Origin of the sequence: Pantoea sp. B_9 (genome assembly GCF_008632015.1) — a bacterium.
GTDB classification, from domain to species: Bacteria; Pseudomonadota; Gammaproteobacteria; order Enterobacterales; family Enterobacteriaceae; genus Pantoea; species Pantoea dispersa.
Map to the genome: position 1 here is coordinate 1 of NZ_VWVL01000011.1, position 42961 is coordinate 42961.

The following is a 42961-nucleotide window of genomic DNA, read 5'->3' on the forward strand; positions in this document are numbered from 1 at the left end:
CGTCTTCGCCTGCGCGCGCATGAATTTCACGATGGCGCGATGAGAATTCGTCCAGCACCTCCCCGGTAAAGCCCTTTATTTCCCACAGGTCGTGCCGGCCGCCGGTGGGCAACGTTTCATACCCAATATCCTCCGCCTTACCTTTCAGCAGGTTGCGGTAAATTTTGCCGTACGTTATCTGGTTGCGGTACACCGTCTCGATGAAGCCGGCGCCGTGGATCGCATCGGTAGCCAGCGCTTTCCACTTCCCGTCCAGCTCCGTCACGTTGGCCACCACTGCGTGAGTATGGATCTGCGGGTCGAGGTTACGCGAAGTGTCGTGCGTGAACAGCGCAGCGACCATTTTTCCGGTTGGCGTGATGCGCGTGACGCCGTCCTTCGTGTCGCGCGCGCTCACCATCTGTTCCATGATGGCCAGCGTTTCTTTCACCGCATCGTGGTGCGCCTCCAGCAGGCGTTTATCGCCGCCGGCGAGGATCAGCATTGAGACGCTCTTGGGTGCCGAGAAGGTAAAGTCATGACCGGGGCGGTGCACGTGTGCACCCTGAACGTCCTTACCCAGTACCACACCGTTGGGGAGGCTGCCGTGCAGAATTCCGGTGAAAGTATCGAGATCAACCGGGCCTTCCAGCCCCAGCTCGCGCGCGCCCTCCCCCAGCCACTGGGTGGGCATGTCGTCCAGAAAGTAATAGTTATCCTTGCTGCTGTAGTAGCCGGCAGCGTCGGCGGCAGAGGCCACCGGAGCAACGGTCATCATCGTTCATATCCTCCCGGGTCCAGGCTGTCACTCATCTCCTGGTACGCCGCGTAGTCGTCGCGGTGTCGCAGGATGTTTTTCTCGTCGTCGGCCATACGCTCGTTGGCGTCGCCGTGCTGTGCGGCGCGCTCCTCCTCACGTTGCTGTTCGGTTTTACGCGGGCTGATGTGCCGCACGGTCAGCCGGCCCCCGTCGTCTTTTTCCATCTGCATGTGCAGTTCGGGGGCTTCACCCGCGGGGGCTTCGCTGTCGGTTTCTGCATTACCTGATGTGCTGTTCTGGAGCCTTCTCATCCTCTCCAGTGGAGAAAGCGGCGAACCTGCCTCTTTCCTGGCCGGTGCCGGCGTGGAAACAACCCTGATGGTTTCCGACGGTGCTGTGGCGGTACCGCCCTCCGGGACAATGGCAGGTGTGGATGATTCAGCCGGAACCGTAGTGACGCGCGGAACTATTTCGCGGCGCGGGAACGGTCGCACGTTAGAAGACCCTGACGATGCGCTTATGTCGGGGGCAGGCGTAGCGGGAACAGCAGGCTGGCCCGGTGCGACAGACGGCTTCCCCTCTCTCACGGTAGCCGGCTCCGGCGTCGTCACGGAGACGTCAGCTTTTGCCGGCGCGGCGGACGGCGAGGCAGCCTTAGTTTTAACCGGAGCGGGCGCGGAAGCGCGGTCCTCCCCTTCCAGCCACTCCTCTCCGGTCGGGAACGAAATGTCCGCCGCCCGGGCGCTGCGCTCGTTATTTTCGATGATGCGCTCGAGTTCGGGACTCAGCCGGTCACGGAAGTCGCGCTCCATCAGCGCCGGATGATATTTCTTCTGTTTGCGGTACTTCAGGCTCAGCTTCACCACCGGGTATTCGCCCGGCAGGCGTACGTAAAAGCGCAGGTTGGGCATCTTCATAATCTGGTCGTAGTCCACGATGGGCTCGTTGACCTTGTCCCTGCTGATGGAGATACCGTCCCGAATCTGGTCGAGGCCGTAGCTGTTCTGTTCGCGCGCCTCGCGCCGGCGCTGATGGCCCAGCTCCTCTTCCACCATTTTGGCCACCTCGGCGCTCGGCGAGCGGCCGTAGGCGCGTGTGTTGAGCAGGTCAAAGATGGCTTTGGCCATCTCGCGGCCGTAGATGTGCACCAGCTGCGGGATGTTCTGGATGCCCAGCACGAAGCAGCCGCCGAACTTGCGCGCTTCGGCCAGCGTTTCGTTGAACTCCGGTATCTTCTGCAGGCTGGCAATCTCATCGCCGACGAACCACACGCGCCGGTCGCTGTTCTCCCCCATGCTCTGCAGCAGCAGGGTGGCCAGCGACAGCCACATGGATATCAGCGGTCGCACCGCTTTACGATGTCGGGCAGTGGTGGAGATAAACAGCCAGCTGCTGTCGTACTGCGCGTCGGTCATCCACTCGCGGATGCTGAACTCCGGTTTGCCCTCCTTATCCAGCCCCTGCAGGTAGCGCAGCGACTTGGCGTAGTTGGTCAGCACCGAGCGGATCGAGATGGCGGTTTTCTCGATTTTTTCCTCGACCAGGTTGGCCGACGGGGTGTTTTTGAGAAACTCGCGCAGGCTTTTCAGGTCGATCGAGAGGCAGGTCTTCAGGAACGTCTCGATACTGCGATCGGGGCGTGAGGCAAACTGCATGGCCGTGTCGCTGAAGATGGTGCGCGACGAAGACACCCAGAACGGGTCGGAGTCGCCTTCTACCGGCATCAGCGCCGCCGTCATGTTCTCGTAGTCCACCACGTCGCGCGCCTCGCGCCACAGCACCCAGTTTTCACAGCGGCTGTCGTGCGCGTTCAGGATTTTGTCCAGGCGCTCGTCGTAGTGCGTCTCGATGAAGGTGCCGCCGGAGTCGTACACGATCGCGCGATCGCCGCGCCGGCGGATATAGTCCAGCAGCCAGCGTATGAGCGTGGACTTGCCGACGCCGATGGTGCCGTGGATCAGAAAGTTCATGACCTCGGCGTTCTTCACCATGTTCAGACCGCCAATCTGCAGATCGGACTTCTCGCCAGCCTTTTTCAGCAGCCGGTTTACCTCCTTCGGCTTATCGGTGAGCGTCATACCCGAGATAAATTCGTCCTCGCTCTCCTTCTTGCCGATGCGCCCCACGTACCAGGCAATCAGGCACCAGAGCAGGCTGGCGGCGATGCCACACGCGGTCGCGATAAAGCGCAGGTTCGCCATAAACTGGCGGCCCATCTCCTGCATCCACGGATTGGCCAGCAGCTGCGCCGGCGTCAGCTTTATGGTGCAGAGCTGTGCACCTTCGCCGCAGTGCCAGAAGATGTCCCACGTAGCGCCGGCCGCGCCAGGGGACAGACCCAGCAGCGAATGAGTGGGCCACGCCGCCCAGTACCAGAAGCCGTTACGCAGTACGTCGTCAGGCGTTGTCAGCCAGAACAGACCTGCGGTGGCCGCCACGAACAGCAGCAGCATCCAGTGAAATATCCAGTTGCTGACCTGCGCAAACATGCGCAGGCGGTAGGCCGTCATCTGGCCACCCTGTGTCAGGTATTTAGGGGTAAAACTCATGGGAAACTCCGGAAAGCGCGCAGGCGCAGCCCGCCCGGGGAAATCGGGCAGGCTGTTGCAGGGAGAGAAAGTGGCTGAGGGCCGCGCGGGCCCAGGAGATTATTTCAGGGTGCGCAGTGCGGGCGTGTGGTTATGTCCCGTGCGGCGCAGCAGCCAGTGACCAGCCATCAGGGGGAGACCACAGGCAAAGAACAGCAGGTTCCAGCAGGCAAGCGTCAGGGCAGACAGCACGCTGCCGGCCGTCAGCACCAGTAAAACCAGCAGCGAAGTGATAACGCCAGGCGGCATCATATTGCCCTGCATCGTGCGGCCGGCGAGATCGAACGCGAACAGATTGCTTTCGGTCATGATGGTTTTGACGATATCAGGCCCGAACTGCCACAGCACGAGGGCGCTCCAGGCAAAAAACAGGGTAGTCCAGACAATAAGGGTGCGTGCCGCACCGTTGAATGTGAGCATGGGGTTTTCCTTCAGGAAGTTAAGAACAGGGGTTAAATACAGCCGTTACAACGCTATTCCCGACGCGCGCGAAGCGCAGTAGTAATACGTCAGGGAAATCAGAGCCACGCTCCCGCCACCCCGTGCATCAGGGGGGAAGCGTAAAAGGGGATCCCGTAAGGGAGGAGGACAGCACCCGTGGTGGTGGTGGTGCTGTCCCGGTGTCCGCAGCCCGGGGGCACAGACGGGGGTCGGCAGGCGCCCCGTTGTCAGGAGAGTGTTCTCATTTCTCCTTAAGGCGCGTGCCGCCGGTTCTCACCGGTCGTTAAGTAATACCAGGTAATTCAGCGGCCTGCAAGCTTCAGAATGCGTTTTATGGCAGCCTGCAGTACGGCGGTCAGGACCAGCCCGCACGCCCCCATACTGATGATATAAAGCAACATCGCCGCCAGCATGAACAGGCAGAACTCTCCCGTTCCCGCCCCACCCGGCGCGGCATCGAGCAACCTGAGCCAGTCCACAAAACGCCAGGGGAGCCAGCTGTCCGTTACGTTCACGAGCAGCAGGGTGATGATGGCGGCTGTCAGCATCAGATTCAGGAAGCCGGGCAGTGAAGACGCCAGTCGTTCAATTTTTCTGCGCATGGCGCCTCCCGCATCTGTCAGCTGACTGAATTACATGATCCCGGCAACGGACTTCGCCAGCTGCGCCTCCAGCACCGGCTTCGCCTCTTCAAACTTCAGGTTGACCTTGTTCGCGTTTGACACCACGCGGGTCTGGTATTTCATGCGGTTGCCCTCTTCGCTGCTGGTCTGCAGTTTGATTCCGGAAGTGCCCTGACGCAGCGCCGCCACGTTGTCCGTGGTTACGGCAGTTTTGCTGCGTTCAGAAATCTGCAGATCGGTCACCATCGTGAAATTAACATCCTCTACCAGTGCATCTGCGGCCATACCGGCTAGGCCGGTAGCCAGACCGACACCGAGGATAGCTCCGCCAGAGGTGCTGTTATAGGCGGTGATCCCGCTGCCCAGCGCGGCACCCAGCACACCCCCTTCGTAGCCGGAGGACAGGAAGCCCTGTGCCTGACGCAGATCCATCTTCTCGGCCTTCAGAACGTTGGCCTGAATCCAGTAGTACGCAGCGTCAGGATTTGACGTCACGGTATAGCCCTTCGCGCGCAGGTCCTGCGCCAGCAATGGCTCCAGATCGCTCATGTCCTTGTCGGAGGTGTTGCGAACCTGCAGGTAAACAGTCTTCTGGCTGGACGGCTCAAGCCAGACGGTCTGACTCATCTGGGTTTTGACGTCGAGGTTGCGTTTTTTGATGGCGGTGCTCATGGCACCACAGCCGGAAAGCATCAGGGAGGCAGCAGCAATCGCCGCCACGAAGGCGTTACGGTATTTCATAGACGTATCCTTGTTAAATGGAAAAAACGGGACAGGCGCGCCCCGGGGCACGCTGTTTTATATAGGGATTTAGAGAGAAACCCTTCCGTCAGAGTGCCGGAAGGGGTATCGGCAGGAGCCGAGAAAACTTAAATCTTTTTAATAATCTTGGCGAATTTACTCATCGCCCCAGCAATGCCATAACGCGTTAATTCTGAGCTTATTGATGCCTGCATGATCAGGTAACTAATTAGAAGAACGAACGGAGCGGCATAAAATAACTGCGGAATAAATGCCGCAGCGATTGCTAACATGCCATTTATGACTATTGCTACTTCACTTATTTTCCTAAAGAGAGCAGTTAACCTCTGTATCAGTAATGACTTAATCCTGACTTCTTTGGGGATGGAGATCAAAAGCATAAACGGAGTGTACAACATGGCCATTATCGCAATGGCCAGGATAAGAGTGAAGCCGCCAAAAGCCAACGTCAGCCCCTGATAATGCAAGATTGGATTAATCCAGACATCATCTGGGGGTACAAAACTATAGATGATGTATGCGAGCGATAATGCATAAAATGACAAGCAAGACATAGGGAAAACAGCACTCGATTTGATTACATCGAATGCAGAGGGAATCAATCGCTCTCCGGATGCAAGGCTTTCAAAAATAAAATCCGCATCCTTCTTAATATCGTTATACATCATCGCTAGCACCCCTTACTTATCCGGCACGCCGCCTGAGTTCCTTTAGTTTTTTATCAAAGTCGTTTCCAAGACTTTCTCTGGGCTTCTGACCTTGTTCGTTTAACTCTTTATCATGACCAGCTTTGAAACTACCCTTAGCAGCATCATGCTCATGCCTCAGTATATCACTGGACGTCTGAACAGTGGTTTTATTTTCAGCGATTTTACCGTCATTTTCCCTGATTGTTTCCATCAGGCCAGATCTTTGTGCTGCAACCTTGTTGGCCACGTTACTTTCAATGCCGGCACCCGACGCCTTCTCGCCCACGCGTTGTGAGCCACTGCGAAAATCTTCGCTCATGGCCTGCGACGGGGCACCTGCCGGCGCGGTCAGATTACGTTCACGTGTCTGCACGCTTTCCTCTGTGACGCCGCTGCCGCGTCTCTCCGCAGACGAATGCTGGCTGGGATGAGACGCCGTGCGGACAGCACCGCCGCTGACAGCTTCCGGCACGCCAACCCTCTCAACATCACCACTACGCGCTCCCCCCGGAACGTCCAGTGACTGAGCCGGCTGCAGCGGCTGGCCATTAACCTGCTCTGTGCGGGCACCGTAGTTGCGCATGATTTCCGGCTCAAGCCGCTCGTGCATGAACTCTGTGGCCGCACCCTGCGCGCTCCGGACGTTGGTCAGAATGTTCTGCGCGTCGCTGCCGTACTTTGCCGTAGTCCAGTCCACAAACTCCTGATTGTAGTTGGCGTCCAGGCTCGCGCTCTGCGTCTGCGACAGCGTGGCCATGCGGCTGAACTCCTGGCTGCGGGTGCTGCTCTCCGTATACTGATGGTACTGACTTTTTGCGTCATTGAGCGTCGCCGCGAACTGCTGTGCCAGCGAATTCGACTGGTTGTCCGTGTGGCTGCCCGACTCGCTCAGGCGGGTCGACGTCACCATATCCATACCCTGACGGAAGTCGCGCGCCTCCTGGCTGCTCTGGTCATGACGGTTATCACGCCCCTCCGCGTGGCTGTCCTGCGTGCCGTGTGAGCTGCCAGTAGTATGGCGCAGATCAGCGCTGATATTACCCTCACCGCCGGCGCTGAGGCCTGTGGCCCACTTACCGAGCTTCCCGGCCAGCTGGTCGCCGGAATCAAATTTCACATACCCCCTGACACCCGCACCGGCGCTACCCTGATTGGTGATATCCATCAGCTGGTTATACGCCTGCTGCTCGGAAACGTTGTGCGACTTCGCATAGCTTTCCACTGCCGACTGCATTTTGCTGACCCCGCGACTCACACTGGTGGCCACGCTGTTGTCGCTGCCCTGCGTGACGGTGTCGCTGTTGCCGCTCTGCTGCGTCAGCTGGTTCATCTGCTGGAAGCCGCTGGTCACGCTGTGGTTGTAGCCATCCAGCGAACTTTGCGCCTGCTGCTCCGCCTGCCGCGCCTGTTCGGTGAACCCGCTGCTGGCCAGCGAGCTCAGCCGCATGCTCACCGGCAGGTTGGATATCGCCTGGCTGGTATCCACCACCGTGTGGCCGTCCGCCGTCTGCGTCATCATCGCATTGTTGCCGGTCTGGATGCTCTGCGACCCCGAACGGCGGAGCATGTTGGTGTCAAACTTGTTGGCGCTGACGTTATCCATCGACATGTTGTTAAACGACCAGTTGCCGTCCGCTGTGGTGGACGCCTGCCCGCCGGTTGCAAACGCAGCCGAACTCATCACGCTACCCACAACCTGCGAGCCCACTGACGCCGCCCCTTTGGTCAGGAAGAACGCCAGCACCGGAATGGACATACTCAGGTAGCCCGCGATGTTGGCCGCGTCCGAATGCTGCAGCGCCACCTGGTCCTGATTGGCCAGCACCAGCGGCGTCGCCCCGGTTTTGGTCTGCAGGTAGAAGTTGGCCAGCGAGTTGAGGATGGCGAACATCACCGGCCACATCGTGAAATAGATAAACCCGCCCGCGTACAGCTTCAGCGTTTTCAGTCCGAAAATATCGTGGTTCACCAGCGCCAGCGCGATCACCAGCGGGAACAGCGCAATCAGGACCAGCATCATCAGCGACTGGAACATCGGCAGCGTACGCGCGGCAATAACCCCGCCCGCACCCCAGCTGATGCGCTGCTTGGTCAGACTCGACTCGGTGGCGAGGTTCAGCAGGTTGGCGGTATCCGACGATCGTGCCGCAAAGCCCTTCCAGCCGTCGCGGATGGCCGCGTTGGTAATGTTGTTGCGCATGATCTGCGAGGCGCTGAGGCCGCCCGCGTAAAAGAAGTTGTAACTCTCGTCCATCGCGTTGCCGAGCAGCGTATCCCCGCTCACGCGGGTGCCGAATATACGCGTGGCCAGCGCGTGCCACGTCGTGCCGCCGATGCGCACGTCCGCACCGATAAGGTTTTTGATGACCGCCGCCGCCTGCTGGCAGGTGATAAACTGGCGTCCGCCGCCGGTATCCTGATACAGGCCGCGCAGCGGGCTCGGGTTATCGGTGATCAGCGTCAGCGGATCGGTGCTGTTGAGCAGTTGCGACACGGTGTACTTGTTGTTCAGCAGGATGTCGCCTACCACGCAGTTCTCTACGTAGTCGGTCAGCATCTGCGACAGTTGCGGGTTCTGCGAGCGGAAGTCCGTGGTCTGCGCCACGATCTGCGAGCCGAACAGCATGCCCGACTTCGTGTAGGTCAGCGAGTCCGGACGCGAGAAGCTGTACTCATAGAGGCGCGCCAGCCCGAACTCCGTGGACGTGGTCAGCCCGGCGATGAAGGCGAGCCCCGCCGGCACGTTGTCCACCTCGTACACCGCCGCCGGGTCCGTGACGTCGACAATCTGCACGCTGCGCTTCGGTACGAGCAGCACTGAAGTGATCACGAAGAAGACGGCCAGCCAATGGAGAAATACCGTCGGGTTGCGCGATTTGACAAAGCTGAACATTACGCCCAGCACGCCAAACAACCCGACGATGCGCTTCAGCGTGTCGTACGTGTCGCTGCCGATGACGGTGACAACGCCGTTAAACACCTGCCGCCACATGTCACCGCCGTAAATGGTCCAGACTTCAGTCATGACGGATACCCCGCTGAGAATTGCCCTGCCAGAACGCTGCGATCTTGTCCGGCACCGTAAAATCAGTCATTGCCGGTCCCCCACTGATAGTTGCCCTGATAGGACGTTGAGATAATGGTCGATACCTGCTGCTGCAGGTACTGCATGTTGCGATCGATGCCGTCCAGCGCATTCTGGTCGGCGGTCGACTGCAGCTTCATCTGCGCCAGCAGTGAGGTTGCGGTCATCACGTTGTTACGCAGCTCGCCGGCGGCCTGCTCCGGGAAGTTTTTACCCGCCAGCGACTGGCTCGCCTGCTTCACCAGCTCCTGCAGATACTGGATCATCATGTCCTGCGCGATGAAGTCCGCGACCTGAATCAGGTAGGTCGGGCTCATGCCCATGCTGCGGGAGTTGGTCAGATACTTGAGCACCGGCACCGAGGTGGTGTTAATGAAGCCCTTTTCCCTGTCCGACAGGCCGGTATCAGCACTGAGCTTGCTGTCGATGGAAATCATCAGGTTGCGCACCTGGGTGACCAGCGCCACGTCGCTGCTGACCGTCACGCTGGTAACGGTCGGACCGAGGCAGAGATCCTGCTCGTCGCAGCCGTAAATCTTCGCGGTACCGCCGCGCATCAGCACGGTGATGATGTCGCGGTTATCAACCAACGGGGTCAGGATGGTGACCTGCCCGTCCTTGTTGAAAATGATGGAGCCCACCACGCTCATCACCAGCTCCTTCAGCTGACGGTTGCCGTCGAACAGATGATTGCGGCCCAGCGCGTCCCAGATGAGGTTTTTGTTTTTCAGCACCTGGTCTTTATCTTTATCCGGGGCGCGACTGGTGACGCTGTCACCCTGCCCGCCCACCGTGCAGCCCTGACGGGACGCCGCCCAGTCAGAGAAAATGTTGCTCTCGCCGGCAATGTCCTGGCAGATTTTCTGATTGGACACCTGCGACACCGGCCAGAGGCCGCCGATAATGCCCTGCGCTGCCTGACAGGAGCTCATGTTCATGGAGTTCACATCCGAAGCCAGCTTCTGCAGGAAGTCTTTGGCCTGCTTGAGCTCCGGCACCATCGTCTGCAGCGCGAGGTCAAAGGCGTAGCCGGCGGCGTTACTCATAATCTGCTTCACGAACCGCTGCAGCTCGGCGCCGTTGATAAAGGAAAACGCCCCGAGGTAGGCATCGATGCCGCCGCAGCCCGCGTTCAGCGAGGGCACCTGCATCGAGATGAGCTGCACCTGTTTGACGGGGTTACGCAGATAAACCGAACCGCCGGTGAAGTAGCCCGCGGCCTGTCCCTGCCACGCCTGCGCTTTTGAGACGTTGCCGTCAAAGCCGAGGCTGCCAAAGTAGCCGTTGAGGTCGCCCTGCACGTCGGCCAGCGCCGGGCTGCTGATGGTTAGCGCCGCCAGAGCGCTGATTAGTAGCTGACGCAGGTTCATGATGCCGCCCCCGCATTAAAACGATCTTTCTTTTTCATTGAAAACTCCGGTCAGTCATGAATCCGTGCCGGCGCAGCGTGATGCTGACCAGCGCGCCGCAGCCAAAGCCGCCGGCAAGGGCAAACAGGAACAGCAGCGGGTAGAGCTGCAGCCCGCTCAGCAGCAGCGCATCGGTGCCGTAAGCGATACCGTCGGGCAGGCGGGCAAGGTCGCAGGCAAGCCAGGCGTAAATCCCGGCCGCCGCCAGCATTGAGGCGCAGACGAGCAGCAGCGCCGTCTCGGTTCGCGAGAGTGTAAGAGGGTGTTCCGTCATGATTTTTTCCGTATGCGGCGGGGCCGCGTGCGTTACTGCGGGGTCAGCGAGGCGCTGCTCGGTACCGGCCCCAGCGTGTCGGGCGGCAGGTGGTCAATGTCGGCCTCGATCATCTGCGCGAGGCGCTGGCTTACCGTGCCCATGTCGGTGTCGCCCTGATAAAGCGGATAAGCCATGTTGGTATTCACGTTGACCATAAAGGTGGTCGGCGTCGCGATGGGCAGACCGTTGCCGAAGAACGTCAGGATCTCGCCGGCGATGGGCTCGTTCGGCCCGGCCTTGCGCGGAATGAGCGCCACCGGGAAGGATGTATCGCCGTACCCGTCAAGCGTGTACGGATACACTTTTATGCCGGTTTCATCCGCCCACGCCTTCAGTTTTGGATCAAACTTCGCGCTGTACTGGCAGCCGCGCTGCATGAACACCACCACCGCGTAGTCGTTGAGATTTACGCGCCGGCCGTCGGTCAGCGTCATCAGATTCGGTGGCTTCGCCGGCGCTGTTCGGGCAGGCAGGTTGCCCGGCAGCCCGAAGTCTGGCAGCTGAGCCCCCTGCTGCGCCTTAGCCTGCTCCAGCGCGGCGATTTCGTCGGCCACCGAAGCCTGTGCCAGCACCGGCAGCAGCAACGCTGCCGCCAGCAGAATTTTAAGCCTCATGATGGCCTCCCGGTCCGCTGCGCGCGCGGCGGTGCGCGATGATCCCGAGGAGAATCCCCAGTGCCATAAGGACAAAACACGCCACCGATACGACGATCAGCACGTCGTACGTCAGGCTCTCGGAATACGTCAGCAGCTGGCGCAGGCAGTTGAAGATAATGCCCGCCATAAACAGCGTGACGATAAGCGGCAGTCGGTTCATGCATGTTCTCCTTTAGCACGGCGGCGCAAGTGCCACATGGCCAGATTAGATATGACGGAAACCAGCGACTGCATCAGCAGGTTCGTCAGGCCACGGGCAGCGCGCAGCCGCCCGTGCCAGACGGGTGATAGCGTCAGCATCAGGAACTCCTCAGAAGTTAGGTTTAAAGCCGGTGGCCACGTTAAGAAAGCGCTTCGCCAGGTCATCCTGCGTCATAAAACCGTAGGCGAGCGGGCGGAAGCTTTTTGACTTCGGGTCGACCAGAAACAGCGCCGGGAAGTGGGTAATGCCCATGCGCGCGCTTTGTCCCGCGTCCTGACGGCTGTCAGGCACCTGCGGCGACACCGTGCCGTCCACGCTCACCGGTATCAGCGAGACGTGACGCAGGCGGGCAAAGTCCGCCACCACGCCCGCCATCTGCGCGTCTATCGGGTCCCCGCCCCGGTAGAAGTAGAACAGGCCATACTGCCCGGCGAGTTCGCTGATAGCCTGCGTCTGCTCCTCCTGATCGCGTGCCTGCTGCAGCGGCGCGGTGCTGTTGTAGTGCGGGTGTTCCAGGTTGTAATCGAGATCCGGATGGTCAAGCTGCGCCACCGCGAACGACTGGCTGAACATCGAGGCCCGGTCGGTCCAGAACTTCTGCCAGCGCAGGAAGGTAGCCGTATTCTCCGCCGACGGATGCAGGATGGCGTTGTTCAGCGCCTCCTTCGTGTAGCCTTTCAGCACGTCAGCCTGCTCACTGGGTGACAGCCGGCTGAAGTCCGGCACCTGCGGCGCGGGCTGAGGCTTCGGCGCAGGGGGATCGGGTTTTTTCTTCGGCTCGTTGTACCAGTGCCAGCCGGTGAACGGCTCTGCGGGCGTCACGACCGCATCAGCTGACGGTGCATCGTCCGCGAGAGCCTGACAGGCGCCCGCCATCAGCAGGCAGGCAAGCACTATCTGCTTCATTTTTTTCCTCCGGTCTGCGCCTGCACCTGCGCGGCGATGCGATCTTTCGCCTGCTTCACCATCGTGGCGGAGTCAGGAATTTTCTGGTTGGCCATGAGGTCGCTGTAGAAGTCCTGGAAGTTAATCAGGTCGAAGTTGATGGCCTGCAGCTCGGGCACCGTGATGCCGCGGCAGTTGGGGGAGTCACCGCTGCCGAAGCTCACGTGCAGCTGGTCGCGGCGCCCCTGCTCCTGAATGATACGGGCAAGCTTTCCGCCGAATACGCAGTAGGCCTGCTTCTTCTGTACGCATACGCCGAGCACCGCCCGGTTGCAGGCCTCACCGACCAGCACCGTGACCTTTTTGGCTTTCGCCTTGCCGATGGCCATCTCATCGCTGTTGCAGTTGGCAAGCCCGGCGCTGTTGCCCCAGCCGGTGTCGACACAGCAGTTGGAAAAGCCCGCCATTGCCTTGCGGCAATAGAGAGCCTGACCGGTGAACGCCTTCACGTTTACCTGATCGGCTTTGACGTCATCGCCGGCCGAGGCCAGGCCGGCAAGCTTCGCCACCGCGGTATCAAAGCCGCTGTCGCCGGCGCCATCGGTTCCGCTGCAGTCACCGGTACGGCAGAAGTACTGACCGCCGCACAGCAGCCCTTCTGAGCTGTAGGTGGTCTGGCACTGGTAAGTGTCCTGCTCGTGCAGGCAGGTGCCGCCTTCTTTCTGAGTACAGCTGCGGGCTGAGACCGTGCAGTTTTTGTTGGCCATCAGCGTGCTGCAGTTGCCGGTTGAGCTGACCGGCACGATATAGGCGTCCGAGTACTGCCAGCAGGAGGCGCTCTGCGTGTAGTCTTTACCGTTCTGATTTACCGTCCGGCTCCCGCCCGGGTCGGTACACACCGTGCCTGCCGTGCCGGTAGCCTTTGATTTATCGAAGCCGCAGGACTCGCTCCACACAACAGTTGAGGTAGTCGTGTCGCGCTCGGCCTGTAGTGGGAATATGACCTGGAAAACGTAATTGCCATTGCTGACAGCCCTGATCAGCCCATCACGGCCGGTATCATAGTGACCGTCAGTGTTGTAACGCAGGTACAGAGAAACCGTCTGACCTTTCGTAACGCGCTGTGGCGATATCGCTGCGTCACCGTTACGGTTTGGTTTAGCCCTGTCCGTCTGAAAATCCAGCGCCTTAATTGAATACCACAGGCGATCTCCGGATTCCCCGTGGTAGCTGGGGCTTCTGGGGTAGGTAAAAGCCCAGGTTCCGCTGCTTACAACTCCATCATCCGGCACCGTAAAGTCGTAACGCACCCAGTAATTATCAAGGATTACCGCCGTTGAATTGGCCGCATTGAGAACTAACTGAGTGTTGTAAGACTCACGTGATCCTGTGACCTGAATGCTTCCGGTCCGTGCACACGTCTGCACCTGTGCCACATCCCGGTCGCAGCTGTAGTTTTCAAACACCGACTTTGACACCACTTTGGTGGTGCACTGCTGGTTCGTGCCGTCCACGATGGAGCCGCTGTTCGCCTCGGCGTTTTTGCCGTTCTGGATAAAGTCGGCGTTCGGGTCGATGGTCACCGCCGGGTTCTTCGTGGACGAGTCGGATATTGCCTGCCCGGCCTCGTTCTGGCTGAGTTCGGTCTGGCCCTTGTCGCTGATGCCGCCATCTCCGCCCTGCACCCCGCCGTAGTAGCCGCTTTGCGATGGGCTTGATGTGTAGCCCGGAATAACGGACGCCGGGTCTGTGCCTTTTGCTGCCGATGTTCCCTGACCTTTGTTCGAGCCGGCATACCCCGCACCGGCGTTATAAGCATCGCTGACGTCGTCAGCACGGGCCCCGGCGACTGAGAACAGCAGCAGGATGAGTAGCAGTCGCTTCATTGCGCGCCCTCCGCACTCTTTAGCAGCTGCGCCGCCGTGGCTGAACAGTCACCGCGCTGCCTGACCTCCTCCAGAGCCTGCTGCACCGGCAGGCTGCCGTACAGCACGTCAAATTTGCCACCGCAGGTCACAACCAGTGCAGGCACCGCTTTAATGCCGTACTGCTGAAACAGGGTCGGGTCAATCTGCACGCCCGCCTGCCTGTCCTTCTTCGACAGTTCAAACATCTTCTCTGCGGTCTGGCGAAAGTCGTTGTTCAGCAGCCCGCGCAGGGTTGCCGGAATGCCGAAGCGGCGTGCATCAGAGAGCATCGGCAGCAGCCCCTCTTCCGGAATGCCCAGGCTCACGAAATACACCGCGCGCGGGGTCTGACGGGTAGCGCTGTTCTGATCCGCCTGTCCGGCGGCTATCTCATTCTGCATCTGCGCAACCCGCCCCTGTTGCACGTCCGGCAGGGTGATGTTCATACCCTGCAGCTGACTTTTAAACAGCGCCAGATCGCGCTGCTGCTGTTTCATATACGCCATATCGTCGCCGGCAATCGCTGGCTGATCAGCTGCGCCCGCATCCGCGCAAAGTAGAATGGCGCTGAAGGTCAGCGCCGTAATGAGTAAGGTTTTCATGGTCATTCCTTTACAGGTATACGCAGTTGCGCTTTCGCCACATCAGGTAGCCGAAGTTTTTCTTTGATGCGGGCGTGTTGTGCGTGCTGCCCCACAGTTGCGTGGTCGTGCCGAACGGGTGGCAGTCCGAAGGTTCGGGGTACATGTTCACCATCTGATACCGCCATCGGGACTTGGGGATGATCGGGGACGGATATTCGTAGCACACCGCCACGTCCGCCCCGACCGTCTCCATGACCAGCCCCTCGCGATGCAGCTTGAACGCCATGCGCTCGCTGACCAGCAGCGAGGCCTCCAGCGGAGAAAACTCGTTGCTGGTATAGCCCGTGAACGGATACATCGAGCCCTGTGCGCCGGCGCACCAGAACAGCGGGTCCAGCGGCATGCCCGCGGTGGAGGCGATGGAGTCAGCCGCGCAGGCGCCCTGCGCCAGCAGGTTACTGAAGAGCGCCACCTCCGGGTTTAATATCATAGAGAGCGTGCTGTCGTTCCAGAGCGGGTCCACCTCGGACAGGTAGGCAATGTCCATGTCGCCGGTCTGCATGCAGCCTGCGCTGGTAATAATGTTCAGCCAGAAAATCAGCGGATACTTGTACCAGTGCACGTGATAGAAGCTGCCGGGCGTGGGCGCGTCGCTCTGCCCGCCGCGCCCGGTGCCGGTGCGTCCGAGGTCGATTTTAAAGCCGCCCATGTTCACCATGACGCCCGGCTCACGCGTGACGTCCGTCATGGCCAGCGGCTCCCAGAAGCCGATGGCCAGCCCCAGCCGGTACAGAATGCCGTACGGGCAAAGCTGGATGGGCGAAGCCGGGTTCGGCGTGTCCGGATGCGCGCCGGATGCCAGCTGAATGCTGCCGAGCGTCATGGGGAACAGGCACTTCCAGCAGACGTCGCTGATGGGGTTCACCCAGCGGCCATCGCCGGCGTTGCTGGCGGCCGCCATCACCGGCTTTGCCATGATGCCCGCTGTCAGCAGGCACAGTATGAGGAGAAAGCGCTTCATGCGTCCTGTGCCTCCGTATGGCGGCGGAGCCAGACGCACACCGGACCGTCGTCCGTATCGTGAATGCTGCCGGTAAACCAGCCCGGGCCCGGGGGGCCGGAAGGCTGCCACGCGCTGCAGTTACCGGTGCTCCGGTAGTCGGCCATCATCCAGTCCGGCACGTCGTTTTCCATCCAGGTGGTCGCCGCCTGCAGATTGTGCGCTTTAAGCCAGGCCTCAAACTCGCCGGGCTGTGGGTACTCGTTGCCGTCCGCCGGCACAAAAAAGGCCGGATGCGTCCAGCCGCCCCAGCGATCGCGCACGACCGGCTGAGCCGATATTTCAGCGGGGTGTGTCATAAGAGGAAATTCCGTGGTTGCGGCAGCGGGGCTGCCGGAGTCAGACGTTAATCAGGCCTGCCTGCGGGGTGCAGGCTGAGGCGTACCGCAGCGCATGCGAGGAACGAACAGCCTGCGCAACGCGGGGAGGAAAGGGTTACCGGTTTTCAGTAATACGGGAGCAGAACAATCAGCAGGCAGCCTGACGCGAGCGTCACCATCGCGGCCATGGTAAATTCCAGCACGACGTTAACGCGATCTCTGCGCCACCAGACGTGCCGGAACGCAGCGTCACCGTTCTGCATGGCCGCGTTACAGCGCTCTTTGCGGCGCAGACCACGGTAATCAGCGATCGCCCGCCACCACAGCGTCACCACCACGAGCCCCAGCACGCCCAGCAGCATGCCGTCCGTCAGCGTAAAGCTCAGTTCCCGGTGCCAGTGTGTATCCTGCATATTCTCATCCTTAACCGTTATGCCAGCGCCTGGGCGGTATTCTACGCTGCTTCACCCGGTAACGCCGGGTAAATGCACCAGGTCAGGCCAATCTCAGTGGTGATCCGTATCCCGGCGTAAGGCCCCTGAAATTCAATGTTGCCGTCCAGTTTGCCTAACAGCATTCCCAGCTGTCTACGCTGAGGCGGGTCACCGAAGGTCTGCATCATGACCGCAAGGTGGCTGCGGCCGGGGTCGGGCCGGAAATCATGAAACATCTCCAGCCAGGCACTGGCCGTGGCCATCCGGGTATTCTCAGAAAGGAATTTCCACAGCCCTCCCGGCCACGCGTGATGATCGCGACGGCATTCGCTCATTACCCACTGCGCGCCGTCTGTTTCTCCCCGGGTTTCCTTTCGCTGATGATATTTTACAGGGGCAGCCTGCAGTCTGCTAACCTTGTCCCGCAGAGCCGGAACCCAGCTACTGGTCCCGGATGGCAGCACCCATGTGAACTGTTCCCTGATGGCGTCCAGTGCATGGTGCAGTAAAAGACGCTCAGGATCGGGCGGGGTGGAGATAATCAGCCGGTACTGGTGCACCGACTGTGCCGACAGCGCCAGCAGGCCATTCAGCAGCGGGCAGCCTGTATCAGCGAATCCGCCCGCTTCATTTATTTCATACACGGCATCGCCGCATTTCTCCTGCAGCCACTGTGCATACGCTTTCTCATAATCAGCCTTTCTGCCGGTCTGGTCCTGCCAGAACGCCAGCTGTTCCGCCGTCGGCGGCCAGAGCCGCGGCGACAGGTCAGGGTAAGTGTCCATCAGTCTGCATCCTGTTGTCAGGTTTAGGTTCATCAGTCGCCGTTACCGCCGCAAATGTGCGGAAGGCCCAGCCGCTGTCGTCATCATGCTTAACCCCGTCTGCGTCACCCATCTCCAGCCTGTCTGCTACATCCAGCAGATAAAGTGAAAGCGTCTCTGCGGAGATATGTCGGATGCCCTGCAGCAGGATGGCCACGCGTTCCAGACTATCTGGCATCCGGACGTATTTAAATCCGCGCCGCCACGCCCCCGGGCGGGTTTTGCTGCCGTGTCCGTCGATAAAAATTGACGGTTCCGTTTCGGTGACTCTTGAAGCGATGTGCCACATCAGGCCTGGCGCCCCCCCCGCCTCAGTGAGGCAGTCACAGCTGAAATTCCCGGCGCCGTTCTTTGAAAGCTCACCAGCTGCTGCGCGCAGCGCTGCCGGAATGCCGCTTGTGAGCGATCCGGGCGGGCCGGACCACATCAGGCTTATCTGCGTCAGCGGCCACGCATGACGAAACCACCTGTCGGTCACGCCGAGGCGCTGCAGCATCGCGTGATAATCCTGTTCGGCGTTTTCCAGGTCATTCCGGCGCAGGGGCTGTTCTTCAGGAGGAACCTCTTTGCGACCACGCGAACTTTCAAGAAGAAAGTTAACAAGATTAATTAACCCTCCCCCTGCCAGCACACCTATCAGGGACAAAACACCTATTTCGGTTTGCGTCATATTCCGCTCCTCACTTCGTTACCGCATCGTCAGGTAGCTGGTCCACCTCACGCCTGATGACATACCAGCCGGCCGCCTCTGCGCCCCGCTGGCACCAGTCCGCCCAGCTGCCCGCGTAACCGTCCTCCGCCGCCTGCAGCTGCAAATCTTCCAGCGCCGCTTCACTCCGCTGCGGCGTAATATGCTGCGAGCGCGCTTTCACAATTGCCCCGCCCGCCCGGGCCCGCACGGCGTGCGGTAACGCCACTTTTGCCCGTGCATCGGTGCCGAAGGTGTAACCTTCCACCTCAATAGCGGCCGCGAAGGCGGCCAGCAGCTGCTGCCAGTACGCGGTTTCCTCATGCGCAAGTGCACGTGCAGCCATCGCCGGACTGCCGAACGGCGCCGGTACGGGAACTGACGTTCCGTGGCGAACGCTGAATGCATCACTCCGATCCGCCTGTTTTGCAGGGAAAACCCTGCCCAGACGAACCATCACAACGGACAGCACCAGCAGCATAAGGAATAAACCGACCGCGGGCAGATGATCCGTCAGGTCACCGAGTGCACGAATACTCGCCGGCGAAAGCGAAATTTCCGCGCGACACGTAGGCTCCGGCGCGGGCGCGCTCCAGACCGGCTGCACGGCTGGCGCTGCATTCTGCTGCATGGCGGAGACCTCTGAAGATTTCCAGTCATTAACCAGTCGCGGAAGCAATTCATTCTGCATGAGGCACCCCCGTCAGCACCGTCATACCGTACTGACGCATGACCTCCCCCACGTCTTTGTCGGTGAGTGAGGCCAGTACGATGGCCGACCGGACCTCTCCGCTGCACGCCAGCAGCGTCTGCAGCGCCGCGCGCATAATCATTGACTCCGAGTACAGCGGGAACTCGGCGGTCATGCGGCGCAGCCCGGATTTGTCGTCGTCATCGAGGCGCACCTGTGCGACATGACGCTTTAACTTCTTCGGGGCCGTCTGCCCCCGTGCGTTGTGACTCATTTCAGCGCCACCTCCTCCACCTTCAGCATCCTGTCCGCGCGCGTGATGCGCACCGGCGTGTGCTCAAAGCCGAATTTTGTTGTTAACGTGCCGTACTGGTCGAAGTACACCGGCTCATCCAGCGCGATGCTGCTGTCGTGCACGTTACCGTTGACCAGAATGACCTTATAATTCTGCTGCCCGGCGAGCTGCGGCTTCAGCCACGCCATCTGCTGCGGGTTGTCGCCATCGATGAAATACAGCGTCTCGCTGAAAGCGACTTTATCCAGCGGGTTGACCCTGTCTCCCGCCCGGGCGATGACGTTGCCGCGCATGTCCCGGATGGTTTCCCGCACCGTGAAGGTCGGGTCATACAGGAATGCCCTGTCCGTTTTCGCCGGCGTCAGGCCGGCCACCGGCGCGGGCCTGACGGCGTGGTCCTTCACCCGCGCCTCGGCCTCGCGCTGCAGCCGGTCCAGCTCGCCGCTGTCTTTCATGCCCTGCAGGCGCTGGCCGATAAAGGCCAGCAGGTCGGGCTCGGCAATGGGAAACAGGTGGCCGATGGTGCCGAGCTCTTTTCCCTGCGCGGACCAGATAACCGCTGTGGCGAGCAGAACAACCGCTGTGGTGAGCCGCCTCATGGCGTCGCCTGCATCTGGCGGGCGATATCGGCCTGAATCGCCGGCGTAATGTCGGTGACGCCGGCCACCACCGCGCCCTTCACCAGGATGACGCCGCCGTGCGCGGCCTGCCAGTCCGACAGGCTCGCGTCCAGCGCAGAGCCGAAGCGCTTCGTGAGCGCCGCCAGTCTCTCCTTATCCAGCGCAGACTGCGCGGTCTGCTGGCGGAAGGTGTCGATGGTGCCTTTCATGTCAAACACCACGTAGTCGGGCTGTACGGCCTGCGCAACCAGCGTGCTGACGCCGGCGCTGAGCGCGATGACCAGCGCGGCAAACGCGGCCAGCCGGACGCTACGACGGTGCAGCAGGCCGGAAACGCGCTTCACGGTTACTCCCTCACGCAATGGCTTCGCGTCCGGCGTTTCGCCCTCCACAGCGGATAAGGCATGGATATCTTCCTGCATCGTTGATTCCTCTTTTTATACGGGGGTCAGGCCGGCCCAGCGCTCCAGCTCCTGCATCTCGGCCTGATACATGTGCGGCTCGCTGGCCAGCAGGTACGCGGCTTCCTCGCTGGTTGCGCCGGCCTTCTGCGCCTCGGTCATCCACTCGTAGTCCTCACCCGTGGTGCTGAACATCGCGCGCGTGACCGGATCGACAAATACCCGGTAAAACGAACTCTGCTCGCCCATTGAGATCATCACGGAGCTGAAACCCGTCAGGCGGGCTTTGGCAAAGCCGCGGATAATCTGCGTTTCCATCTCGGTAAACTGATCCGGACTGGCGTTGAGGTAGGTCTTGAAGGCCTTCGCATCCTGCAGCAGCGTGATTTTGGTCCCGCTGTTGTCCCAGGCAGCGGCAGCGGCAGACGGTGCCGGCTTGTCGGGCAGGCCGGTGAAGTCCTTGATGCCCTGCGTGATGGTAATGAACGCGCCGCGGTGGCGACGTACCGTGCGGTAGCCGGTTTCGATAAAGCGCGCGGCGTGCGGGTTCTGCCCGCTGAACAGGCGCCAGGCCTCGTCGATGATGGCGAGCTTCTTGAGGCTGCGCGGTGAGTGGTACATCTTTTCCTGAATCGCCAGGATCAGCGAGTACAGTACCGCGGACAGCAGCTGCGGGCGGCTTTCCAGGCTCAGCAGCTCCAGCACCGTGAAGCGCGTTTCTCCGTCAAGCGTCGGGTTATCCGAGTTAAAGTACTCCCCGTCGCTGCCCCAGGTGCACCAGCGGTCCAGCAGCAGCACCAGCTCGTTGATGCGGTTGATGATGGTGGGTTGCTCTCCGTATTCCTTTCTGACGGCATCCGACTTGAGATACCCCACGACGTCGTCTATGCGCGCTTTGTTCTTGCGCGCCGCATACGCCGCCACCACGGCCTTCTGCAGAATGGCTTCACTGACCTCATCCAGCTTCCCTTCGGGACTGGCCAGCACGGCCATCAGGCCAGCGATCCCCTCTACTGACTCCTTCAGGCTGAGATCGGTCAGATTGGCAAACGGATTAAAGCGCAGCGTGGCACCGTCCAGGTACGCGCCCCCCGCCTGACGGCAGTAGTTTTTGTAACTGCCCCCCATGTCGATAACCCAGGCAAACCCCTGCGCATTCAGGACCTCACGCAGGATCCCCTGTATCAGGAAGCTTTTGCCCGCGCCCGACGTTCCCGTCACGCCGATGTTAAAGTTGGTCGAGCCGTTTTCCTCATCGAACATGTCAAAAAAGGCCAGCTGGTTGCGGTAGGTGGCCAGCGGTATGCCCCTCGGCGACATCTGACGCTCGGCCACTACCGGCATCAGGTTCACGGCGTTAAAGCTTTTGCAGCGCAGGGTGGCGTTCATGTGCTTCATGTCGTCCCACAGCCCCTCCTGCATCACGAACGGCAGCGAGGTCAGCCAGTTGCGCAGCTGCTGATAGCGGGGTGCGGACATCTCCAGGTCATTTTTACGGAACACGTTGATGGCCGAGAGCTCACAGCGCTGCTGCCCGCTGTCGCTGTCGGGCGTGAACAGCGTCAGGTTAAGGTTGAAGCTGCACATGGCAATTTCGTTGCTGGCAAGCCCCATGCGCAGGTCGCGCCACTCCTCGTAGGTGCGCTGCGTGTTGGGGAACAGCTTGCCGTAGGAGGAGTTGGCCTTCTTGCCCATGTCCTGCTCCTTACGGAACGCCTCGTTCTGGCTGCTGACCTGTTCTTCCACACAGATGGTCCAGCTCAGCAGGAACGGACAGGGGATGCCGAGATCGGGAAAGCGCATGTTCTGCAGGTTGTCGGCCGCCTGCCAGAGCGCGAACTGCTTCGGCACCTTAGTCAGCTGCATGTTCACGATGCGCGTGCTGGCCACCGTGGACACAGCGCCCTCCTCTACGGCTCTGTCACCGGCTTTTGTGGAGGTGGTCAGCCGCAGGTAATCCGGGTGCACCTCCATTTCTGTACTGGTGTCCACGCACTGGCGGTGCAGCTCCTGCTCCGGGTTCCAGTGCTCGCTGGCCGTACTGACCTGACCGGGGCGATAGTTCAGCTGCTCGCGGATGATCGACAGAAACTCCGACGCGCCCACCCGTCGCGTATCCATTGACGCGGACATCAGGGACACGCGGACGGTCTCCCGAAGTTGTGCCACCTCGTCCATCGATTTAAGGCCGCCGGTGCCGGGGTGCGCATACACCAGAAACACGCGGTAGTTGCGCAGGTAGAGCGGATATTCTCGCTCGTTGGCCAGCCCCTTCAGGGCCGATCGCTCCCAGTAGGCTTTGGTGATGGCATTGAGCTGCGGCGCCATGTCGCCCTTCCACATGTCACGGCTCAGCCCGTTCTCCAGCATGTCACCCACGCATTTGCTGGCCACCATCAGCACCGTGACCGGCGTCCTGCGCGGGAGCTTTTTGCGCATCAGGTCGTCCAGCGCCTGCACCACCTGCTGGTTTGCGCCGGCGAGCGGTGCCACCTCCAGCATAAAGCCTACCGAGCGGGTATTAATGAAGAGTTCCGATTTTTCGTCGAACTCGCGCCACGGCAGCAGGCTGGTCAGTGAGGGGTAGCTGAAGCTTTCCTGCAGCTTCTGGCGGGCAAGCTTTGCCCCGCCCTCGTCCCGGCTGCTGTTCATAATGCCGGCGAGGTGATCGATAACGTTACTGAGCATGCTGAACTCCTGCGTAAGGTGCGCGTAGCACTGTGTTCATCACATCCCGTAACAGCAGGCTTTTGCCTGCGCCGGTGTCGGCACAGATGAAAATATGCCCCGATGAAACATCAGCCTGCAGCAGACTGATACCGGGCCAGACCCGGTGATGCAGCGCGGCCGCAGACGATGCGGGCGCCCGCTGCTGATGCGCGGAACGGAAAGAAAAACGTTTTTTCATTACTCCCCCTCGCTGATAACCCGGAAATCTTCGTCCCAGCGTGATTTCTGCTTCACGAACTCCACCACGGCGGGCTGATGGAAGCTGTCCTGCTCGTCGACCCACGGCGCGATCCACAGGCGCTGCGTCGTGTCAGGAATGCGGCGGGCGTCTACCTGTCCCGGTCCGCTGTAATCACCCGGCACCACCGGTGTTGCTGCGCGAACCGGCACCGTGGATGCACGGAGACTGTCTGCGCTCAGCGCCTGCCCGGAGACAGGACGGGGAGTCAGCGTCGCCACGCTCACGGGGCGGTAAGGATTAACGGCGGGCTTCACATTGCCGGGCGTCGCCAGCGCCTCAGCGGCAGGCTTTGGGCCGGCCTCCTTCTGCGCGGTCAGGTCGTCGAGGCTTTTGCCTTTTGATGCCAGTTTGCTGGCCTCAGACATCGACAGGCACTGGTCCGTGGCGGTTTTGTTACAGTCAAAGTCAGAGTTCATGCCGGCGCAGCCGGTCAGCGCAGCGCACAGCAGTGCGCCCGCAAAAAGTTTTTGCATGGGGGGTATCCTCAGTGGCGGCCTGGCCGCAGCGGTATTAAAAGTGAGTGGTGTGGGTTAAACGAATGGTGCGGGTTGTTGCCCTGGTGAAGGCACAGAAAACAGGTTCAGCCGGTATGTTTACCTTTCATGAAGGCGTTGACCGTCAGCAGGTCCTTGAGCGCATCCTCGCTCATAACACGATGGCTGCTGGCAGCGGGTACGTCTTTTACCGGTGCTTTTATGCGCGCCCAGACGTCTGCGCGCGGTGTGCCCGGTGAAACCTGGCGGATGACGTCAGCAATGTACGCCGCCAGCCGCTCAATCGTGACGTCAGCGAGTGCGGGTACGTGCCCGGAATTCTCTGCCAGCGGGCGAATTGCCGCATCCGGAACCGGTCGGGTGTTAAGTCTTTCAAGCCGGAACACCATATTGCCGGCGGGATGCGTCACGCGGATGAGCAGCGCTTCCGGCGGGGTGACTGTTTTATCAGGATCCATAGGCACCTCAGATTAAGCGATAAGGTTAAAGAACGAAGCCGGAAAGGTGGAGCAGCAGCGCCGCACTGGCCAGACAGGTGCTGGCGGCACTCGCGATGGCCAGCCGCTGGAAGCTCAGCTGCATATGGCCTCCGTCTGAGTACTGTCTTCGGCCAGACGGTGCTGAATCACCTCAATTTCGGTGAGCAGCGCCGCGAGCCTGCAGCTGCTGGCCTGCGTCTTCCACGCTTTACGGTAGCGGAGCTGCAGCGCGCAGAGCCGGATACGCTGCTCCCGGCGGGTGCGTTTATTCATGATGGCTCCTGCAGTCAGATTCCCCGCGCTCATCCCGTTCACGCTCAGTGAAAGCAAAGGTCCGACGCCGGGCGGGCGTCGTGAAGGTCTGCATCTCTTTATCAAGCCAGCAGGTAAGCATGGGGACCGAAATAAATCCTGCCTCTACCACCACCTGCTGCAGTTCACGCCAGGCCGTGACGTCCCGATAGGGATAGACCGCCAGCCTTCGGGCAATCAGGTCCTGCCAGTTAAGCGGCTCCCGCAGCCGCATGACAACGGCGGCAGCCACAACAACTGCGGGCAGCACCATCAGCCAGCCGGCCCAGACCCGCCCATGATAAGAGTAATCGCCCCAGAGCACGGCCAGTACCGCCAATGACAGTATGCAGACAACCAGCGTGTCGGCATAAGGCAAATGGCCGTGCTTCCAGCTGGCCACCATGACCCGTATCTCTCCCAGCTGACGGCGCCGGCGTTTTTCATCGGATAAGCGTGTCCTGATCATGCCGCCTCCCCGCGCGAGGTAATGTGAAAGCGCATATGGCTTTCTACCGGCACGCGCACCTGGCGGTTCATCAGGGTCAGGAGCAGAATGGCGCGTTTTGTACCATCCGGTTCACACCACACCGCCTCCAGCCCCTCGAATGCCCCGTCCTCAATCATCACGCGGTCACCGTTCACCGGCGCGTCCGTGGTAAGCGGCACGCCCTCCCAGCCGGCCTCCAGCTGCGCGATGACGCGGTCGGGCACCACCGCCGGCAGGCCGCCAAAGCTGATGAGCGTGGAAATTCCCCGCGTGCCCTTGATGGCGGTGGTGTGCACCACCTCCGGATCGAAGCGCACGAAAAGGTAGCCCGGAAAGAGCGGCTGCGGCGTCACGCCGCGCACCCTGCCGTTGCGCAGCCGGACGCGGGAAAACACCGGCAGCAGGCAGGTGACGCCCTGACCCTGCAGCTGTTGACAGGCGTACTTCTCCTGCGCCCACTTTGTCTGTGCTACGTACCAGTTTTCCATCGCTCACTCCTGTCAGTTAATGGTGTCGCCGAGGCGCAGCTGGCTGGCCTGACGAAGAACTTCATCGGGGTTTAACACCGGGGCGCTGTTGCCGCCGCCGGTGCTGACCGGCTGGTTCGCTGCGGTCTGCTGCACTACCGGCTGCGGTGCCTCTTTCTGTGCTTTTTCGGCATCAGCGTCTTCGATGGTTTCCAGCCTGAAGCCCTTCTGGAACACCACGGTCACGGCGTTGCCGGCACCGATATCAATCACCGGGTGGTACTGCTCGGCGCGCTTAATCCAGTACTGGCTCAGCGTGTCCGCCGCCTTGCTGGCGCCGCCGCCGAAGCCCTGTTTAAAAATGTCACCGGCACCGACCGAGGCACTTGCACCGAGCCCTACCGTCGGCGTGGCGGCGGACTTGATGCCCTCACCGAAGCCCGACAACATTCCGGCGCCCCAGGCGTTAGCGACGATTACGCCGTTACGCATCACCGGCTTGCCGCGGATGCCTACCTTGCCCTGGAAGGACACGTGACCGTCGAACGGCATGTCGATATGCTTGCCGTTCTTCAGGATGCAGCTGATGTTTTTGGTGCGCACTTCGCCGCGCTCGCTGGAGATGTCGCCGTACATTTCCCCGGTGACGCGGCACTGGTCCATGTTCCAGGTCTTGCCGTTGGGCATGGAGACGTCACCAAGCAGGGTAATGACCACCGGCGAGGTGTTCTGCTGACCGGTCACACTGGCGTTGGCGTCAGCGCCCTCAATCATCACCGCCTCAGAGAAGGAGCCGGAGGGGATCCAGGGCAGCTTCGTCTTTTTGTCGGTGAGCGCGGCGTAAGTGAAGGTGTCGCGGCTCAGACCGCCCGGGCGCACCGTGCCGGCGCCAGGGTAGAACCCCTGCCCCTGCGCGGGATAGAACTGACTGCCCTGCCCGGCAGCCGGTCCGCCGCCGGGATTGCTGATGCTCCACTGCGCCGGACCGGACTGCCCGGCCGGGACGGGGCCATTCGCCGGTGAAGTGCTGGCTGGCTGCGGGGCGGCAGGCGCCTTACTCCCCTGCGCCTGCTGCGTCTGCAGCTGCGTGATGGCGTCGGCCATTGTGCTGAGCTGCTTTTTGAGCTCGTCGTTCTGGCTTTTAAGCGTGCTGGTCAGCGTGCCGAGGTCGCGCTCAAGCCCCGCAGTCTTGTTCTGCTGCTGCTGCAGCGCCGCAGTGGCCACGCCATCGGTAAAGGAGGTGTTTATCAGGCCGCCGGTCAGGTTCGGCGCGGCCTTCGGTGCGGGCTTGTTCAGCTCCGCCTGATGGTGCGAGTACGCCCAGATTCCGCCGCCTACCGCCAGCATGACCGCGGCGGAGACGCCGGCAATCACCCACTGTCGGCGGCGCGTGGCGGTATTGATGTTGCTCATGAGCCGCCCTCCGCGTCAGTGGAGAAAATCACCCACACGAAGCCCTCGCCGTTTGCATAAAGCGTGCGGGTTGAAAGCATCACCGCACGCACGCCCTTCTGCCAGAACTGCTTTTCGCTGAGCGCCCGCGTCACGTAGCCGGTGTTTTTCATGCGGTAGCGCATGACGCGCAGGTGCGAGCCGGCCAGCTGGCGCTCCGGCGTCAGCTGCACGCCCGCGGGCGGGTTATACGCCGGGCCGCGAGAGGCTTTCACCTCGGTGTAGTTCTCCGGCACGTCGCCGTTTACGATGCTGCGGGCAACGCTCAACAGCGTTTTCTGGAAGGGCTGGCTTTCCTCCCACACCTTCGCGTCCGGGTTGGGCTTCAGCGGCACGTCCGCCGGAATCAGGTGCAGCGTGCGGCCGTTGCCGGGTTTCGGTGAGACGTCAATCGAGACGCCGACGCCCCCGGCGGTTTCCAGGAACAGGGTGAAGTCCTGCCCGGTCAGCGGCGTGATAAGCAGCGCGCCGTCGGCGGTGGTGGCCTTCGTGTAGGCGTTATCCGGACCAGTCACGGCGGTGATGAGCTCGCCGTCGATGATGATTTTGTTGGGGCTGGTATTGCTCATCTGCGCCTTCAGGTGCGCGTTGTTCTCAAACATGGTTCCGGCCGGGCCGGGCACCGCGGCCTGTGCGGCGGGCAGCAGCGCCAGCGCGCCGGCCACGGCGATGGCGGAAAGGGTCATTTTCATGGGGTCAGTCCTGTTGCGGGCGGCGTTCAGGTTGGGTCCAGGGCACCTCGGGGAAGGCCGTCAGGCGGATAAGGCCGTCCACGTAGTGCACGCTGAGCCGGTAGGCTTTATGCGAATCCGGAAGTGATATCTTCAGGTTGCCGTTGGTGGTGCTGGCGCTCAGCGTGCCCTGCGCAATGACATCGCCGGTGGTGGTGTCGGTCATTTCGTCATCGATGCGGAACACGGAGGAGACGCCGTTCTTTTTGATGTACTCAGCTTCGGCGGCGAGCTGCTTTTTCAGGTCGTCACGGTATTCAGCGGGAACGAAGCGCAGCAGGGCGGCGTGCTGGCTGTCCACAGTTTCCGGCGTGACGGACAGGCGCAGGTTAATGAAAGAGCGCACCAGCATGCCGTTTAAGGCCGCGTCTCCGGAGGCGGAACCGGAGGTGAACGGGCGGTCAAACATCATTGGGGTAGTGATGGTCCTCTGCGTTTTCGCAAAGTGCCACGCCAGCGCGCCGGTGACGACGGTGCTGGCGGCGAGAATAAACACGAGCAGCGAAAGCGCGCACAGGGCCAGAATGATTACCCGGTTGCGCCCTTCCCGGACCTGATACTTCATAGCGTTATCCTTTTAAAAAGCGCCACCCGAAGGCGGCGCGCGGGTTACTGCATCCAGTGCCGGTTACCCGAGTCAGGCACGCGGCGGAACTGCAGCCGGAGCAGCGCGGTGGGCAGGTACCAGTAAAGAAGGTTCATGAGCCACCAGGTGCCCTGCCCCTTCTTCAGGTGGCGGACCAGCAGCCAGAGCGCGGCGGCCACAATGAGCATGATGATGAACATGTCGCAGAGCAGGCCGATGCCGGCGCACGCAAGGATGAGCACGGCCTCCTCTGTGGGGAGTCCGATAAGGCGTTTCTGCTCATTGAGGGTTTCCGGGAACTGGTACTGAAGCGATTCCCTGTCCATACGGGATTAGCCGGCCAGGGAGAAGAGCGTGCGGGTAACAACAACAAGAAAAGCCAGGCCGCCCACGAACAGCGCCGGGTTACGGGTTTTGATGAAGGTGATAATGGAAATGACGACTTCGGCCATGTACAGCCCCCACTCAACGGTGCTGCCGTGACCAAACGTATCTTTGGCGTCCTGCTTCTGGCCGGACAGCAGGTCCTCTGCGCGCACCAGGTGCGGCAGCGCGAGGGCCAGCACGACCAGCGCCAGCAGCAGTACGTTCGCATGGTGGCGATAACCGTATGCAGACATCCGGCTAAAGGCGCGGCGGGTGATGCCGATAAGTCCCTCTGGCGCCGCCCCGCTTAGCGTCGCGCAGGCTTCCGCAGACCCCTGCACCGGTGCAGGGTGTGAAGTGACAACTTTCATGTATAAAACCCTCGATTTGAGTTAAAGAAATGTCAGTGTGCGTAAACAGACGTAACGCGCCGTAAGTGTACATTTTCTCAAAAAAAAAAAATCTGTGACGCACGTCACACTTTTAAAGTCTCTCACGCTCCTTTTTAGGATTATTCCTGAAAGGGCGTGGCGTACGCTTGCTGCCTGTCCAGGGTGAGCCTCGTAGGGAGGTGATTACGCATGAAAGTAAAAGAAAAGATGGCCGACGGTCGCGGACGACCACGGAAATATGCCCGCGGGGAAATGCAGTACAGGAAACTGTGGTTACCGGAGAACCTGCTGATGGAATTACGCGTGGCGGCACGCGTCCGCCGGTATACCACCAACGACGAAATCATCAGCCGGTTAATTACGTCGATGCAGTTTTCTCCGCGGCGTCACGTGATTAAAACCGACGAGGGACAGCGGCTGGTTGCGCTGGCCAGGATGTTCGATGAGTTTATTCAGTCCCGTCTGGATATTATCCGGGAAAAATGCAGGAATGATGAAGACAAAAATACAGATAAAAAAACGTTCACTCCGGGAAAAAGCAAGGCCTTCAGCAGCAGCTTTCCGGAGAATCTGCGCCGGGACATGGAAATCAGCGCGCGGTTTAACCGCCGCAGCGTGAACATGGAAATACAGGTGCGCCTGCTGGATTCGCTCAATTACTTAACGGAGCAGCAGTTGCCGGAGAATGAGGAGGTAAGGCGGCTGCGCGAACTGGCTATTTTATTTGACGAGTTCATTCTGGAAAAAGTCGTGGTGGCGGAGAATCCGATAGCGGGAAAAGAGGCTGGGTCGTAACGGGAAAACCGGCGAGCCACAACAGCCTTAAATGAAATATTTTTAATTTTAAAATCGCTTAATTATTTTCACTTCTTACCAACCGGAAGGGTGCCGCCAGCCGCTTCATTAAAACAGACGGCACCCGGCCAGTGGTTATGGCCAGTTAAAAGGAATTCAGCGCTATTATTTATCAGCGCATTTATGAAACTGCTTAATTCCTACTGATGGTAAATACATGCCGGGCATTTATCTTCGTCTGAATGAAGGTAACTGAATGATGCTATCCCCTGCATCATTAATAAATAGAGTTCACATCCTGACCACATCTGAAACACACAATCTTATTCCGTGGCAGGTGATTTCACCCATTCTTCAGGCGCTCTCTGTATGCCATACCGGGTGCTGACTGCCACCCGGATTAAAACGGGATGCCCGGAGCGCGCGCAGGGGGATAAGGATACATTTGTTTTTTCTCCCCCCGCTACGCTCAGCAGCCATTCTGAGGGGAAACCTAAACGATTTAATACTTCTTCCTGACCCTTGCCGTTTATCAATAAGTTTTAAGACTGTTACGCATAACGATGTCAGGCGTCAGCATGACCGTTCTCTTCATGCCGGACAAAATGCCGGTTATCGGCATCGCTTTCAGAACTGTCAATTTCGGCCAGGTACTGGCTCAGCAGCGTGTCTATGCGCTCGGTTCCGCCTCCTCCTGTTGCGTTAACATACAGTTCTGTCATCATGGTCAGTAATATCATAATGCCTTCTTTGCTGCCGCTGACTTTTCTGATGAGTTCGCGGTTAAATTCTTTCTGATTGAAGGTGTCCTCTTTGTTTTTGGCTTTATGCATAATCAGACCAAGCCGTAATAATTCATTGCACGTTGATGACAGGCTGACTTCGGCCGGGCTGGCCCCGTTCTGAATGTCCAGAAGATAAATATCCCTGATTTCCTTCTCAATTTTATCTTTGACGTAAATGCCCATTCTGCCCATTATCTTTTCTCCTGAGTGGCTTAATTAACCACCGTCATATTTTCTTTAGCGTTTCGTGCTGTGGCCGGTTTAACTGCACTATCAGACGATACCAGCACTGAGTGTGCACTTTGCTCTGGAATTCTGATTTATACAGGTAGTCGTTACCGACACCATCATGTCGTAGAGTGTGACACTGTACGACATACAATACACTGATTAAAAATCACATCTACATTTCTACGATACTGTATCGCAGGAACCTACGACAACAGGTAGTAGGAACCGACGATACACTATCGTAGCTTACGACACCATTGTGTCGTCGTTTCCTACGACAAAACAGGCACATACACCTTGCAAATAATCAATAAGGCCTCATAACACAATGAATTAAAACACAAAAACAGCAAGATAAAATCTTGCGTGGGGTGTGATGGAATTATATATCTCAAGAGCGGCTTGTTAAATAACGCTATCTTCCTGAATTCTTTATATCCCTGACGATGTTCATCACCTGCCCGTCAGCGCACCGTGCGCGTCTGTAACGAATTATCTTGCATCAGACGATCTGAGCGCGTATTTTTCACACGAACCCGCCTGGCGCTTTATGCGCATGTACGTGAGACAATAAGAATGAAATGGTTTGCAGCTTTCGGGCTTGCCGCTGTATTCAGCGTGCAGGCCGCGCCGGAAATGTGTTTCACCAAAGCCGGTCAGGATTTCGGCATTGATCCGCGCCTGCTGATGGCACATTCAATACAGGAGTCGCGCATGCGTAATAACGCCCTGAACACGAAAAGCAGCGGCGGAACGCACGACGTCTGTAATATGCAGATTAACAGCTCTCACTTTAATCAGCTGAAAAGATTTGATATTACGCGGGAAAGGTTGCTTAAGGATCCGTGCATCTGCATTTACACCGGCGCGTGGATCGAGGCGCGCAACTTCAGGCAGTACGGCAGGAACTGGGACAGCGTCGGGATGTATAACACCGGCCCCAGTCCGAAGCTGATAAAACAGCGACGTGAATATGCGGCCATCATAAAAAGTATTTACCGCGTGCTGATCGCCCGCGATGAAGTTTACGCCGCCATGTCACAACAGAATAAAAAAACGCCCGCGCCGGAAACCTTTCTCAGCGCGGACGTCAGCACCGCATCACAATAACCCCGGCAACCGGGGTTAAACATTACGACTTCAGTTTTGCGAACTCTTCAGCCATTTTCCACAGCGCCTGATTCAGCTTAATATCGCCATCAATACCCGTTACCGGGCGCGTGGTGGTTCTTTTTCCCTTCGCCGTTCTGCCGGTGACGCCGCCCTTGATCAGGTTTTCCTGCACGATATTAAACGCGGTCCATAAGTCGGTGCCTTTGTCATACCAGGCGCGCGGCTGAATAATCCGCTCGGCTGTTACCGGCGGCTCTTTCCCGTCATACTTATATTCCAGCGCCAGCTGACCCAGCAGGCGGCGTTCTTCATTGTTAACCTGAATTCCTTTCATGATGTCGATGTTATTTTCGACCTTGTCGAATACGCCCAGTACTTCATAAGCGCCCTCAATAACCTGCGACACGATATCGCCTTTATGCGGCACGCTGATTTCACCGAATGATTTCCAGCATACCAGGCCGTTGCTGCACACCTGCCGGAAAATACCGGGGATCATTTTATAACTGCTGGAGCCGTCGTGGCTGTTCAGTAATACAATTTCCGGCACTTCCCCGCCGCCGTTATTATTTCCCCGGCGCAGGCGGATCATGTGTTTGGTAAAGTCGCGGCGCTCCGGGTCGCGCACGCGGGACTGGCTCGCAAAATAAGGCTGAAAGCCTTCCCCGCGCAGTTTATCCAGCAGTGTAACGGTCGGAATATAGGTATAACGGTCTGAGCGCGAGTCATGTTTCTCTTCGGAAAATGCGCTCGGCACGACGCGCATTAATTCGTCATTGCTCAGCGGGTGATTTTTACGTACGGAGGTCGGGGCAGCGTAGCGGGTAGCAAAACGGACCATAATCAGATTCCTTATATTGAGAAAGAGGGTGAAATAAATCTGTTTACTGACCGGGATCAGTTCCCGGCCACAGCGGCGGCGTAATACTCCCGAACGACCACAAATCCGGTGTCGTATTCCTGGACCGCCACGGGATAGCCTTCATGGACGTAAATTTTCAGGGCTTCCGGCTCCGGGGTGGGCTCCTCAATCAGCGTCAACCCGGCCAGTAAGGCACTGTGCACGCCTGCCACGCCGGTAAACTCCCCGTTCGCACGGATCCAGCGGTACAGGTCCGCAAACTGCGCCGCAGAGAGCGGATGTTGATCCTGCCCTTCAGCCCATGTTTTGGGAGATTCTGGCGTGGCGGTTTTGACGTTGACGTTGTGTGTGTTCATGGCATTTCTCCTGCTCAGGTGGGTTGTCATGTTTCGGTCGATCCAGTCGCGGCGAAGGGCAAAGGAGCAACGGCAGGCGGCGGGTGCAAGGGCGCCGCAGGCGTGCATTTCACCCTTGCAGCTGACGAATGACGGTGCTACGACCAGCCCTCCGCGCCTGGACTGACCGGAACAGGCCCGCCGCGCGCGAAAACGGGCATGAACACACCCGGCACGACGGAACGGCGTGGCGGCATTAAAGGGCGCAGCGCGCCCGGTGAACGCACCGGCGACAGCCGGTTGCAGGGGTTGCGTCAGGATGGAAACCCGCTGGCCCGGAACGGGCCCGGGCAGAGACGGCGTGCCGGCTCTGTGCGCAGCATGACAGCCGCCCGGACGCCCGGTGCGACAGCTTTTTACCTCGCGGGACAGGACATTCCGGCCTGAAGAAAAGAAACACAAGGACGTGGGCGTTTATGACGATCTATATCCTGCTCAGTGCCGGACAACACCCGGCCAGCGATGAAAGGGAAAATGACAGCAGAGGGAGCGGTTCAGACTGGGGCGGGAGATTACGGCTGCATATGTGCCCGCGAAGGAGGCAGGCCGGTGCGTCAGCACCGGGTTTTTACCGGCAGAGCCGCGGGGTTTATCCCTTCGCGCGCGTCCTGATGCGGTACAGCGAAACCGCCACGATGGCCGCCCCCATTATCATGGACAAAAGCGGCAGCAGCAGCCCGTGGGATGCAGAGTACAGCATGACCGCGCCTTCCGGTCCGGCCGCCGCCGGGTCAGCCAGCAGGTTCATTGCGCCCCAGACGCACAGAAACACGCCGCCCACCGGAACGGTCAGCGCAAGGAGTTTAAACAATGCCCGGTCACCCGCGGGCTGCGGGTGCTTTGATGCCAGCAGGCGCGCCAGCACGAAGCACATCGCGTAGCCGCACCAGTATGCCAGGCTGCCTGTCTCGACCGGCACCACGAACCGGAAGGCCAGCGCATAACTCAGGCTCAGCAGGGAACCCAGCATTAAAAAACTCATCATTGTCTCCTCGCGCGCCGCGCGTTCAGGCAGCATTGAAATTAAAATGTTCTGCAGGTGTTTTGCCACTTAAAGATGGCCGGTGCTATAGTTTTCATCGGGAACACCGGAAGTTTCCCCAAAGTCAGCTGTAAAACCGCCCGGCACCGACGTAGCCGGCGGCGAAAGGAGGCAGGGGGTCTCCTCCCCTGCCTTTTTTCGTTCTAGTCTGTGACCTTCCGGTTATAGACCACCTTCCAGTCATGGTACGCCGCGCAGTCGCGCAGCGATTCAGTTCGCACCACGTTCTCCGCCACGCCGTTCATCATCAGCACGCGCTCGATACCCGCGAACCAGTCCTCCGCCGGATTAAGCGGGAACCACAGGTTGCTGTTGATGCCGCTCAGCAGCGGATCGTTGCAGATGTGGATACCCCGCCCGTATCGGGTTTCGCTGCCGGTCACAATCAGCTCGCCGCGCAGCTCGCGTGTGACGGCGCAGCGCGCCAGCTCTGTGACCACATCATCCCAGCACCACTCTTTGCCCTCCGGCACCGGCAGCTCGACGCAGCGCAGATGCTTGTTACCCGCCCGGGCGGTGCGCTGTGCGAGCCCCAGCACCGACGGTTCGTTACTCTCGCCATCCGCACCGGTGAGCCAGTATCCGTTGTAATAAAAGGCTTCGTCGCCGTTGTCCAGGCGGATAAAGCAGAATTCGCCCAGCGCGCGCGTGATGTCGGCCTGCGTCACCTTTTGCTGCGCCGCGTCCGGGGAAAGGGTGTTTTGTACGCTCATGACTGTACCTCCAGCTGCTGACGCACGGCGCGCATGAAGTGCGGCCAGCTGCTGAACGTCATTTTCGGTACGCGCACGCCGCGACCGCTGTTAAAGCCTTTTACAAACGCCTGCGCCTGTGCGACGATTTGCGGGTCAAAATTCATATAACTCTCCTGAGTCAGGGTTTTGATGAGGTCGCCAGTTGCGTCTGGCGACCGTTGAGAAGGCAGGGGCAACCCTGCCTTTTTTACGTCTGTGTGTCGTCGGGCTCCATGCGGAGGCTGATATCCGTCAGGCGGGCCGCCAGTGCGCCGCTCGCCCGCCCCCAGATCACCTCGCCCCGGCTGCCAAACTGCGCGTGCACGATATGGCTCGCCACAATCCACGCGCGAAACGAGGACAGCGGCAGTGCGCTGTCCTGCACGGTATCGGCAACCTGCTGCGCCATATCGTGCAGCGTGAGCCGCAGGTGCTCGTGCTCCTCGCGGGCGCTGAGGCGGTGCTTTCCCAGCTCCGTCAGGGTCGCCAGGCTTTCTGCCAGGCCCGGCGTCAGGCCCGGGATTTCTGCCTGTGCGCCGCTGGTATATGGCTTTTTCATCGTGTTTCTCCTTTCAGTGGTCAGCATTCAGCGTGCGTCCATCCAGCCGCGAACCATTCCCTTCAGCCAGCAGACGGCTGAGTCCTGCTTACGGAACGTGATCCCGTAATGCGCATGGGCCTGAATTGCTTCAGCCACGTCCTGATCGGCTCTGTCACGCGCAGCGGAAAAACGCTGTTGAAGGCCGTTCATCCATGTTTTGGGAGATTCTGGCGTGGCGGTTTTGACGTTGACGTTGTGTGTGTTCATGGCATTTCTCCTGCTCAGGTGGGTTGTCATGTTTCGGTCGATCCAGTCGCGGCGAAGGGCAAAGGAGCAACGGCAGGCGGCGGGTGCAAGGGCGCCGCAGGCGTGCATTTCACCCTTGCAGCTGACGAATGACGGTGCTACGACCAGCCCTCCGCGCCTGGGCTGACCGGAACAGGCCCGCCGCGCGCGAAAACGGGCATGAACACACCCGACACGACGGAACGGCGTGGCGGCATTAAAGGGCGCAGCGCGCCCGGTGAGNCGGTCGATCCAGTCGCGGCGAAGGGCAAAGGAGCAACGGCAGGCGGCGGGTGCAAGGGCGCCGCAGGCGTGCATTTCACCCTTGCAGCTGACGAATGACGGTGCTACGACCAGCCCTCCGCGCCTGGGCTGACCGGAACAGGCCCGCCGCGCGCGAAAACGGGCATGAACACACCCGACACGACGGAACGGCGTGGCGGCATTAAAGGGCGCAGCGCGCCCGGTGAGCGCACCGGCGACAGCCGGTTGCAGCCGTTGAACCTGGACATCAGACCGAAACCGCTTGCGGACGAAACCCGCAGGGGTTCGGCGGCGCTTGGCGGCTTGCCGCTTAGCGACGTAGGGCTCGACGACCCGGCTTGCCGGGGAGCCGGAGGGGGCCCGAAGTCGGGCTTTCTGGTTTACTCTCTGAGTGAATAAAAAAATGAAAACGGCATCAGATTTGTCAAAAACGCGACTCAAAAACCCGGTTCTCTGCATAAAAACCGGCTTAACTGCATCATCAGCGCTGTGTGACAGACTGACCAGTGGGTGCGGAAAACCGCGCCGGCAGGCGCGGGTCTCCCGCAGGCCGCCGGAGGCGGCAGGGTGTTTTCGCGGCCGGAAAGGGGCGGCGGGCCTCCCTGCCCTGCCCCGGCTTATTTTTCCAGTGCGGCCATAACTGTTCTGATGGCCTCATTTTCCTGTGGCCAGAGGCGTTTTGCTGTTCCCTACCCGCCCTGCACATTCTCAATCCGCATATAATCGCCCGCCACGCGCAGCACCTGTGCCAGCGCGGTAGCGGATACGGTAACTTCCCGCGCCTGCGCTTCCTCTTCGCGCAGGTTTGTCAGCATGTCCCGCACTTCATCCCGACCGATGCCATAACGGCGGTGGTCGCCAGCTTCTGCAATAAACTCCAGCACCTTGCCCGCCTCTTTCTCTGTTATGTCCATGCATTCCGCGCTGTCCAGCACGTCTTCCTGCGTCCAGACCAGTACCGCAACCTGGTTGTCCTCACCAAATGATTCGATCAGGTGGGCACACACCTCTTTAACGTTCCCGTACATCATGTTTTTTCTCCTGTTAACGGGGCGCTCTTTGGCGCCCCGTGGGTTAATCAGTCCAGCGCGGCAAAAATGGTGCGGGCTTCGGGATGAGTGAAGGCATAGTCAGTCAGCTGGCGGTGACGGCGGCAGTAAAGCGCGCACAGCTCGCCCTCGTCGTGACGGTCATACATCCAGCTACGGTGATTGAGCACCAGTGAAGTGATCACGATGCCCGCCGCCTCGCTGCTCAGGCGCACATCGCTGTGATTTGCCGGGTTAACAAAACGCAAGGTTTCCTCCGCTGCGGGCTTCATGAAGCCACCGCCGGACGGCAGCAGTGCAAAATCCCATACGCCGCCGTCGTAATCCGACAGGAAACGATCGGCGTACAGGTACACGTTGTTTTCGGCGCGTATGAAATCGTCGCCAAAAATCGCCGGCAGAAAACGCAGGCGCGTATAGCCGTCAAGGACGCGCGCGGACTCAAAAGCAGGGGTGGCAGTATTCATCAGAAATCTCCGCAGTCAGGGTGGTAAACCGTTCCGGCCTGTGCCGTGACTGAATGACAGCCCGGCGAAAAGCGGAGTGTTCATGAGCACCGCCGGAAGCCGCAGCGCAAGCGAGCGCGAGGCGGGATTACGCACGGCGGTGACGCGAAGCATGAGCGGAGGCGCGACGGGAGTAAGCCCGCAGAGGCGAGTGCGAACGGGTGAGGACGGTGAGCGAAGCGATCTCTTGAACACGCAGCGGCCGGGCTAAAGTGAAGTCACGGCACCGGCCGCAGACCGCACGGTTTTTATTCCTCCGCCGCAGGCGGCATAAAAGCGGCGCGCAGCAACGTCCTTATCCCCTTGTCCACATCAGGGGTGCATATTCGCCCCGGAACCCTGTGGATAAAGCTGCCCCTGCCGTACGCCGGCAGGGATGCAGAGGAGTGTTCGATTTTTAATCAGTCACGCCCTCAGGTGTTTCTGTATCACGGCCGCGCGCCGATAGAGTTCAACCAGGTCGCTGTCGATCCCCTCAATCAGCAGGCCCGTCATGCGCTGCTCCCGGCTGGCGCCGTGCCAGAGGTGGCGCGCAATCATGTCGCGCAGTCGCAGGTGAAATTCATACAGCGATTCTTCCAGGTCGGCGACGTCGGCCGCCAGGGTATCGCTGTCAGGGTGCATTGTGTGATCGTTCATCGTCATTTCTCCGGTTATCAGGCCGCGCGGGCGTCGCGGTGGGTATACAGACGGCGCAGGCCGGCGGCGTGGTACTGCTCCATCAGCTCGATACCGATCCAGCGTCGCCCGCACGCCTGAGCGGCCACGCAGGTAGAACCGCTGCCGGCAAACGGGTCCAGCACAATGGCGCCGGGCTGCGTGAAGGTCTCAATCAGCGGCCGCAGGGCGCTGACCGGCTTTTCGGTCGGATGATAGCGGTTGCCGGTGTACTCCCACGGCATCACATCGGGCAGTGGCTTCGCCGGCAGCGCAGGGCGCCCTTTGGCCAGCACGTAGGCGCTTTCGTGCTGGTAGCCTACGAACGCGGACTTTGAGGCGTAGGGTTTGGTGAACACGATATGGCCCACCACGCGGAACCCCGCCGCCTTCCACGCCTGCATAAAAATATCTACCCGGTTCCAGCCGTAGAAGCTCACCGCCAGGCTGTTGTCTTTGAGCACCCGGAACATTTCGTTGCTCGCCGGCTGGACCCACTCGCTGTTAACGTCGTTGGCAATTGACCGGCCGGAACGGTCTTTAAAACCGACGAGGTACGGCGGATCGGTGAGGATGAAATCAATGCTTTTATCCGGAAAGCCGCCCATAACCTGTATGCTGTCGCCGTGCATAAATCGAGACATAGTGATGCTCCTGTGTATGAAGGGGGCACCGGTAGTGGTGCCGTGACCTCCACACAGACGGGCGACCAGCGGAGCAAACAGGGGCGACACCGGAAGCCGCACGCGCCGCCGGAGCGGACTGAATGTCCCGCGCAGGGCGGGGAACGGGTGAGGATGTCGGCGCAGCTTCCCTTGTTTGCGAGGCCGCCCGGCTACCGTGAGGGCACGGCACTTTATGCCCGCCGTTTACCGGCCGCAGGACGGGAGACGGCATAAGCGTGGAGCGAAGCGACATCATCATTATCTTTCCCGTGAAAAGCGCCGCCCGCCGGGCGGCCGCCTCACTAGTCGTTTTCAGCCCCGGAAATCAGGCCAGTGGCAACCGCACCGGTCGCTCACCACGGGTGCCATAAGCGTACCGGTTACTTGCCACTCATCCAGAAAATGGAGGCCGGAAAGTGTCGCTGCCTGCTGCGCATCAAGTTGCACGAGGGACTTCAGCCAGACGTCATTGCCGTCAAAGCGCCAGTAACAGCCTTCACTCTCACGGGGTTCGCCCTTCCACCACGTACGGCCCATGAGCATGCAGCCCGCCTCTGCCAGCTGCTCATCCGGGGACAGGATGAGCATATGCTCCTCTGAGCATGCGCCCTGCCACTCTGCCTGAAAGGAAGCCAGCCAGGTGTTCACTCTTTTTCCTCCCGTTTTGCCAGAACCGTGTCAGCGCAGTGGCGCAGGAAGTACCAGCTGAGACTGATATCCGCATCGAGCGTGGCATCGGCCAGCGCGATCGTGGCCAGCACCTCATCGGACGTCAGCTCCGGTGCCACGTCTTCGAAATCATCGGCTACCCACAGGTGCACTACGCAGGGTGTGTCTGGTGCAAAACGCTGCAGCTGTTCGGCCAGCTGGCCAGTGGTGAGAGGGTGATTCATGGTTACTCCGGTTACAGGTTGCACGGCATCAGCGCCGTGACGTCACGGCAGCCGGGCCACTGCGGAGGACGCAGGGTCGAGGGACGAAGCCGCACGCGCCGGCGGAGCGGACTGAATGTCCCGCGAACGGCGGGGAACGGGTGAGTCATGAGGCGAAGCTGCCTTGCGGACGAAGCGGCCCGGCTAAGGTGAAGTCACGGCGCAGCCCGACGATCAGGAGGGAGGTACAAAGGCAATTCATGCTGTACAAGTTGTGAGATAAGCTGCCATATCTGGTAAAGAGCAGCGGCGAGGTATCTTCATCAAGGGCTGCTTTGTGCCAAAAGCGTACAAAGCTGACATCTCTATGTACGAGCAACGCTGAGCAAGCCAGTCAGTTGGTGATGGGAGTGAGTTGTCAAAGTTGTTGCCCTCTACCGTCGCCATCGGAGATTCTTGAATGTACGCACTCTAAGTTAGAGCTGCTTCAGTCTGTTAATCCGCATAGCTAACGAGATTTGCATCCTTAAAAAGACTAGTATTTATGAAAGATGACAGTTTGAAATTTATCATTAATGTACAGTATCAAGAAGGTTTAAATATCCTGGTTGAAGTTAACAGGTTCAGTTAAGTGCGCAAACCTTTGATTTAAAATGAAAAGGTGGAGGCTCTATGAAAGTGGTCAAACAAGATTATTGCAAAACTTGAGAAGTTGAGTGTTGTGAGGTACAAGATAAATTCTTTTTAGCAACTGAATAAAAAGTGTTACTTAAAAATGCTTTAGGCAATTTTGCCTCATTCTTTGGTATCACTTCAACAGCTCAGGACAACAATAAAATGGCAATGTTACAGCAGGAATTGATAGTACGTGGCGAACAAGTTGAGCGAGTTTTCATCAACTATCAAGATAAAAAATATGTAGTTAACCGTCAGTATCAGCGTAAGCTGATTTGGACTATTGAAGAAAAACAGAGTTTTATCGATTCAATAATAAAAGGGTTCCCTATACCTATAATATTATTAGCAGAGCCTCTTGGGCGAAACGACGGTACTCTAGAGATTATTGATGGTATGCAACGTATGAATGCTGTCATGTCTTTCATCACGAACGATTTCTCATTCGATGGTAATTATTTTGATCTTAATACTTTTGCGACTACAAAAGACTTATTAGATCGTGGAGTACTTGAACAGAAGAAGCCAGTGCTCGATCGAACGAAGTGCCTTGCAATTGCATCGTATCCTGTACCTCTTTCAATTTATGAAGCTGCTGAAAGAGAGTCAGTGGAAGAAGTATTCCGCCGCATCAATTCAGGTGGACGTCAATTGTCACGACAAGAGTTGCGAGCAGCTGGAGCAACTTATGCTTTCGCTGATTGTGTTCGAAAAATATCTGCAAGAGTTCGTGGTGATACATCGAACACAGATCTCTTATTATTAAGTGAAATGCAAAAAATCAGTATCACTAATAGGGAACTGCATTATGGTATAAATGCAGAAACTGTTTTTTGGATTGCTCACGGAATTTTGACGAAGGAACAGCTGCGTCAAAGTCGTGATGAAGAGTTGGTGGCGGACATAGTGGCCTATATGGTTTCAGACAGACCGGTTGCATCGCGTACTGAACTTTTGGATGATTATTTTGGGGCAACATATCCTGAAACGATGACTAGCAAGGCAAGATTTGAAGCAATCGATCAAGCAGTCAAAAGGAGGAGTGTAGAACTTGTTGATCTTGATTATCAACGAGTGCATGACGCGTTGATTTTACTTCTAAATCAGGCTCAGACTAATTTCTCTGGATTAATTTTCCCCACTGGAAATGGTGGTAATCCAGTGCCTCGTTATTTCCAAGTGATTTTCCTCGCCCTTCATGATTTGATAATTAAAAAAAGCATGGTTATTTCTGATAGTGCAGGGCTTATTGCACGGTTAAGGGATTGTGGAAAGAACATTCAGGTTCAAGATGGTGGCCGATGGGGTGCTGATAATCGAAGCAGAATGATTGATTCTATTATTGGTTGGATGCAAGGATTTTTTGAGAACGATCTTAATCCAGATCCAGCGAAAGTTCATTGGATAACTAAACTCCAAAATTTGCTTACGAACTCAATTACAGAACAAGCTGCCTACGATTTCAAACAAGGCTTCTATACTTTAGATCCTAAACCTTCTTTCGATGAAAATTCATTCGATAAAATAATGGAAACTTGTGCTGCTATCGCTAACATAGGCAAAGGACATAAAGGCTATGTGCTAGTAGGTGTAGCTGAAACGGCAAAGACAGCAGCTAGAGTATTTGAAGTTTTCGAAAGCAAAGCTCTATCCTATAATGGCTTCCACATAACTGGGGTCGATCATGAAGCTAATTTCGCTGGTAAAAGTCTAGATCAAATGTTCCAAGATATCTCTGATAGAGTGGGACGCTCAGGGCTTTCAGAACCATTAAGATCTTACGTTTATAACCATCTAAAATGTGTACGTTATTATGATAAGACGGTTTTTGTTTTCGAGGTTGAAGGTCAGGACTCTCCATCTCATTGGAACGGAAATTGGGTAGAACGTCAAGGTGCACAGGTCAAAGACATACCTGCTGATAAACTGGGATCATTATTTGAGCGCTTCAGATAAATGTATTTTTTATTATGCAATGTGATTAATGTTATATATAACAAAAGGCCTGATTAATCGGGTCTTTTATACAAGATTAAGACTAAACACTTGGAAATCAAATAAATATTGTGTTTATCTTTGAGTACTGTCGCCATTCTGACCAACCGCCAACCACTGGAAATGGCAACTAAGATTTGCCATTTCCACAAATATGCTGATGTCCGCTTTTCGCTCAAAGCGGAAATTCGCCTGAGTACGGTCCACTTTGTGCCAGAAACGGACGTTGATATCATCAGAGAAAGCCAGTCGCTCTCTGTAATACTCGCGCTACGCTTCTGACTGCTGACGCTCTACCTCTGCCGGGTTCACCGGCAGATTCAGGCGTTCTTTGTACGCGACACCGGCCGCGGCTAAATCCACGCTGATCCGATCGCGCTCTTCCCGGGGCCGGGCGGCAGGGTTATGTGACATGATAATCCCTCCGGACAAAAGTATACCGCCTATGCTGAATAGCAGGAGGGGCTTATGTGTGGACGATTTGCGCAGTACAGCAGCAGAGATGACTACTTTGACGCTCTGGGTATTGGCCCGGAAGAACTGACCCGGGATGCTGA

The 42961-nt window shown here is 58.8% G+C and carries 52 protein-coding genes and 1 pseudogene; 3 read left to right on the forward strand and 50 right to left on the reverse strand.

Annotation, left to right across the window (positions count from 1 at the left end; genetic code table 11):
• The 35 genes from mobF to F3I21_RS22135 all read right to left on the reverse strand — a co-directional run.
• On the reverse strand, positions 1-757 hold a 757-nt coding region (gene mobF / locus F3I21_RS21965; protein ID WP_150059745.1), incomplete at its 3' end, for a MobF family relaxase.
• Complete coding sequence (gene traD, locus F3I21_RS21970) at positions 754-3288, reverse strand: type IV conjugative transfer system coupling protein TraD (RefSeq protein ID WP_150059746.1); 2535 nt, start codon at positions 3286-3288, stop codon at positions 754-756. The genes traD and mobF, both read right to left, overlap by 4 nt.
• 99 nt (positions 3289-3387) lie before the next feature.
• Complete coding sequence (locus F3I21_RS21975; protein WP_150059747.1) at positions 3388-3747, reverse strand: hypothetical protein; 360 nt, start codon at positions 3745-3747, stop codon at positions 3388-3390.
• 323 nt (positions 3748-4070) lie between these two features.
• Positions 4071-4370, reverse strand: coding sequence for a hypothetical protein (locus F3I21_RS21980; RefSeq protein ID WP_088518095.1), 300 nt, complete (start codon positions 4368-4370; stop codon positions 4071-4073).
• Positions 4371-4400: 30 nt separating this feature from the next.
• Entirely contained in the window at positions 4401-5132 is a 732-nt protein-coding gene (traT, locus tag F3I21_RS21985) for a complement resistance protein TraT (RefSeq protein WP_127835187.1), read from the reverse strand.
• Between the two features lie 128 nt (positions 5133-5260).
• Complete coding sequence (locus F3I21_RS21990) at positions 5261-5821, reverse strand: hypothetical protein (RefSeq protein ID WP_150059748.1); 561 nt, start codon at positions 5819-5821, stop codon at positions 5261-5263.
• 16 nt (positions 5822-5837) lie between these two features.
• Positions 5838-8867, reverse strand: a complete 3030-nt coding sequence (gene traG, locus F3I21_RS21995; protein WP_150059749.1) for a conjugal transfer mating-pair stabilization protein TraG — start codon at positions 8865-8867, stop codon at positions 5838-5840.
• Between the two features lie 62 nt (positions 8868-8929).
• Positions 8930-10297 carry a conjugal transfer pilus assembly protein TraH gene (gene traH, locus F3I21_RS22000; protein ID WP_127835333.1) on the reverse strand — a complete coding sequence of 456 codons (1368 nt, stop codon included), beginning with the start codon at positions 10295-10297 and terminating at the stop codon, positions 8930-8932.
• 34 nt (positions 10298-10331) lie between these two features.
• Positions 10332-10610, reverse strand: coding sequence for a hypothetical protein (locus tag F3I21_RS22005; protein WP_150059750.1), 279 nt, complete (start codon positions 10608-10610; stop codon positions 10332-10334).
• Between the two features lie 32 nt (positions 10611-10642).
• Positions 10643-11266, reverse strand: coding sequence for an F-type conjugal transfer protein TrbB (trbB, locus tag F3I21_RS22010; RefSeq protein WP_150059751.1), 624 nt, complete (start codon positions 11264-11266; stop codon positions 10643-10645).
• Positions 11256-11468: a hypothetical protein gene (locus F3I21_RS22015; protein WP_141496874.1), complete on the reverse strand. Its 213-nt coding sequence runs from the start codon at positions 11466-11468 to the stop codon at positions 11256-11258. Before F3I21_RS22015 ends, trbB begins: the two co-directional genes overlap by 11 nt.
• Positions 11469-11618: 150 nt before the next feature.
• The gene (gene traF, locus F3I21_RS22020; RefSeq protein WP_150059752.1) at positions 11619-12416 is read right to left on the reverse strand and encodes a type-F conjugative transfer system pilin assembly protein TraF; all 798 of its coding nucleotides are present in this window, start codon (positions 12414-12416) and stop codon (positions 11619-11621) included.
• On the reverse strand, positions 12413-14281 hold the full coding sequence (traN, locus tag F3I21_RS22025) for a type-F conjugative transfer system mating-pair stabilization protein TraN (RefSeq protein WP_104094405.1): 1869 nt from the start codon (positions 14279-14281) through the stop codon (positions 12413-12415). Before traN ends, traF begins: the two co-directional genes overlap by 4 nt.
• Positions 14278-14904 carry a type-F conjugative transfer system pilin assembly protein TrbC gene (trbC, locus tag F3I21_RS22030; protein WP_150059753.1) on the reverse strand — a complete coding sequence of 209 codons (627 nt, stop codon included), beginning with the start codon at positions 14902-14904 and terminating at the stop codon, positions 14278-14280. The genes traN and trbC overlap by 4 nt, the downstream gene beginning before the upstream one ends.
• 10 nt (positions 14905-14914) lie before the next feature.
• Positions 14915-15907: a conjugal transfer pilus assembly protein TraU gene (gene traU, locus F3I21_RS22035; protein ID WP_150059754.1), complete on the reverse strand. Its 993-nt coding sequence runs from the start codon at positions 15905-15907 to the stop codon at positions 14915-14917.
• Positions 15904-16245, reverse strand: coding sequence for a hypothetical protein (locus F3I21_RS22040; RefSeq protein ID WP_125311109.1), 342 nt, complete (start codon positions 16243-16245; stop codon positions 15904-15906). Before F3I21_RS22040 ends, traU begins: the two co-directional genes overlap by 4 nt.
• Before the next feature lie 146 nt (positions 16246-16391).
• On the reverse strand, positions 16392-16679 hold the full coding sequence (locus tag F3I21_RS22045) for a hypothetical protein (RefSeq protein WP_150059755.1): 288 nt from the start codon (positions 16677-16679) through the stop codon (positions 16392-16394).
• A gap of 41 nt (positions 16680-16720) precedes the next feature.
• A complete protein-coding gene (locus tag F3I21_RS22050) occupies positions 16721-17485 on the reverse strand; it encodes a hypothetical protein (RefSeq protein ID WP_150059756.1) in 765 nt (254 codons plus the stop codon).
• On the reverse strand, positions 17469-18194 hold the full coding sequence (locus F3I21_RS22055; protein WP_150059757.1) for a hypothetical protein: 726 nt from the start codon (positions 18192-18194) through the stop codon (positions 17469-17471). Before F3I21_RS22055 ends, F3I21_RS22050 begins: the two co-directional genes overlap by 17 nt.
• Before the next feature lie 10 nt (positions 18195-18204).
• Positions 18205-18558: a hypothetical protein gene (locus F3I21_RS22060; protein WP_150059758.1), complete on the reverse strand. Its 354-nt coding sequence runs from the start codon at positions 18556-18558 to the stop codon at positions 18205-18207.
• 334 nt (positions 18559-18892) lie between these two features.
• Complete coding sequence (locus F3I21_RS22065) at positions 18893-19177, reverse strand: hypothetical protein (RefSeq protein ID WP_088518010.1); 285 nt, start codon at positions 19175-19177, stop codon at positions 18893-18895.
• A complete protein-coding gene (traW, locus tag F3I21_RS22070) occupies positions 19174-19797 on the reverse strand; it encodes a type-F conjugative transfer system protein TraW (protein WP_150059759.1) in 624 nt (207 codons plus the stop codon). The genes F3I21_RS22065 and traW overlap by 4 nt, the downstream gene beginning before the upstream one ends.
• Positions 19794-20240 carry a type-F conjugative transfer system protein TrbI gene (gene trbI, locus F3I21_RS22075; protein WP_150059760.1) on the reverse strand — a complete coding sequence of 149 codons (447 nt, stop codon included), beginning with the start codon at positions 20238-20240 and terminating at the stop codon, positions 19794-19796. The genes traW and trbI overlap by 4 nt, the downstream gene beginning before the upstream one ends.
• Before the next feature lie 15 nt (positions 20241-20255).
• Complete coding sequence (gene traC, locus F3I21_RS22080; protein WP_150059761.1) at positions 20256-22907, reverse strand: type IV secretion system protein TraC; 2652 nt, start codon at positions 22905-22907, stop codon at positions 20256-20258.
• On the reverse strand, positions 22897-23127 hold the full coding sequence (locus F3I21_RS22085; protein ID WP_150059762.1) for a hypothetical protein: 231 nt from the start codon (positions 23125-23127) through the stop codon (positions 22897-22899). The genes traC and F3I21_RS22085 overlap by 11 nt, the downstream gene beginning before the upstream one ends.
• Positions 23127-23663, reverse strand: a complete 537-nt coding sequence (gene traV, locus F3I21_RS22090; protein WP_150059763.1) for a type IV conjugative transfer system lipoprotein TraV — start codon at positions 23661-23663, stop codon at positions 23127-23129. The genes F3I21_RS22085 and traV overlap by 1 nt, the downstream gene beginning before the upstream one ends.
• A 107-nt stretch (positions 23664-23770) precedes the next feature.
• Entirely contained in the window at positions 23771-24142 is a 372-nt protein-coding gene (locus tag F3I21_RS22095; protein ID WP_150059764.1) for a hypothetical protein, read from the reverse strand.
• A gap of 114 nt (positions 24143-24256) precedes the next feature.
• Positions 24257-24436, reverse strand: coding sequence for a hypothetical protein (locus tag F3I21_RS22100; protein WP_150059765.1), 180 nt, complete (start codon positions 24434-24436; stop codon positions 24257-24259).
• Positions 24429-24923 (reverse strand): hypothetical protein, encoded by a 495-nt coding sequence (locus tag F3I21_RS22105; RefSeq protein WP_150059766.1) that lies wholly within the window; start codon positions 24921-24923, stop codon positions 24429-24431. Before F3I21_RS22105 ends, F3I21_RS22100 begins: the two co-directional genes overlap by 8 nt.
• Positions 24920-25432 (reverse strand): transcription/translation regulatory transformer protein RfaH, encoded by a 513-nt coding sequence (rfaH, locus tag F3I21_RS22110; protein ID WP_150059767.1) that lies wholly within the window; start codon positions 25430-25432, stop codon positions 24920-24922. Before rfaH ends, F3I21_RS22105 begins: the two co-directional genes overlap by 4 nt.
• Before the next feature lie 12 nt (positions 25433-25444).
• Positions 25445-26824: an F-type conjugal transfer pilus assembly protein TraB gene (gene traB, locus F3I21_RS22115; protein ID WP_150059768.1), complete on the reverse strand. Its 1380-nt coding sequence runs from the start codon at positions 26822-26824 to the stop codon at positions 25445-25447.
• The gene (traK, locus tag F3I21_RS22120) at positions 26821-27555 is read right to left on the reverse strand and encodes an F-type conjugal transfer protein TraK (RefSeq protein WP_150059769.1); all 735 of its coding nucleotides are present in this window, start codon (positions 27553-27555) and stop codon (positions 26821-26823) included. The genes traB and traK overlap by 4 nt, the downstream gene beginning before the upstream one ends.
• Before the next feature lie 4 nt (positions 27556-27559).
• The gene (locus F3I21_RS22125) at positions 27560-28159 is read right to left on the reverse strand and encodes a TraE/TraK family type IV conjugative transfer system protein (protein WP_141496854.1); all 600 of its coding nucleotides are present in this window, start codon (positions 28157-28159) and stop codon (positions 27560-27562) included.
• 44 nt (positions 28160-28203) lie between these two features.
• The gene (gene traL / locus F3I21_RS22130) at positions 28204-28506 is read right to left on the reverse strand and encodes a type IV conjugative transfer system protein TraL (protein ID WP_127835212.1); all 303 of its coding nucleotides are present in this window, start codon (positions 28504-28506) and stop codon (positions 28204-28206) included.
• A 6-nt stretch (positions 28507-28512) separates the two neighbouring features.
• Positions 28513-28917 carry a type IV conjugative transfer system pilin TraA gene (locus tag F3I21_RS22135; protein WP_150059770.1) on the reverse strand — a complete coding sequence of 135 codons (405 nt, stop codon included), beginning with the start codon at positions 28915-28917 and terminating at the stop codon, positions 28513-28515.
• Between the two features lie 210 nt (positions 28918-29127).
• Here F3I21_RS22135 and F3I21_RS22140 point away from each other — a divergent pair, with 210 nt between their 5' ends.
• Positions 29128-29733 (forward strand): hypothetical protein, encoded by a 606-nt coding sequence (locus F3I21_RS22140; protein ID WP_141496852.1) that lies wholly within the window; start codon positions 29128-29130, stop codon positions 29731-29733.
• A 566-nt stretch (positions 29734-30299) separates the two neighbouring features.
• Here the strand turns inward: F3I21_RS22140 and F3I21_RS22145 are convergent.
• Positions 30300-30710, reverse strand: a complete 411-nt coding sequence (locus F3I21_RS22145) for a relaxosome protein TraM (protein WP_141496851.1) — start codon at positions 30708-30710, stop codon at positions 30300-30302.
• 615 nt (positions 30711-31325) lie between these two features.
• Here F3I21_RS22145 and F3I21_RS22150 point away from each other — a divergent pair.
• Positions 31326-31859, forward strand: a complete 534-nt coding sequence (locus F3I21_RS22150; protein WP_150059784.1) for a lytic transglycosylase domain-containing protein — start codon at positions 31326-31328, stop codon at positions 31857-31859.
• Positions 31860-31881: 22 nt separating this feature from the next.
• Here the strand turns inward: F3I21_RS22150 and F3I21_RS22155 are convergent, their stop codons facing one another.
• The 13 genes from F3I21_RS22155 to F3I21_RS22225 all read right to left on the reverse strand — a co-directional run bounded on the left by F3I21_RS22155 (position 31882) and on the right by F3I21_RS22225 (position 39755).
• Positions 31882-32703, reverse strand: coding sequence for a DUF932 domain-containing protein (locus F3I21_RS22155; RefSeq protein WP_150059771.1), 822 nt, complete (start codon positions 32701-32703; stop codon positions 31882-31884).
• A gap of 56 nt (positions 32704-32759) precedes the next feature.
• Positions 32760-33080 carry a hypothetical protein gene (locus F3I21_RS22160; RefSeq protein WP_150059772.1) on the reverse strand — a complete coding sequence of 107 codons (321 nt, stop codon included), beginning with the start codon at positions 33078-33080 and terminating at the stop codon, positions 32760-32762.
• 628 nt (positions 33081-33708) lie between these two features.
• Positions 33709-34170, reverse strand: coding sequence for a hypothetical protein (locus tag F3I21_RS22170; RefSeq protein ID WP_150059773.1), 462 nt, complete (start codon positions 34168-34170; stop codon positions 33709-33711).
• A gap of 134 nt (positions 34171-34304) precedes the next feature.
• The gene (locus F3I21_RS22175) at positions 34305-34874 is read right to left on the reverse strand and encodes a hypothetical protein (RefSeq protein ID WP_150059774.1); all 570 of its coding nucleotides are present in this window, start codon (positions 34872-34874) and stop codon (positions 34305-34307) included.
• On the reverse strand, positions 34871-35020 hold the full coding sequence (locus tag F3I21_RS22180) for a succinate dehydrogenase flavoprotein subunit (RefSeq protein ID WP_088518130.1): 150 nt from the start codon (positions 35018-35020) through the stop codon (positions 34871-34873). The genes F3I21_RS22175 and F3I21_RS22180 overlap by 4 nt, the downstream gene beginning before the upstream one ends.
• Positions 35021-35103: 83 nt before the next feature.
• The gene (locus F3I21_RS22185; RefSeq protein WP_150059775.1) at positions 35104-35454 is read right to left on the reverse strand and encodes a hypothetical protein; all 351 of its coding nucleotides are present in this window, start codon (positions 35452-35454) and stop codon (positions 35104-35106) included.
• Between the two features lie 27 nt (positions 35455-35481).
• Positions 35482-35703 carry a hypothetical protein gene (locus tag F3I21_RS22190; RefSeq protein ID WP_150059776.1) on the reverse strand — a complete coding sequence of 74 codons (222 nt, stop codon included), beginning with the start codon at positions 35701-35703 and terminating at the stop codon, positions 35482-35484.
• Between the two features lie 971 nt (positions 35704-36674).
• Positions 36675-37016: a DUF1380 family protein gene (locus F3I21_RS22200; RefSeq protein WP_150059778.1), complete on the reverse strand. Its 342-nt coding sequence runs from the start codon at positions 37014-37016 to the stop codon at positions 36675-36677.
• 47 nt (positions 37017-37063) lie between these two features.
• The gene (locus F3I21_RS22205) at positions 37064-37501 is read right to left on the reverse strand and encodes an antirestriction protein (protein WP_150059779.1); all 438 of its coding nucleotides are present in this window, start codon (positions 37499-37501) and stop codon (positions 37064-37066) included.
• A gap of 444 nt (positions 37502-37945) precedes the next feature.
• Positions 37946-38179, reverse strand: coding sequence for a hypothetical protein (locus F3I21_RS22210; protein ID WP_150059780.1), 234 nt, complete (start codon positions 38177-38179; stop codon positions 37946-37948).
• Positions 38180-38196: 17 nt separating this feature from the next.
• Positions 38197-38841 (reverse strand): DNA methyltransferase, encoded by a 645-nt coding sequence (locus tag F3I21_RS22215; protein WP_150059781.1) that lies wholly within the window; start codon positions 38839-38841, stop codon positions 38197-38199.
• 333 nt (positions 38842-39174) lie between these two features.
• Complete coding sequence (locus F3I21_RS22220) at positions 39175-39510, reverse strand: hypothetical protein (protein ID WP_150059782.1); 336 nt, start codon at positions 39508-39510, stop codon at positions 39175-39177.
• Complete coding sequence (locus F3I21_RS22225; protein ID WP_127835297.1) at positions 39507-39755, reverse strand: hypothetical protein; 249 nt, start codon at positions 39753-39755, stop codon at positions 39507-39509. The genes F3I21_RS22220 and F3I21_RS22225 overlap by 4 nt, the downstream gene beginning before the upstream one ends.
• Before the next feature lie 741 nt (positions 39756-40496).
• Here F3I21_RS22225 and F3I21_RS22230 point away from each other — a divergent pair.
• Positions 40497-42365, forward strand: a complete 1869-nt coding sequence (locus F3I21_RS22230) for a DUF262 domain-containing protein (RefSeq protein WP_223815729.1) — start codon at positions 40497-40499, stop codon at positions 42363-42365.
• Positions 42366-42677: 312 nt separating this feature from the next.
• Here F3I21_RS22230 and F3I21_RS22235 read toward each other — a convergent pair.
• Positions 42678-42818 (reverse strand): annotated as a pseudogene (locus F3I21_RS22235) (DNA polymerase III subunit theta); the annotation flags it as partial.
• Between the last annotated feature and the right edge of the window lie 143 nt (positions 42819-42961).

Coding starts and splice junctions, on each gene's coding strand:
- F3I21_RS22185 (WP_150059775.1), bottom strand. CDS start 35,454: ATGAAAAAGCCATATACCAGCGGCGCACAGGCAGAAATCCCGGGCCTG.
- F3I21_RS21980 (WP_088518095.1), bottom strand. CDS start 4,370: ATGCGCAGAAAAATTGAACGACTGGCGTCTTCACTGCCCGGCTTCCTG.
- traB (WP_150059768.1), bottom strand. CDS start 26,824: ATGAGCAACATCAATACCGCCACGCGCCGCCGACAGTGGGTGATTGCC.
- traH (WP_127835333.1), bottom strand. CDS start 10,297: ATGAACCTGCGTCAGCTACTAATCAGCGCTCTGGCGGCGCTAACCATC.
- F3I21_RS22050 (WP_150059756.1), bottom strand. CDS start 17,485: ATGGACACTTACCCTGACCTGTCGCCGCGGCTCTGGCCGCCGACGGCG.
- traL (WP_127835212.1), bottom strand. CDS start 28,506: ATGGACAGGGAATCGCTTCAGTACCAGTTCCCGGAAACCCTCAATGAG.
- F3I21_RS22160 (WP_150059772.1), bottom strand. CDS start 33,080: ATGAACACACACAACGTCAACGTCAAAACCGCCACGCCAGAATCTCCC.
- F3I21_RS22015 (WP_141496874.1), bottom strand. CDS start 11,468: ATGAACCGACTGCCGCTTATCGTCACGCTGTTTATGGCGGGCATTATC.
- traN (WP_104094405.1), bottom strand. CDS start 14,281: ATGAAGCGACTGCTACTCATCCTGCTGCTGTTCTCAGTCGCCGGGGCC.
- F3I21_RS22155 (WP_150059771.1), bottom strand. CDS start 32,703: ATGGTCCGTTTTGCTACCCGCTACGCTGCCCCGACCTCCGTACGTAAA.
- traF (WP_150059752.1), bottom strand. CDS start 12,416: ATGAAGCAGATAGTGCTTGCCTGCCTGCTGATGGCGGGCGCCTGTCAG.
- F3I21_RS22055 (WP_150059757.1), bottom strand. CDS start 18,194: ATGACGCAAACCGAAATAGGTGTTTTGTCCCTGATAGGTGTGCTGGCA.
- F3I21_RS22045 (WP_150059755.1), bottom strand. CDS start 16,679: ATGCAGGATACACACTGGCACCGGGAACTGAGCTTTACGCTGACGGAC.
- F3I21_RS22145 (WP_141496851.1), bottom strand. CDS start 30,710: ATGGGCAGAATGGGCATTTACGTCAAAGATAAAATTGAGAAGGAAATC.
- F3I21_RS21990 (WP_150059748.1), bottom strand. CDS start 5,821: ATGATGTATAACGATATTAAGAAGGATGCGGATTTTATTTTTGAAAGC.
- F3I21_RS22190 (WP_150059776.1), bottom strand. CDS start 35,703: ATGAACACACACAACGTCAACGTCAAAACCGCCACGCCAGAATCTCCC.
- F3I21_RS22105 (WP_150059766.1), bottom strand. CDS start 24,923: ATGATCAGGACACGCTTATCCGATGAAAAACGCCGGCGCCGTCAGCTG.
- F3I21_RS22200 (WP_150059778.1), bottom strand. CDS start 37,016: ATGATGTACGGGAACGTTAAAGAGGTGTGTGCCCACCTGATCGAATCA.
- traK (WP_150059769.1), bottom strand. CDS start 27,555: ATGAAAATGACCCTTTCCGCCATCGCCGTGGCCGGCGCGCTGGCGCTG.
- F3I21_RS22225 (WP_127835297.1), bottom strand. CDS start 39,755: ATGAATCACCCTCTCACCACTGGCCAGCTGGCCGAACAGCTGCAGCGT.
- F3I21_RS21975 (WP_150059747.1), bottom strand. CDS start 3,747: ATGCTCACATTCAACGGTGCGGCACGCACCCTTATTGTCTGGACTACC.
- traU (WP_150059754.1), bottom strand. CDS start 15,907: ATGAAGCGCTTTCTCCTCATACTGTGCCTGCTGACAGCGGGCATCATG.
- traV (WP_150059763.1), bottom strand. CDS start 23,663: ATGCAAAAACTTTTTGCGGGCGCACTGCTGTGCGCTGCGCTGACCGGC.
- F3I21_RS22005 (WP_150059750.1), bottom strand. CDS start 10,610: ATGACGGAACACCCTCTTACACTCTCGCGAACCGAGACGGCGCTGCTG.
- F3I21_RS22135 (WP_150059770.1), bottom strand. CDS start 28,917: ATGAAAGTTGTCACTTCACACCCTGCACCGGTGCAGGGGTCTGCGGAA.
- F3I21_RS22095 (WP_150059764.1), bottom strand. CDS start 24,142: ATGGATCCTGATAAAACAGTCACCCCGCCGGAAGCGCTGCTCATCCGC.
- F3I21_RS22210 (WP_150059780.1), bottom strand. CDS start 38,179: ATGAACGATCACACAATGCACCCTGACAGCGATACCCTGGCGGCCGAC.
- trbC (WP_150059753.1), bottom strand. CDS start 14,904: ATGAAAACCTTACTCATTACGGCGCTGACCTTCAGCGCCATTCTACTT.
- rfaH (WP_150059767.1), bottom strand. CDS start 25,432: ATGGAAAACTGGTACGTAGCACAGACAAAGTGGGCGCAGGAGAAGTAC.
- F3I21_RS22040 (WP_125311109.1), bottom strand. CDS start 16,245: ATGACACACCCCGCTGAAATATCGGCTCAGCCGGTCGTGCGCGATCGC.
- F3I21_RS22085 (WP_150059762.1), bottom strand. CDS start 23,127: ATGAAAAAACGTTTTTCTTTCCGTTCCGCGCATCAGCAGCGGGCGCCC.
- traC (WP_150059761.1), bottom strand. CDS start 22,907: ATGCTCAGTAACGTTATCGATCACCTCGCCGGCATTATGAACAGCAGC.
- F3I21_RS22140 (WP_141496852.1), top strand. CDS start 29,128: ATGAAAGTAAAAGAAAAGATGGCCGACGGTCGCGGACGACCACGGAAA.
- traW (WP_150059759.1), bottom strand. CDS start 19,797: ATGAGGCGGCTCACCACAGCGGTTGTTCTGCTCGCCACAGCGGTTATC.
- F3I21_RS22180 (WP_088518130.1), bottom strand. CDS start 35,020: ATGAATTTTGACCCGCAAATCGTCGCACAGGCGCAGGCGTTTGTAAAA.
- F3I21_RS22125 (WP_141496854.1), bottom strand. CDS start 28,159: ATGAAGTATCAGGTCCGGGAAGGGCGCAACCGGGTAATCATTCTGGCC.
- trbB (WP_150059751.1), bottom strand. CDS start 11,266: ATGAGGCTTAAAATTCTGCTGGCGGCAGCGTTGCTGCTGCCGGTGCTG.
- traD (WP_150059746.1), bottom strand. CDS start 3,288: ATGAGTTTTACCCCTAAATACCTGACACAGGGTGGCCAGATGACGGCC.
- F3I21_RS22175 (WP_150059774.1), bottom strand. CDS start 34,874: ATGAGCGTACAAAACACCCTTTCCCCGGACGCGGCGCAGCAAAAGGTG.
- traT (WP_127835187.1), bottom strand. CDS start 5,132: ATGAAATACCGTAACGCCTTCGTGGCGGCGATTGCTGCTGCCTCCCTG.
- F3I21_RS22060 (WP_150059758.1), bottom strand. CDS start 18,558: ATGGCTGCACGTGCACTTGCGCATGAGGAAACCGCGTACTGGCAGCAG.
- F3I21_RS22215 (WP_150059781.1), bottom strand. CDS start 38,841: ATGTCTCGATTTATGCACGGCGACAGCATACAGGTTATGGGCGGCTTT.
- F3I21_RS22205 (WP_150059779.1), bottom strand. CDS start 37,501: ATGAATACTGCCACCCCTGCTTTTGAGTCCGCGCGCGTCCTTGACGGC.
- traG (WP_150059749.1), bottom strand. CDS start 8,867: ATGACTGAAGTCTGGACCATTTACGGCGGTGACATGTGGCGGCAGGTG.
- F3I21_RS22150 (WP_150059784.1), top strand. CDS start 31,326: ATGAAATGGTTTGCAGCTTTCGGGCTTGCCGCTGTATTCAGCGTGCAG.
- F3I21_RS22100 (WP_150059765.1), bottom strand. CDS start 24,436: ATGAATAAACGCACCCGCCGGGAGCAGCGTATCCGGCTCTGCGCGCTG.
- F3I21_RS22065 (WP_088518010.1), bottom strand. CDS start 19,177: ATGAGTCACAACGCACGGGGGCAGACGGCCCCGAAGAAGTTAAAGCGT.
- trbI (WP_150059760.1), bottom strand. CDS start 20,240: ATGCAGGAAGATATCCATGCCTTATCCGCTGTGGAGGGCGAAACGCCG.